Origin of the sequence: Methanoregula sp. (assembly GCA_041645435.1) — an archaeon.
In the GTDB taxonomy this organism is placed as follows: domain Archaea; phylum Halobacteriota; class Methanomicrobia; order Methanomicrobiales; family Methanospirillaceae; genus Methanoregula.
This window is the reverse complement of record JBAZQB010000003.1, coordinates 172529-230199: the sequence shown is the minus strand read 5'-3', so window position 1 is coordinate 230199 and position 57671 is coordinate 172529. Positions and strand designations below refer to the sequence as shown.

Annotated in this window: 42 protein-coding genes and 1 tRNA gene (1 of these 43 cut by a window edge); 25 read left to right on the top strand and 18 right to left on the bottom strand. The window is 52.6% G+C overall.

Going from position 1 to position 57671, the window contains the following annotated elements; all coding sequences use genetic code 11:
• From WC593_07775 to WC593_07755, 5 genes are all read left to right on the top strand, one after another.
• A protein-coding gene (locus WC593_07775) for an ABC transporter ATP-binding protein (GenBank protein MFA4825044.1) crosses the window boundary here: on the top strand, positions 1-168 show its 3' end. It extends 1629 nt beyond the left edge of the window; only the last 168 of its 1797 coding nucleotides appear in the window; its start codon lies beyond the left edge, outside the window; its stop codon occupies positions 166-168.
• Between the two features lie 87 nt (positions 169-255).
• The gene (locus tag WC593_07770) at positions 256-630 is read left to right on the top strand and encodes a hypothetical protein (protein ID MFA4825043.1); all 375 of its coding nucleotides are present in this window, start codon (positions 256-258) and stop codon (positions 628-630) included.
• Between the two features lie 151 nt (positions 631-781).
• Positions 782-1525, top strand: a complete 744-nt coding sequence (locus WC593_07765) for a hypothetical protein (protein ID MFA4825042.1) — start codon at positions 782-784, stop codon at positions 1523-1525.
• A gap of 278 nt (positions 1526-1803) precedes the next feature.
• Positions 1804-2034, top strand: a complete 231-nt coding sequence (locus WC593_07760; GenBank protein MFA4825041.1) for a hypothetical protein — start codon at positions 1804-1806, stop codon at positions 2032-2034.
• An 82-nt stretch (positions 2035-2116) separates the two neighbouring features.
• Positions 2117-2785, top strand: coding sequence for a flavodoxin family protein (locus WC593_07755; GenBank protein ID MFA4825040.1), 669 nt, complete (start codon positions 2117-2119; stop codon positions 2783-2785).
• 107 nt (positions 2786-2892) lie between these two features.
• Here WC593_07755 and WC593_07750 read toward each other — a convergent pair whose 3' ends face one another.
• Positions 2893-3465 (bottom strand): rubrerythrin family protein, encoded by a 573-nt coding sequence (locus WC593_07750; protein ID MFA4825039.1) that lies wholly within the window; start codon positions 3463-3465, stop codon positions 2893-2895.
• Positions 3466-3630: 165 nt separating this feature from the next.
• Here WC593_07750 and WC593_07745 point away from each other — a divergent pair, with 165 nt between their 5' ends.
• The 4 genes from WC593_07745 (at position 3631) to WC593_07730 (ending at position 14818) form a co-directional block, all read left to right on the top strand.
• Complete coding sequence (locus tag WC593_07745) at positions 3631-7395, top strand: PAS domain S-box protein (protein ID MFA4825038.1); 3765 nt, start codon at positions 3631-3633, stop codon at positions 7393-7395.
• A gap of 156 nt (positions 7396-7551) precedes the next feature.
• Positions 7552-11493, top strand: coding sequence for a PAS domain S-box protein (locus WC593_07740; protein MFA4825037.1), 3942 nt, complete (start codon positions 7552-7554; stop codon positions 11491-11493).
• 69 nt (positions 11494-11562) lie between these two features.
• Complete coding sequence (gene ercA / locus WC593_07735; GenBank protein MFA4825036.1) at positions 11563-12726, top strand: alcohol dehydrogenase-like regulatory protein ErcA; 1164 nt, start codon at positions 11563-11565, stop codon at positions 12724-12726.
• Entirely contained in the window at positions 12710-14818 is a 2109-nt protein-coding gene (locus WC593_07730; GenBank protein ID MFA4825035.1) for a PAS domain S-box protein, read from the top strand. Before ercA ends, WC593_07730 begins: the two co-directional genes overlap by 17 nt.
• Before the next feature lie 155 nt (positions 14819-14973).
• Here WC593_07730 and WC593_07725 read toward each other — a convergent pair whose 3' ends face one another.
• Together WC593_07725 and WC593_07720 are read right to left on the bottom strand one after the other, a co-directional pair.
• Positions 14974-16329: a hypothetical protein gene (locus WC593_07725; protein ID MFA4825034.1), complete on the bottom strand. Its 1356-nt coding sequence runs from the start codon at positions 16327-16329 to the stop codon at positions 14974-14976.
• 221 nt (positions 16330-16550) lie between these two features.
• A complete protein-coding gene (locus tag WC593_07720) occupies positions 16551-16955 on the bottom strand; it encodes a protease inhibitor I42 family protein (protein ID MFA4825033.1) in 405 nt (134 codons plus the stop codon).
• A gap of 635 nt (positions 16956-17590) precedes the next feature.
• Here WC593_07720 and WC593_07715 point away from each other — a divergent pair.
• Positions 17591-18400: an FAD-dependent oxidoreductase gene (locus WC593_07715; GenBank protein ID MFA4825032.1), complete on the top strand. Its 810-nt coding sequence runs from the start codon at positions 17591-17593 to the stop codon at positions 18398-18400.
• A 132-nt stretch (positions 18401-18532) separates the two neighbouring features.
• Here the strand turns inward: WC593_07715 and WC593_07710 are convergent, their stop codons facing one another.
• From WC593_07710 to WC593_07695, 4 genes are all read right to left on the bottom strand, one after another.
• Positions 18533-18970: a hypothetical protein gene (locus tag WC593_07710; protein ID MFA4825031.1), complete on the bottom strand. Its 438-nt coding sequence runs from the start codon at positions 18968-18970 to the stop codon at positions 18533-18535.
• A 28-nt stretch (positions 18971-18998) separates the two neighbouring features.
• Complete coding sequence (locus WC593_07705) at positions 18999-19325, bottom strand: hypothetical protein (protein ID MFA4825030.1); 327 nt, start codon at positions 19323-19325, stop codon at positions 18999-19001.
• A gap of 15 nt (positions 19326-19340) precedes the next feature.
• On the bottom strand, positions 19341-20306 hold the full coding sequence (locus tag WC593_07700) for a nucleotide-binding protein (GenBank protein ID MFA4825029.1): 966 nt from the start codon (positions 20304-20306) through the stop codon (positions 19341-19343).
• An 829-nt stretch (positions 20307-21135) separates the two neighbouring features.
• Positions 21136-21209 (bottom strand) — tRNA-Lys (locus tag WC593_07695).
• Positions 21210-21311: 102 nt separating this feature from the next.
• Between WC593_07695 and WC593_07690 the strand changes: the two genes are divergently transcribed.
• The 3 genes from WC593_07690 to WC593_07680 are packed head-to-tail and all read left to right on the top strand — an operon-like array spanning position 21312 to position 25031.
• Positions 21312-22781, top strand: coding sequence for a DHH family phosphoesterase (locus WC593_07690; protein ID MFA4825028.1), 1470 nt, complete (start codon positions 21312-21314; stop codon positions 22779-22781).
• The gene (locus tag WC593_07685; protein MFA4825027.1) at positions 22771-23391 is read left to right on the top strand and encodes a 6-hydroxymethylpterin diphosphokinase MptE-like protein; all 621 of its coding nucleotides are present in this window, start codon (positions 22771-22773) and stop codon (positions 23389-23391) included. Before WC593_07690 ends, WC593_07685 begins: the two co-directional genes overlap by 11 nt.
• Positions 23388-25031: a radical SAM protein gene (locus tag WC593_07680; protein ID MFA4825026.1), complete on the top strand. Its 1644-nt coding sequence runs from the start codon at positions 23388-23390 to the stop codon at positions 25029-25031. The genes WC593_07685 and WC593_07680 overlap by 4 nt, the downstream gene beginning before the upstream one ends.
• A 325-nt stretch (positions 25032-25356) precedes the next feature.
• Here WC593_07680 and WC593_07675 read toward each other — a convergent pair whose 3' ends face one another.
• On the bottom strand, positions 25357-26490 hold the full coding sequence (locus tag WC593_07675) for a CBS domain-containing protein (GenBank protein ID MFA4825025.1): 1134 nt from the start codon (positions 26488-26490) through the stop codon (positions 25357-25359).
• A gap of 50 nt (positions 26491-26540) precedes the next feature.
• Here WC593_07675 and WC593_07670 point away from each other — a divergent pair, with 50 nt between their 5' ends.
• The 3 genes from WC593_07670 (at position 26541) to WC593_07660 (ending at position 28610) form a co-directional block, all read left to right on the top strand.
• Entirely contained in the window at positions 26541-26807 is a 267-nt protein-coding gene (locus WC593_07670; GenBank protein MFA4825024.1) for a PRC-barrel domain-containing protein, read from the top strand.
• Between the two features lie 65 nt (positions 26808-26872).
• Positions 26873-27604: a tRNA(His) guanylyltransferase Thg1 family protein gene (locus WC593_07665; GenBank protein MFA4825023.1), complete on the top strand. Its 732-nt coding sequence runs from the start codon at positions 26873-26875 to the stop codon at positions 27602-27604.
• Between the two features lie 70 nt (positions 27605-27674).
• Complete coding sequence (locus WC593_07660) at positions 27675-28610, top strand: hypothetical protein (GenBank protein MFA4825022.1); 936 nt, start codon at positions 27675-27677, stop codon at positions 28608-28610.
• Between the two features lie 575 nt (positions 28611-29185).
• On the opposite strand, the gene WC593_07655 is transcribed toward WC593_07660, so the two are convergent.
• Positions 29186-30448 (bottom strand): PQQ-binding-like beta-propeller repeat protein, encoded by a 1263-nt coding sequence (locus WC593_07655; GenBank protein MFA4825021.1) that lies wholly within the window; start codon positions 30446-30448, stop codon positions 29186-29188.
• Between the two features lie 97 nt (positions 30449-30545).
• Entirely contained in the window at positions 30546-33722 is a 3177-nt protein-coding gene (ileS, locus tag WC593_07650; protein ID MFA4825020.1) for an isoleucine--tRNA ligase, read from the bottom strand.
• 253 nt (positions 33723-33975) lie between these two features.
• On the opposite strand from ileS, the gene WC593_07645 reads away from it, so the two are divergent.
• The 3 genes from WC593_07645 (at position 33976) to glgP (ending at position 38395) form a co-directional block, all read left to right on the top strand.
• Positions 33976-34557 (top strand): hypothetical protein, encoded by a 582-nt coding sequence (locus WC593_07645; protein ID MFA4825019.1) that lies wholly within the window; start codon positions 33976-33978, stop codon positions 34555-34557.
• Between the two features lie 154 nt (positions 34558-34711).
• The gene (locus WC593_07640; protein ID MFA4825018.1) at positions 34712-36145 is read left to right on the top strand and encodes an aldehyde dehydrogenase family protein; all 1434 of its coding nucleotides are present in this window, start codon (positions 34712-34714) and stop codon (positions 36143-36145) included.
• 96 nt (positions 36146-36241) lie between these two features.
• The gene (gene glgP, locus WC593_07635; protein ID MFA4825017.1) at positions 36242-38395 is read left to right on the top strand and encodes an alpha-glucan family phosphorylase; all 2154 of its coding nucleotides are present in this window, start codon (positions 36242-36244) and stop codon (positions 38393-38395) included.
• Positions 38396-38486: 91 nt separating this feature from the next.
• On the opposite strand, the gene WC593_07630 is transcribed toward glgP, so the two are convergent.
• Complete coding sequence (locus tag WC593_07630) at positions 38487-39584, bottom strand: amidohydrolase family protein (GenBank protein MFA4825016.1); 1098 nt, start codon at positions 39582-39584, stop codon at positions 38487-38489.
• Between the two features lie 55 nt (positions 39585-39639).
• On the opposite strand from WC593_07630, the gene WC593_07625 reads away from it, so the two are divergent.
• Positions 39640-40167: a TIGR00725 family protein gene (locus tag WC593_07625; protein ID MFA4825015.1), complete on the top strand. Its 528-nt coding sequence runs from the start codon at positions 39640-39642 to the stop codon at positions 40165-40167.
• A gap of 5 nt (positions 40168-40172) precedes the next feature.
• Here the strand turns inward: WC593_07625 and WC593_07620 are convergent, their stop codons facing one another.
• Positions 40173-40349, bottom strand: coding sequence for a hypothetical protein (locus tag WC593_07620; GenBank protein ID MFA4825014.1), 177 nt, complete (start codon positions 40347-40349; stop codon positions 40173-40175).
• 89 nt (positions 40350-40438) lie between these two features.
• Here WC593_07620 and WC593_07615 point away from each other — a divergent pair, with 89 nt between their 5' ends.
• From WC593_07615 to WC593_07600, 4 genes are read left to right on the top strand one after another with little or no spacing between them, the layout of a single operon-like run.
• The gene (locus WC593_07615) at positions 40439-41755 is read left to right on the top strand and encodes a D-aminoacyl-tRNA deacylase (protein MFA4825013.1); all 1317 of its coding nucleotides are present in this window, start codon (positions 40439-40441) and stop codon (positions 41753-41755) included.
• On the top strand, positions 41752-42843 hold the full coding sequence (ftsZ, locus tag WC593_07610) for a cell division protein FtsZ (GenBank protein ID MFA4825012.1): 1092 nt from the start codon (positions 41752-41754) through the stop codon (positions 42841-42843). The genes WC593_07615 and ftsZ overlap by 4 nt, the downstream gene beginning before the upstream one ends.
• A 6-nt stretch (positions 42844-42849) precedes the next feature.
• Complete coding sequence (locus WC593_07605) at positions 42850-43059, top strand: protein translocase SEC61 complex subunit gamma (GenBank protein ID MFA4825011.1); 210 nt, start codon at positions 42850-42852, stop codon at positions 43057-43059.
• Positions 43060-43070: 11 nt separating this feature from the next.
• Positions 43071-43589 (top strand): transcription elongation factor Spt5, encoded by a 519-nt coding sequence (locus WC593_07600; GenBank protein ID MFA4825010.1) that lies wholly within the window; start codon positions 43071-43073, stop codon positions 43587-43589.
• A gap of 468 nt (positions 43590-44057) precedes the next feature.
• On the opposite strand, the gene WC593_07595 is transcribed toward WC593_07600, so the two are convergent.
• The 6 genes from WC593_07595 to WC593_07570 form a co-directional block, all read right to left on the bottom strand.
• Complete coding sequence (locus WC593_07595) at positions 44058-44369, bottom strand: putative quinol monooxygenase (GenBank protein ID MFA4825009.1); 312 nt, start codon at positions 44367-44369, stop codon at positions 44058-44060.
• Positions 44370-44597: 228 nt separating this feature from the next.
• Entirely contained in the window at positions 44598-49364 is a 4767-nt protein-coding gene (locus tag WC593_07590) for a PAS domain S-box protein (protein ID MFA4825008.1), read from the bottom strand.
• A 310-nt stretch (positions 49365-49674) separates the two neighbouring features.
• On the bottom strand, positions 49675-53211 hold the full coding sequence (locus tag WC593_07585) for a PAS domain S-box protein (protein MFA4825007.1): 3537 nt from the start codon (positions 53209-53211) through the stop codon (positions 49675-49677).
• Positions 53212-53443: 232 nt separating this feature from the next.
• On the bottom strand, positions 53444-55132 hold the full coding sequence (locus tag WC593_07580; protein ID MFA4825006.1) for a PAS domain S-box protein: 1689 nt from the start codon (positions 55130-55132) through the stop codon (positions 53444-53446).
• Positions 55133-55733: 601 nt separating this feature from the next.
• Positions 55734-56474, bottom strand: a complete 741-nt coding sequence (locus WC593_07575; protein MFA4825005.1) for an MIP/aquaporin family protein — start codon at positions 56472-56474, stop codon at positions 55734-55736.
• The gene (locus WC593_07570; protein ID MFA4825004.1) at positions 56474-56830 is read right to left on the bottom strand and encodes a DUF2180 family protein; all 357 of its coding nucleotides are present in this window, start codon (positions 56828-56830) and stop codon (positions 56474-56476) included. Before WC593_07570 ends, WC593_07575 begins: the two co-directional genes overlap by 1 nt.
• Positions 56831-57011: 181 nt before the next feature.
• Between WC593_07570 and WC593_07565 the strand changes: the two genes are divergently transcribed.
• Positions 57012-57608 carry a thiamine-phosphate synthase family protein gene (locus tag WC593_07565; GenBank protein MFA4825003.1) on the top strand — a complete coding sequence of 199 codons (597 nt, stop codon included), beginning with the start codon at positions 57012-57014 and terminating at the stop codon, positions 57606-57608.
• Positions 57609-57671: the final 63 nt, after the last annotated feature.

The window sequence follows — 57671 nt, the reverse complement described above, 5'->3', positions numbered from 1 at the left end:
GCCCACCGGCTCTCAACAATCCGGCACGCGGACCAGATCCTGGTCATCGATAAGGGAGCGATCATCGAGCGTGGCTCGCACACGGATCTGATGAAGAAGAGAGGGTTCTACTTCGATCTCTACATGAGCCAGTTCCGCGGGAAACTCTCGGGAATCGTAAAGGAGTGACCGACCACAAGGCATTCAACCGCTCCCGGATGATTCCGGATGCTGCATGTCTGTTCAGAAAACTATTCGAATCGGAGCCTCCCTTCCATGACCCGCGGGAGGAAACCGTATGCCGCGATTGTGGAGGCCCAATCATTTGCGGAGCGGATGGGATATCGCTGGATGAAAAATCCCCTTAATGACCTGCCGTATGATCTCCAGATCTTCAAACCTGCATCGTTCCGCGTAGTGAAGGTGCGGCTGACCCGGTATCATATCGACCCGGACGGATTTTACGACCAGCAGTTCCCGGACGAGATTGCTGACCTGCGCTCGCTCCCGTTCCCGCCGTTCATCCTCCGCGAGCTCTGGCTGCGCACCCGGCACGAGCGGGTCTGGCGCCGGCTCGTTGTCTATGATCACTCGGTCGCTGAGATCGAATGGTGGGGACCGGATCATTACACGAACACTCACGCGAGATGACAGGAGTCCGGGTACGATAACGGGAATCCGGTTTTTTCTCGCTGCTTGAGAGAGATGATGCCACGATTTCCTGATGCTCCCTTTTGTTCGCGACAAAACTTCAGCGGGATTTCACAATCTTTTTTGCGGATTACCGGAAAAACCCTGTACGATGAATTCTCCTGAATTCCCGGCCGAGTGCCGGGACAGTCTGATCCTGAAGTTGATCACCGGCTTTTTCCGGGCCATCGTTGGGGTTGCAGTCGTTCTCGCCCTGATGATCCTGCTCCTTCCCGACAAGGTCTTTCTTGCGATCAGCAATTACCTCCAGATCATCGCTGCAATTGCTGCGGCTCTTGTTCTCCTGTACTTCTGGCATCGTGACGGTGAACAGGAATACCTGCTCTATGCTGCGGGTGCATTGGGGCTCTGGGGAATTTCAAATATTGTCTGGTACGTAAATATCCTCATGGGCTTAAGAAACGAGGTCTTCCCGAGCCTGATCGACATGGGGATGATCGCCTCGATTCTCGTACTGTCCATGGCATTCCAGAAAGGATTCCCCCGAAAGCAGATCGCACCGCATATTCTCCTGGGGATTCTTGTCATCTCGCTCATCATCCCCCTTGGCGTGCTGGCAACACAGGGCATCAGTGCACCCGCACTGGTCACGCTGCTCTACTTCTTTGCCTGCGGGTCCCTGATCATTACCGGGCTGAACCATTCATTAAAGGAGTACCCGAACATCCTCATCGGAATGCTCCTCTTTGCTCTCACATTTATGATCTATCCGCTCCGGGAGATGTTCTTTATTTCAAATCCCATCCTGCCGGTGATCGGCACGTTTGTTGCTGCCGGTTTTTCACTGATTGTCATCGGGTTATTATCGATCAGCATACCGGCAAAAATAGTGTAATCAGCAGTTGCCGGTAAAACAATACATCCCAAAACCTGTTATCTCGCTGATTGCCCGTAAGAAATCCTCTAAATTCTTTTAATCCGTCCGTGGATTTTTACACATGTTGTTTTAGCTCACACTGCCAGGACAGCTCCTGTGAGGGGATATTTTCCGTAAATATTATACAGCACGTTTCCTTAGTGCGGGTTTAAGAACCCCCTATAAGACTTCAGCCACTTCATGGTTTGTTCTCCGACGGAGGCCTTTATGGTGGAAAGTGTCGGGAACCCCCTCCAGTGGAAGCGGTGCCAACACCCGACAAAATTTCTTGTTTAAACCGTTATTTTCGGAAAATAGGCGTTTTTATCCGAAAAAAACCGTGCAATTTAGCAGGCTTTGAATGGGCCGGAAAAATGGCTCAAACTTCAGTAGGTTTTTGCGGGTCTTTTGCCATCCGGGAGCGAATGTTGCCGAAAAACCGGTTCTCCGACGGAGAAATTGGAGAAAAACATGTGTCCTTCCCCTGAAATCCCTGCGGCTCTCCGACTTTTGCCCTCCACTGGCATATTAACCCCCGCCATCCAATCCCCTCAGCAGGAGCATACAACAATGAAGATCCTCGCCATCCACGGAAGTCCCCGGACCATCCGGAGCACAACGCGAAAACTTACAACCTTCGTACTTGAAGGAGCCGCAGAAGCCGGTGCGGAGACGGAGATGATCGACCTCTGCGATTTCCGGATCACGCCATGCACTGCCTGCGAGGGCTGCTCGTTCAATGGTATCTGTGTGTACGAAGACGATGTCCCGATCATCGTTGAGCGGATGAAGGAAGCGGATGGTATCGTGTTCGCATCCCCGGTCTACATCGATAACGTTTCCGGCCAGATGAAAATATTTTTCGACCGGCTCGCAGACGCGATCCACTACCAGGTACTTGCAGAGAAATACGGCTGCTCGGTTGCGAGTACCCACACATCCGGTGGTGATGAAGTCGTCATGTACCAGAACCATGTGCTGAATTATCTGGGTGTGATCGCGGTGGGCGGGATCAGTGTCGCAACGGGAGGGAATGCTGAAACGATTGATGCTGTGGAAGCTTCCGCACGGGCGCTCGGCAAGAAACTCGTTGAAGCGATCAGGAATGGTTTTTCCGATCCGAAACAGGAAGAAGAGATCACCGGGAACCGGGATTTTTTCAAAGAGCTCGTGATCGAGAACAAAGATTTCCGCACCGATGAGTACGAGCGGTGGGTGCGGATGGGCTGGATCGAATAACAATTTCAGTCAATCTAAACAGGACAATTCACGGTTCGAATCCTGAACTCCGAACGGAATGTTCAGGGAACATGCATGAAAACTTTAAAAAAATTGCGAAAAAAAAGTCAGTAATTATCGGCCGCAATCTCGAAATATGCCTGCGGGTGATCGCAGACCGGGCATTTCACAGGTGCGGTTTTTCCACTCTCGACAAACCCGCAGTTCCGGCAGTACCATTTCGCGGGAGTATCAGCTTTAAAGACGACTCCTTTCACCATGTTTGCATGGAGCTTAGTGTACCGGGCCTCATGGTGAGCCTCCACTTTTGCTACCATTTTGAAGAGGTGAGCGATCTCTTTGAACCCCTCCTTCTCCGCAGTTGCGGCAAATCCCGGGTAGAGCGTGCCCCATTCCATATTCTCGCCCGCTGCGGCGGCGGCAAGATTTTCTTTTGTAGTTCCGATCATGCCCGCAGGGTACGCTGCGGTAATTTCCACGTCCCCGCCTTTGAGCTGTTTGAAGAAGAGCTTTGCATGCTCTTTCTCCTCCTCGGCAGTCTGGAGAAAGAGGCTCGCAATCTGTTCGTACCCTTCTTTTTTTGCTGCACTTGCAAAGAAGGTGTAGCGGTTCCGTGCCTGTGACTCACCGGCAAATGCAGCGAGCAGATTTTTCTCGGTAATACTCCCTTTGAACTTCATAAATAACCACTCCGTTTAAAACCGTACCTGTCCGTACTCTTTGCGCATATCGCGGAAAGGCTGGTATCAATACTATTCAAGTTCCTGTGGATAATGCTTTCATTTGCCAGTTTTCAGCGGATTTATATATCATGTATTGCAGACATGGTTCGAGAACAACGTGCGATGTACACTGTCCTTTATGTGGATGATGAAGAGGATCTCCTCGACCTGGCCCGGCTGTTTTTAGAACGATCACCGGAATTTTCCGTAAAAACCCAGACCTCGGCACAGGCAGCGCTCGACTCCCCGCTTATTGCCACCTGTGATGTCATTGTCTCGGATTACCAGATGCCGGGAATGGATGGTATTGCATTCTTAAAAGCTGTCCGCGAAAAGTCCAAAACCTTACCATTCATCCTGTTTACCGGGCGCGGGCGCGAAGAGGTGGTGATCGAGGCCATCAACAATGGTGTGGATTTTTACCTCCAGAAAGGCGGGGATCCCAAAAGCCAGTTTGCGGAGCTTTCCCACAAGATCAGGATGGCAGTCGAACGGAAGCAGGCGGTGGATGAACGTATCGACTCCGAGAAACGGCTCAGCTCGATCTTCCATGCAAGTCCCATTCACCAGATGATCACGGATCCCGCGACCGGAAAAATCCTCGATATCAATGACCAGTTCCTGCACGACCTGAAACTCTCCCGCAGCGAGGTCATCGGCAGGACCTTAGAAGAGATAGGTCTTGTTGTCGACCCGGTACGGTATTTAACGATAATGGAGCGGATGGGGAAGGAGGGGACGGTCAGGAACGCTGAGCTCAATATCCGGGCCCGGAACGGCCGGACCTATACGACGCTTATCTCGCTGACCCGCGTGCAGGTACACAACCAGGATCTCATTTACACCCAGTCCATGGACATCACAGCACAGAAGAAGGCGCAGCAGACGATCAATGCCCTCCTCAATGCACCCCCGGATGTCTCCTTCCTTATCAATACACGGGGCGTGATCCTTGCCGCCAATCATGCGGCTGAAGTACGGTACGGCCTGCCCGTGCAGAGCCTCATTGGTATGGATGCGTGTACGCTCATCTCCCCGAATCTTGCCGACCTGCGGAGGATGAAAATTGAAGAAACGATCGCAACCAGAAAACCTCTGGTGTATCTGGACGACCGGACCGGGCGATCGTATGAGAACCATCTCTACCCGGTTACCGGGCCGGAGGGAGAAGTGGCCGCTGTTGCGATCCACTCCCATGATATTACCGAAGAGCGGAAAGCAAAAGAAGCGCTGAAGGAATCCGAAGAAAAGTACCGGCTGCTGGTCGAACACAGCCATGATTCCATCTATATCTACCGGGGCAACCATTTCCTCTTCATCAACCGACAGGCCGAAGAACTCAGCGGTTTTTCGCATGATAAACTCATGGAACGGGATCTCTGGGATTTCCTCCACCCGGATGACCGCGAGATGCTGAAAAAAGCGGCTGCCAAAAGGTTTGCCGGCGGGCAGGTATCCTCATCATTCGAGGCAAGAATCCTCCGGAAGAACGGTGAGGTGCGCGAGGGGGAGTTCTACGTTGACCTCATTGATTTCCTCGGTCAGCCCGCCATCCTCGGCATCGTCCGGGACATCACCGAGAAGAAGCGGGCAGAGGAAGCGATCCGGGAGCGCGAGGAGCAGCTCCGCTCGCTCTCTGACAATCTTCCGAGCGGGATGGTCTACCAGATCATCATTGAACCGGACGGGAAGCGTCGTTTTGTCCATGTCAGTGCCGGGGTTGAACGGATCCATGGAGTGACTGCAGGTGAAGTAATACGGGATTCGTCGTTGCTCTATGACCAGATCGTAAAAGAAGATCGTCTCCCGCTCAAAGAGGCAGAAGACCGGGCTCTTGCATCCATGTCTCCCTTAAGCTTCGAGGCCCGGATCCGCACACCTTCAGGCACAGAGCGGTGGGTGCTGCTGCGCTCGGCACCCCGTCCGCTGTCAGGCCACGGAATTATCTGGGATGGGATCGAGCTCGATATCACCGCAGCAAAACGGGCAGAAGAGGAACTCAAGGCTGCCTGCGAGCATCTCACCGCATCGCAAGAAGGGCTCAAAGGCCAGTTCGATGCGCTCAAAGCAGGCCAGGATCTGCTGCGGGAGAGCGAGGAGAAATACCGGACCCTCGTGGAGCATACCGAGGACGGGGTCTTCATTGCACAGGACGGTCTCCTGCTTTTTGTCAACCAGGCCTTTTCCACTCTGATCGGCTATGAGGCAGGGGAACTGATCGGCCAGCCCTTTGCCCCCCTTGTGGCACCGGAAGACCGGGAGATGGTACTCTCGCGGCATAATATACGGCTGGGGGGGAATTCACCACCTGAGACATATGAATTCTCGCTCCTGCACCGGAACGGGACAACCCGTGTCCGTGTGAAAATCCGTGTCGGTGCCGGGACCTATGCGGGCCGGCCGGCCGCCATCGGGACGCTCCATAATGTCACCGAAGACTTAAGGAAGGAAACTGCACTTGCTGAGAGCGAAGAGCTCCACCGGAGCCTGTTTATGGCATCGCCGGATGGAATTGCCATGGTTGACACAAAGGGAATTCTCACGTACGTTTCCCCGAAGGCTCTTGAAATGTTCGGGCTTTCTCTACCGGAAGAGGCAATAGGGACGCATGTCCTTGACTGGATGACAGATGTCGATCGCCGTCTGGCAGGGGAACGGCTTGCAAAAGTCCTGTCCGATAACAGCTTCGTTTCCCAGATTTACCATGTTCATCGCAAGGATGGCTCCCGGTTCATCGTGGAGATGCATAGTGCAGCCCTTCACAACAGCAACGGTTCGGTAAGAGGCATCATCTCAATACTCCGGGATATTACCGATCGCAAGAGGGCAGAAGATGAGCTCCGCTTGAGCGAGGAGAACTACCGCCACATTATCGAGAACATGCAGGATGTCTTCTACCGCGTCAACCGGGAAGGTATCATCACGATGATCAGCCCTTATGGCGCACGACTGGTTGGATTTGATTCTCCTGATGAGATCATCGGGAAATATTCTGCCACGGACTTTTATGCCGATCCCAAAGAGCGGGACGAGTTCCTTGCCCATCTTTCCCGGGAGCACAAAGTCAGCGGGTATCCGCTTACCCTCCGGGACCGGAATGGGGGGCTGCATTACGCAATTGCGAGCAGCCGTCTCTTGTACGATGCGCACGGGAAGATGAATGGCGTTGAGGGTTTCCTCCACGATGTCACTCATCTCAAGCGGGTGGAGAACGCCCTGCGGAAAGCCAATCGTCAGATCACCCTCATGACGAGCATCACCCGCCACGATATTCGCAACCAGCTGATGGCGCTCAACGGCTGGCTCGAACTATCCCGGGCATCAGTCAATGATCCCGAACGCATGCGGGACCTGATCACCCGGGAACAGCAGATCGCTGATATCATCAGCAACCAGATCGACTTCACTACCTTCTTTGACGAAATGGGTGTGAAGCCCCCCACGTGGCAGGATCTGGCAGCTTTAATCAGGATCCCGGCAGCTGCGCTACCTTTCAACGCGGTACGGCTCGAGATCGATCTTCCGGATATTGCACTGTTTGGGGATCCGCTTCTTGAGAAAGTCTTCTACAATCTTTTTGATAATTCGCTCCGGTATGGTGGGGAGGGGATGACTACTGTCAGGGTCACCTCACTGCAGGATGGGGCGACCCTTACACTTGTTGTTGAGGATAATGGTACGGGTATTTTGGAAAAGGACAAGGGACTGTTGTTCGATCGCGGGTTCGGGAAGAACACCGGTCTCGGTCTCTTTTTAGTAAAAGAGATTCTCGGCATCACTGGTATGACCATTCGTGAGACCGGCATCCCCGGGAAGGGGGTACGGTTCGAGATCCAGGTGCCGGCGGGTAAATTCCGCGTTGTCGGGACCGGGTTGCAGAGATCGTAATTTTCTGCAGGCTCTGCGTTTTTCTTATCATTATCCTTTCGTGCGTGGTTCCGGGTTTAATTATTCTCGTCCATGATCCCGAACATTTCAGTTTTATTCCGCTATTTTATATAGAATAACCAGCGGATCAGGATACTATAGGTTAGGATACAGCCGATGTTTTCCATACTCTACGTAGATGACGAGCGCGATCTTCTCGAACTGGCGAAGCTCTTTTTAGAGCAGTCGCCGGAATTCCATATCGAGATCGCATTGTCCGCCAGGGAGGCGCTCGCATCTCCGCATATCCTATCCTGTGACGCGATCATCTCTGATTACCAGATGCCGGAAATGGACGGTATCGCATTTTTAAAGACCGTCCGCGAGCGGTTCGGCAACATCCCGTTCATCCTCTTTACGGGCCGTGGGCGGGAGGAGGTCGTGATCGAAGCGATCAACAACGGTGTTGATTTTTACCTCCAGAAAGGGGGTGATGTCAGGTCACAGTTCGCCGAACTCGCACACAAGATACGCCAGGTTGTGGCACGCCGCCAGGCTGAACGCTCCCTGATAGAATCCGAGAAACGCCTGGCAGATATCATCAACTTCCTCCCGGATGCCACCCTTGCGATAAACCGGGAGGGTGTCATAATCGCATGGAACCGCGCGATCGAGGAGATGACCGGGATATCGGCAGAAATGATGCTCGGAAAAGGAAATTACGAGTATGCCCTCCCCTTCTACGGTGAGCGCCGCCCTATCCTTATCGACCTGATCTTCGAACCGGATGAAGTTATTAAACAGAAATACTCCCACATTGTCCGGAAAAAGGATGTCCTTTTAGCCGATACTACCCTTCCCCGCCTGCAGGGCAGGGAAGTTGCGCTTTTCGGGAAAGCCAGCCCGCTGTATAACAGCAAAGGAGAAATTGTCGGTGCAATTGAAGCTATCCGTGATATCTCCGAACGACAGAAATCAGATGATGAACTCCGCCTCGCGTACGAACACATCACCGCCAGCGAGGAGGAGCTCCGTGGACAGCTCGACATGCTGGCAGAGAGCGAGCAGCGGGCTAAGGAGAATGAGACAAAATACCGGGACCTCTTTGACAATTCTGTGACCGGGATCTTCCGGACAACGATCGAGGGAAAATTTTTAGCTATCAACACCACGTTTGCCCGTATCGCCGGTTACGGAACGCCGCAGGAGATGATGGAGGCTATCCAGGACATCCGTACCCAGCTCTATGTCAATCCCGACGATCGGGATCTGTTCATGAACACTCTGAAGACGGAAGGGAAGGTAAGGGATTTCCAGGCCCGTTTCTTCAACCGGCAGGGTCATACGCTCTGGATTAACATCAATGCCATTGCTGTCCGGGGCGCTGACGGAAACGTTCAGTATTATGAAGGCACGATCGAGGACATCACCGACCAGAAAAAAGTAAAAGAAGCCCTCCTGCGGGAAAAGACCTTCACGGACGCCGTGATCGACAGCGTCCCCGGCCTGCTCTATCTCTATGACCCGGAGGGACGGCTCGTTCGGTGGAACAAAGCTCATGAGTCCCTCACGGGCTATTCGGCAGAGGAACTTGCCAGGATGCATTTCCTTGACTGGTATAAGGGAGACGAGGAAGCGATCCGTGCCATATCGGGAGGGGTGGAGCGGGCTTTCCGTGATGGTCAGGCAACTGCCGAGGCCTGTCTCCAGACAAAGAACGGAAAGAAGATACCTTTCTTCTTCACGGCACAACGGCTCGAGGTTGGCGGGAAGACGTATTTCACGGGTGTCGGCATTGATATCACGGACCGGAAGAAAGCAGAAGATGAGCTCCGCGCCGCGTACGAGCAGATCTCAGCAAGTGAAGAAAAGCTCCGCGAACAGCTTGATGTGCTGGCAGAAAATGAGAAGAAGACCCGGGAGAGCGAGGAGAAGTTCCGGGTGGTTTTTGAAAGATCCCATGATGCACTGATGCTCTCCGAAGGTATACGGTTGATTGACTGTAATTCAAGAGCATTCGAACTGTTTGGCTACCGCTCCCTTGAAGAGATGGCAGCACTGCATCCTGCAGATGCTTCACCGAACGTACAACCGGATGGGCAGGACTCATGGTCAGCGGCGCAAGCCCATCTCAAAGCTGTATCTGAGAAAGGCGAGGAACGGTTCGAATGGGTGCACCAGAGAAAAGATGGCAGCACTTTCCCTGCAGAAGTCTTCTTGTCGTCCTTTGAACTCGGGGGAAAAACCTTCATCCAGACCTCGATCCGGGATATTACTGACCGGAAACTGGCAGAAGATGCCCTCCGGGAGAGCGAGGAAAAGTATCGCCTCCTTGCCGATACTTCTCCGGAAATGATCTATTTTATTGATACCAACGGTTATGTGAGGTATGTCAATCAGGCGGCATCCCGGCAGTTCCATGCTGCACCGGATGACCTGATCGGAAAACCGCTCTCCTCAATTTTTCCGCCAACAATAGCCCAGAGACATCTGGAGGCCATCCGGAAGGTGACTGTTGAGCGTCAGATGCTCCACCGGGAAATCCACGAGGAGTTCCCGACAGGTTCAGTGGATATTGATGTCCGCCTCGTCCCGGTCATCAATAATAAGAACCAGATAATAGGCGTTCTCGGACTTTCAAACGATATTACTGACCGGAAACGGGCAGAAGATGCCCTCCGGGAGAGCGAGGCAAAATACCGCCGTATCACGGACAATGCCCGGGATATGGTTTACCGCATGGCTATACCCTCCGGACAGTATGAATATGTCAGCACGGCCTCTGTGGCAATGATCGGGTACACTCCCGAAGAATTGTATGCGGATCCCGGCGTTGCCCGGAACTCGATCCATCCCGACTGGAAGGAGTACTTCACCCAGCAGTGGAGCGAAATGCTGGAGGGTCGTGTTCCCCCGGAGTATGAGTACCAGATTATCGACCGTTCAGGAATAATGCACTGGTTTAACCAGAGAAATGTGCTGGTCAGGGATGAAAACGGGAAACCCGTGGCTCTTGAAGGCATTGTCACGGATATTACCGATCGCAAACAGGTTGAAGCGGCCTTGCGGGAGAGCGAGCAGCATTATCGCAGCGTGATTGAGAACATCCAGGATGCGGTTGTACAGTCGGATCGCGAAGGCAGGCTCGTCATGGCAAGCCCTTCGGCAGCCCGGCTGATCGGGTACGAATCACCCGACGAGATCCTTGGCATGCCGATGACGTCGTTTTACAAAAACCCTGATGACCGTCAGGCAATGCTGAACGAGATGACCCGCACCGGCAAGCTCGTTGATTATATTTTCGAGATCAAGCGGAGGGACGGGTCCACGCTCTGGGGCTCGCTCAACGCCCATTTCCTGTACGACAAGAACGGGCAGATCAAAGGCACGGAAGGGGCAATCCATGATATCACGGAACGCAGGCTCATGGAACAGGCAATCCGCGAGGCCAACCACAAACTCAACCTCTTAAACAGCATTACACGACATGATGTCGCAAACCAGCTTACGATCCTGCAGGGTTTTGCCCAGATCGCTGCCATGAAAAAAGGCGACCCGGTCATCACCGATTACCTTACTAAGATCCTCGCCGCAGCAGATACCATCGCCCGCCAGATCGAATTCACACGGACATATCAGGAACTGGGTGTGAGGGCACCATTATGGGTCCTGATTGAGGGGGTCATCGGGCATATCGGAAGCCGGGTCCCGGTCAGGTTCTCCAGAACCTGCGGGGGAATCGAGATCTATGCTGACCCGATGCTGGAGCGGGTCTTTTTCAACCTCGTTGACAATGCGATCCGGCACGGTGGCCGGGTGACGGAGATCACCGTCCGCTGCGAGCGCGAACCTGACAGTCTGCTGGTGATTGTGGAAGATAACGGAAATGGTATCCCGGTTGCGGAGAAGGAGAAGATCTTCAGACGGGGTTACGGGAAGAATTCAGGTCTGGGTCTCTTTTTGGTGCAGGAGATCCTTGCCATCACCGGTATCACGATACGGGAAACCGGCATACCCGGGACCGGTGCCCGATTCGAGATGCTGGTCCCGAAAGGTTCGTACAGGTTTGTAAAACCCCGTTCTCCTGATACCCGGTCAGATCCTGCCATGCAAGGATAAACCTTGAAATATAAATAACGGTTATTCACATCATAGTGCAATCGAAAACATTCTGGGAGAGGATTCGGTATGACCAGTGCATTGGCTGAATTACGGAAGTTTGTTGCCCCGGAGTTCATCATCGGGGCGGATGCCCGGCTGCTCGCCGGGAGGTATGCAAAGAATTTTGGCGCACGACACGTTTTTATCGTCACCGGCCCCCATGTCATCGGCGCCGGGTGGGTAAAGGATGTGACGGGGAGCCTCGATGCAGAAGGTATCGGGCACACCATCTTCTCCGGTGTGACCCCCAATCCCCGCGACTTCGAGGTGACGAAAGGCGCAAGCCTGTACGAGGAGGCCGGCTGCGATGCGATCGTCGCGGTCGGAGGCGGCAGCCCCATAGACTGCGCCAAGGGGATTGCGATTGTGGTCTCGAATAAGAAAAATATCCTCGCGTTCGAAGGGGTGGACAACGTGGCAATACCCCCGCCCCCGATGATCTGTATCCCCACCACGGCAGGCACCGGTGCCGATGTCTCGCAGTTTGCCATCATCACTGATACGGAACGCCGGGTGAAGATCGCCATCATCAGCAAGGTGATCGTGCCGGACATCGCGCTTGTCGACCCGGTACCCCTGACCTCGCTCTCAACAGAGCTCACTGCCCATACCGGGCTGGATGCGATCACCCATAGCGTAGAAGCTTATGTCTCAAACGCCAGTTCACCCGTGACAGATACCCTGGCCCTGGAATCCATCCGGCTGATGAAAGAACACCTCCTCATGGCATACCAGAACCCGGCGTCCGTTGAGGAACGGTACCAGACCATGCTCGGCAGCCTCCTTGCCGGCCTTGCCTTTTCGAATGCCAGCTTAGGTGCCGTCCACGCGATGGCGCACAGTCTTGGCGGGTACTCCGATCTTCCCCACGGGGAATGCAACGCCCTCCTGCTGGAGCACGTGGCAGAGTTCAATTTTGATGCATGCCCCGACCGGTATGCTGCTATCGGCACCATCCTGCAGTCCCCTCAGGCTCAGGGAAAAACGAAGGGGGCAAAAGAGGATCTTGTCCAGGCTCTCCGCACTCTCCGTGAATCGTTGGGTGTGACGGACCGGCTCTCCGATCTTGGAGTGACAAAAAAGGATCTCCCCGAGCTTGCGGGAAAAGCGATACGTGACCCGTGCCTTGCGACCAACCCGAAAAAACTGACTGTTGAGGATATTGAACGAATCTATGAAAGAGCACTCTGACGAAATCCCTGACTGGGAAGCCCAGCGGAACCGGATCATCGGTCTTGGCGAGACTTCCATCCGTAAGAGTTACTACCCCGAGCTCCAGCAGCGGATAGAGGAACTCGAGAAGAAGAACCAGGAACTTCAGGAGGCCTATGCTGCCCAAACGGCTGTAGAAGAAGAACTGCGCCAGCAGTTTGATGAGACTGACAAAAAAGAAAAGGAGTTGCGGGAGAGCGAGGCATTCCTCACCAGTATTATTGAGAATATCCCGCTCATGCTTTTTGTCAAGGACGCTAAGGATCTCCGGTTTATCCGGTTCAATAAGGCAGGTGAAGAGCTCCTTGGATATTCCCGGGAGGAAATGATAGGGAAGAATGACTTTGATGTCTTCCAAAAAGAGCATGCAGATTTCTTCATGGAAAAAGACCGGCAGGTTCTTGAGGGAAAGACACCGATCGATATCCCTGAAGAGAAGATCGGGACCCGGATTCATGGTGAGCGCATCCTGCATACCAGAAAAATTCCCATCATCAGCAGCGATGGTGAACCCCGTTTCCTGCTCGGAATTTCCGAGGATATCACAGAATGGAAAAACCAGGAACAAATCCTGAAAGCCCAACTGAATCTGGGTATTGCACTGCAGAATATTCGCGGGTTAGATGAAACGCTGGGCATCTGTCTTTCCGCAGCGATAGAGATAGCAAAAATGGATGCCGGCGGGATTTATCTGGTCGATGAAACGAGTGGTTCTCTCGATCTGGCAGTCTCAAGCAATCTGGGGGCGGAATTTTTAAAACAGATCTCCCATTATTCTGCGGATTCTGATAATGCCCGGCTGGTGATGAAAGGAAAACCTGTTTATGTTCCTTACAGTAAGACCGGAATTATTCATAGTCCCGTCCAGGAACAAGAGGGATTGCTGGCTATCGGGATCATTCCGATAACCTTTGGCGGGCAGGTGATTGCCTGTTTAAATGTTGCTTCCCATACCCTTGATGAGACCTCGTTGAGCGGCCGTATTGCCCTTGAGACGATCTCCACGCAGATTGGGGCTGTTATCGAGCAGAAGATGGCCGAGGAAGCGCTTCTCGTCAGCGAGGAACGGTACCGGAGCCTTGTCGATATAACCGACACCGGGTACCTTGTCCTGGACAACCGTGGCGTCGTCATAGACGCCAACGATGTCTATATCCGGCTCACCGGCAGATTCTCTATTGATGACCTGAAAGGTCGCCCGGTCACCGAGTGGACCGCACCTTATGACCTGGAACGCAATGCCCGCGAAGTAGAAAAATGTATGAAGACCGGCCATGTCCGCGGCCTTGAGATCGATTATATAAAACCGGACGGGTCGATCCAGCCCGTTGAAATCAATGCTACTGTATTCCCTACCGGCACCGGGAATGTGATCCTGACGCTCTGCCGCGACATATCAGAACGCAAGCGGACCCATGTCGCCCTGCAGCAGGCACGGAACAAGTTAAATCTCCTAAATGCAGTCACGTTCCAGGATATCCAGACGGCAGCCTTCTCCCTCTCGGCATACCAGGAACTGGTTAAAACCGTCATCGCCGATCCGAAAGCAAAGTCCTATCTCGATAAACAGGAAATTTTCTTAAAAAAGATGGTCGATACGCTGGATTTTGCAAAGAATTACCAGGAGATGGGCATGAACCCACCCCGGTGGCAGAACGTGCGGCAGGTCTTCCTCTACGCCATCTCGCATCTCGATTTCCTGAGCATGAAGCAAAACCTTGAACTAAACAATCTTGAGATTTTTGCTGACCCGCTGTTTGAAAAGGTGCTCTTCAATCTCTCGCAGAATGTACTCACTCATGGCGTCAACGCGACCGAAGTTACCCTCAGGTATGAGGCAAAACCCGACCATCTCACGCTTTTTATGGAAGACAATGGTGTGGGAATTTCTACTGAGGAGAAGAATATGATCTTCGACCGGGGATACGGGAAAGGGACCGGTCTCGGCCTCTTTTTGGTCCGGGAAGTCCTCTCCATCACGAGTATGACGATCAAGGAGACCGGGACCCCCGGGAAAGGGACACGGTTCGAGATATCCGTGCCCAAGGGAATGTACCGGAATACCGGGTGATGTACGGTGCCTGGTCCCCCCTTAGCGATCAGTAATCAGCGGAAATCCGTGCAATTTAGCGGGTTTTCAAATCCGTTATTAATACCAGGTTCAGTCTGTTGTGGCGATTTTTCTGTGCCCGGGATACCTTTCTTAACGGTTCGTGAGGGTGCGTATCAGTATGAAACCGGAGAGGGCGGCGCAGGTGTCTGTGTCAGTGTCGCTGCGGCTGGAGCAGGCGTGGCATCGCCGGAGACAAGAACTCCCCACCACGGCTGATCCTCGCGGATGACCGCAAGATCCGTTCCGTTCAGCCGCGTGTTCACGGCCATCCTGACGGGAATGAATCCAAGGAGCATGACCTGGCGTTCCCGGGACACGACAAATACGAGCTGGTTGCCTTCGAATGCAGGGTTCACTGCAGTGACGGTCCCGGACTGACCGGAGTACTGCTGCTGGATACCTGCAGTCTTCTGGTCGGTCGGCTGGATACAGTACAGGGTTGTGCCGTCTGCATCCCTCCCGCACGGGGAGTTGGAACACATTCTTACCGCACCCTGCCACCGGTCAACCGCCCCCTGCCGGGAAATGCACGAGCAACCCGATGGGCAGGTGATCAACCGTTCTGTTGGAGCTGCAGTCTGTTGTGAGGTGGCCTGTGTTGCAGGCTGGATGCAGTACTGGTAGGTCCCGTCCGACTCCCTTCCACAAGGCGAGTTGGAGCACATACGGGCACCGCCCGGCCACCGGTCGGCGCCTCCCTGTCGGGTGATGCACGAACAGTTGGAAGGACAGGTGATAAACCGTTCGGTCTCCGTAACCGTCTGTCCTGTCACGATGCCGGTGCAGCCTGTCCCGCGTGCATCACATCCTGAAAGGCACTCTTCCCGGTATCCATAGTCGCACTGCTGCGCCCATTCATTCCAGGTACCGTTGAAATGGCGAACCCCGTCACTACAGTAATCCGGGCAACCGGCAGGGTCACGTGCACAGGTCGTGCCAGAGCCATCACAGCCATTCACGCAACTCCGGGTCATGTAGGTGCACTGCTGCATGATGCTGCTCCATGCGCCATTGAAGGAGTGGACTCCTCCGGCACAGGTATCCGGGCAGCTCTGCCGGGTCTCGGCAGTCGTTGTTACTGTAGGTGCAGCTGCACAGCCGGTGCCGCGTGTATTGCAGCCGGTATCGCATGCGGACCGGTACGCATAATCGCAGCTGCTGGTCCGGGAATTGTAGGTACCGCGGGAATAGGCAACCCTGTCGGAGCAATAGTCAGGGCAGGACCGCTCAGCTGTCGTCACGGTCGCTGCCGGCGCAGCAGCACACGTGATGCCCCGGGCATCGCAGCCGTTATCACAACTCGTACGGGAGGCATATTCGCATATGCCGGTCCGGGTATCGTATGTTCCGCGGGAATACTGTAATCCGGCAGCGCAGTAATCCGGACAATCCCTGTCTGCTGCGGCAACACAGGGCATGAGCAGTGCCATGGCAAGGGCGCACACTCCCAGAATAATGATGGCCTTCATATAAAATTACCTCTATTGGATGGATCACCGTTCAGATGATTAATATTGTGGCTGTTATAACCAAACAGAGGAATGTTCGGTATGAAGGATCTTTTATTCAGGGACAAACGGGGCCTGAAGGAATGTCAGGACCTGACTTGCCGGATCAGGGTCCGGAGATTGTACCTTCGCCCGGTATGAACAGCGGATCCCGGATAAAAATGGTTCACCAGAGGAATTTTTCAGGGAACTATGAATGTAATCTCAAAGCTCCGGAGTGTCCTGTTTACCGGTTCCCCCGGCCGCCGCAGGTCAGCGGAAAACGTCTGGATGGGATCATTCCCGATTGAGATGTGCCATGTGCGGGAACCACCCGAGCCGACCATTCCCATCAGTTCTCCTATCGGGTTGCCTGATGAGTATCCATCCCCGGTGATTTTAATATCCCCGGTGGTCGTCACGTTCCAGACAAAACCCGTAGAAGGGTTTTCCGCGAGCGAGATCACTGCCGTATCTCCCGGCGCCATCCGGATTGTCGAACCGTTGTTCCCGCTGCCATACGTCTGTCCAAGGCATCCGGCAGCCGACAGGACAACAGCAAGAATTGCCAGGGTTACGATCATCCCCGTTGTATGCCACTCATCCATCATCCAATCCCTGTCTTCAGGTTATCAAATACTTTTCCCCTTCCTCAGCAGGCAGGAATCAGGGGAATCTCGAACATCGCATGGTACATGAACATCCTTTATGGGCCTGAGAAACGACCCACCCTATCCAATGGGTGGGGCAGCCTTGGGAGAACATTCCCCTGACCCCCCTTATTTTCTCAGTTTGGTTGTCAGCACTATGAGAGCTACAGCAATATGGGGGGATGCTCACATCGTGGGGGTGGAGGCGCGAAGGCGCACAGAACCCCAAAGAGCGTCAAATATTTTTGAATGTGTCTCCGGAACCGGAACTTTTTCCCCCGTTTTCTTAATTGGCTCGGACTCAGAAAGATCCCGGACCCGGTAACGCCCTGATGGCGTAAGATGGGGGTCGGACAACAATTATTCGATCGGAAGAATACCGTGAGCCCTCTGGCATCTCCACCGTATTTTTTCATTATTCCTGCGGTTCCTGATCAGCGTCCGGAACAACATGTCCCTCACTGACCCCCATCAACCTCCTTTGTTTTCCGGGCAGAAAATGGTGCATTTAACCTCGTAACAGTGAGAAAAATGTGGCCGGAAGTGTAAGGGGGGGTCAGTGAGGGACACTTTTTAAGATCTGTGGCAATCGCATGCAGACCCATGACCCGCAGCTGATGGGGACTTTTGCTCTGCGAACCTCACCCAATCACGTGCCGGAAAAACGGGCAATCATTTTTATGGAATCCCGCGATAGTGTATCCTTCATGGAATACCAGGTCCGGGTGATGGAGGTTGTATCCCACGGGAACTTCGCGTTCTCGGTCAGGTTCAAGCGGCCGTCCGCATTCCCGTACCTGCCGGGCCAGTACATGTTCATCACGATTGGCACCGGCTCCACTGCCCTGACAAAACACCTTACGCTCTCGAGCAGCCCGTCCAATGCGTATCTGGAGGTAACGAAAGGCTCGACCGGCCATCCCTTTGCAGAAGCCTTGCGGGCACTTAAAGCGGGCGACGAGGTGGTGATACGGGGTCCCTTCGGGGACTTTACCTTTCATGGAGAATATGCAAAGGTTGCGTTCATCGCGGGCGGCATCGGCATCACGCCCTTCTGGAGCATGATGCGCTATGCCACCGGGATGCGGCTTGACACCGATATCCGGCTGCTCTGTTCGGCCAAGATCGAGCCGGAGATCCTGTTCCGGGAGGAGATGGCGGAGCTCTCGCTCGTGAACCCGCACCTCGGAATTATCACGACCCTGACGGAACCGGGACCCGGGTGGACAGGGCGAACCGGCAGGATCAATGCTGACATGATCGTGCAGGAGATCCCCGACTGGCAGGAGCGGGTCTTTTTTGTCTCCGGGCCGCCCGCGATGGTCAACGCGATGCTTTCAGTGCTCCGGGAGATGGGCCTGACGGAAGATCGCATACGGTCCGAGTCTTTTCCGGGATACTGAAACGTTCCAGAGCCTGCTGAGAATGGAACCGAAAATCTGGTGGTTGGCCGGAAATGAAACCGGGTACGTACCAGAAAAACAACCAGAAAAACGGGCCTGAAGGGATTTGAACTCTCTATAAACTTATTTGTTTTATCTTTGACTTGCGTAAATATTGTTATCAACAACAATATAAGGAAGACAACTCTTTACCCTGTATTGGAGTTGATATTTTCCGTCCGCAGCATTTTCAACAACATTTCTATCATATTCAAAAAATTGCGTGACTATTCCTTTCGGGGGGATGTAATCAATGTTAAAAGAGCGATTCTCACATTTCCGTTGTTGTGGTAGAAAATCATTACAATATCCTGTCTTTACTTCAACAGATTTTGCAGAGGCATCTAAAAGGTTAACGATGGATATTGTGACATTATGGTGATATGTAAAACCCGCATTGATCGCCTTATCTTTGTTCTCTACAACCGATACAGTGATATTTTTATCTTCTCCTGTCAAGCAATAATCACTCGAACAACCTGCTATCATTACGAAAATTGCGATCAATAGAATAAACGTGAGGTTTTTCATACCCGTCTACCTGACATTGCAATAATTGTCAATGATATGCATACATGATCAATCCTACTCCACAAATAAATCCAATTATGAATAAAATTATCCCTAACTTTTTATTTTTTACAGATAAAATTGTCACAAATAAAGATAATATCCCTAATACTGTAACGATGATACTCGCAAAAGGAACAAATGACGGAGTGTTTCCCACATGTGGCATACTTTTGGTTGTTTCTTCAACTTTCTGAAGAACTGAAATTATAATATCGTTCGGATCGTATGAATTACCCGTTTTTAAGAAAAGACCAAAAAAAATACCAGTGATCAATCCTTCCAAGATAACCTCTTTTTCACGGTTTGATTTCATGTTCCTCATTGTAGCTCAAAGATATTTTTCATCAATTTTTATTCCTGATGCATTAATCTCTGTTGCTAGTTTTTTCTTCCAATCTCCCTGTCTATCAATTGAAGTATAAAGAAGGCCATCATTATCAGAGGGTAGTTCAACTTTTTCTTGACACAATGCTGCAACCTTATTACGGCCAAGTTTACCAATAAAAAATCCCCACTCAAAAATTACATTTTGTCTGGCTCGATGTTTGAGGTTCATATGATATCTATCAACTGAATATTCCAATGCTTCCTTCATATCTTCGACAGTAGGTTCACGTACGAGGTCATCAAAATTCTCAACATACTCAATATATTTCGCCGCAAGATCATCTCGTGAAAGTAACACGATTGCAAAATCGACATCTGAATAATGTTCAACTTTTTCAATAATTGTTTTGCCGAGATTTGCCTGTTTGTGAAGGATAATTGGTTTTAATTTGAGGCTTTTGATATATTGTTCAACTTCATTTTTTAATTCATCATCATGCCCATGAACAATGAAGATTTTACGACTATCAAGAGATTTTTCTTTGGAGGTCTGTTTTTTTACAACGGGTGAATTTGCTAATTTTTTTTTTGTGATTCGTTTTGGTTGAGTGGGTAGCACAGTTTTCCGTCTAGAATAATTAATTGACTCCAATTCCGCTTTATATACAATTAGATGATTTTTTATTAATTCAAGGTCATTTTCATAATTTCTTTGTCTTGTCACTGGATCCGTCGGATCTAAAAAATGTCTTGTTGCAAAAGAACTGCGATCCTTTTCGAGATCTTTAAGTTTTTTATCGTCATCCTTAAAATTAGCGCGAAGAAAACCTCTAATATTTATCTTTAATTTGGTTATCTCTCTCTCGCTATCTGGGTTTTCACAATCAATTTGTTGAAGATCAGCAATTTTACTGATAAAAGAGTTGATTTGATCTATTGCGTATTCAGGATCAGTATCAGGTTCCACCCATTATCACACAGAGGTGTTATTTTTCCAAGTATATACCCGTTGCTTGATATTAGTTTGGTCTCTCTGTGAGGGAGAAATATTTGTTTAATTTAGTGACTTTGAAGAACACTTGATTACATTAGGGTGATTGTATGGTTTTTCACTTTGCTGTCTCTATTAATCATTAATAGTGTATCGTGGGACTGCTAAATCGATTATATCATGGTTTCAATCCATATTTTCTTCGATAAATTGTTCGATGAGATAGAAGTAGTGATCACCTGATAACGTCTACATTCGTTATATGGCTTGTTGGGTAGATGTTTGAATTGGAATAGTGATCCGACTTTCTAAAAGTTAAGTTGGTCTTTCCAAATTTCTGCCTAGAATTACCATAACGATAATACAAAACATCATTCCTCCGACGAATAACAATGTAGTTAGGTTTAAACTCATTGGATTCTTTGACCATTCAACATATAGACCTCCAACCATCCCGGTAAGTAAACTTAATGGTATCGAGATCGTTAAAAGTTGAATATTTTCTTGAGTGATTATTGTCCTTCGAAATGTAACTGGCGTTGTTCTACACCAAAGTGTAAAATTGATGAATACTAAAATTATGATTGCTAACGCCATTACAAAAATTAATGCAATGATCTCTTGTTCCATATAGTAACTTTGAATTACACATACAATTTAATCTATTTAATTATTATATGGGCAAAAGAATCGCTCATGTTTCCCATTGTTTTCCAAAAACAGATTGAGATTTAGATTAGTTATTTTGATTTAGATTCTATGTTGCCCGGTGAGAGCGAAGAATTATCAAAAACAACCAGAAAAACGGGCCTGAAGGGATTTGAACCCTTGACCTGCGGATTAAGAGTCCGCCGCTATGCCGAACTAAGCTACAGACCCAGCCTGTTAGACCTAATTAAGTGGTCGATAATGCCGAATAAATGTTTTGGCCACTCAGGCAAAGAATTCCTTAATACCCTAGAATAGTACATCTTCTGTTACATGCCTGAACCAGCCCCGTTTGAACAGCCGGGTCCAACAAAATACTGTATTTTCGGCTGCGGCACGAACGGTTACAATATCATCCTTGAACTCCTGAAAGAGCAGGAGCGCGTGATGGTCGTGGACAAGGACGAGTCCCGCGTACGCCATCTCCGCGACCAGAAATACGATGCATACCAGCGCGATATCACCTCATCTGATTTGCTGGTTGGCCTTCCCCCATTCGAGATCGCGTTTGTAATGACCGGTGACGGGGATGCAAACCTCGCCGCAGTCCTGACCATCAAGAAGCGGTACCCTGCCGTGCAGGTTGTCGCCCGCTCGGTTGACCCGGTCAATGGTCAGAAACTCACCGCTGCCGGGGCCGAGTTCGTCCTCTACCCGCAGGAAGTAGTTGCCCGCTCCGCGATTCTCCAGATAAAAAAACAGCATTCCAGCCGGATCTCGCAAAGACTTTTTACCCTGCTTGCCGGCTGGGAAGGGTGTCTGGGGATCATTACCCACAAGAACCCGGACCCTGATGCCATTGCGTCAGCCCTGGCACTCGCAGAGATTGCCAAACGGGCTAACCCCAAGAGCCTCACCACCCGGATCTTCTATGAAGGCAACATCGGCCACCAGGAGAACCGTACGTTTGTCAACCTGCTCGATATCAAGATGGAGCACCTGACCACAGAAGCCATGCAGCAGTGCAACTTCCTGGCGCTCGTGGACTGTTCGGGCCCGGGCGCCAACAACGATATTCCCCCCCAGACGAAGATCAACATTGTCATCGATCACCACAAGGATGGCAAGCATATCGCAACGCAGAGCACCTTTGTCGATATCCGGCCCGGGGTTGGGGCCACCGCAAGCATCCTCACCCAGTACCTGCAGGAGCTCGATGTGCCCGTCGACAAACGCGTTGCCACCGCCCTTCTCTACGGTATCCGCACGGACACCAAGGAGTTCAAGCGCAATGTCACCCCGCAGGATCTCAATTACGCAGGCTTTCTCCTGCCGCTCACCGATGCAGACCTGCTCGACAAGATCATGTCGCCTTCCATGTCGCAGGAGACGCTCGATGTGATCGGTAAGGCGATCCAGGAGCGGAGAATCCAGAGCGGGTACCTCTTCTCTAATGTCGGTTTTGTTATGAACCGCGATGCCCTCCCGCAGGCAGCTGACCTGCTCATCACGCTCGAAGGGGTTAACACGGCGCTGGTCTATGGTATCACCGACAACGCGATCGTGATCTCGGCCCGCAACCGTGACATCCGGCTGCACATCGGCAATGCCCTGTCCGAAGCGTTCGGGGAGATGGGCGATGCCGGCGGCCACCCGAACATGGCGGCAGCTGCGCTTCCGCTCCACTTCTTTAACCGGGTGGAGAACAAGGAAGAACTGCTCAAACTCGTGATCGAACCGATCCTCGAGAAGTTCAAGAACCTCGTCGGACTGGAGAACGAGGACCGGAAGAATGGAGTTTAGGGACTGGGAACCGCATTACTGCGAGATCCTCGCGTACTTCGGGTTCGACCGTGCCGGTGACGAAGAGGCAGCCCGGCTCCTCGCCTCGCTCCTGCCCCGCGACAATCTGCTCTCCCTTGCAGCCCTGACGTGTGACAACCCGGTTACGGTCTGCGGCAATGCCCCCTGCCTCAAAGACGAGCTGGACAAGATCAATGGCGTAGTCTTTGCCGCTGATGCAGCGGCTGATGTGCTCGATGCAAACGGCATCTATCCCGATGCTGTATTTACCGACCTCGATGGTGCAAGTGACCGGCTTCTTGCGCTGAATGAAGAGGGAACGATCGTGGTCGTGCATGCGCATGGCGATAACATTGCGCTGCTGAAGCACTGGGTGCCACGGTTCAAAGGTCCGCTGGTCGGGACAACGCAGGGCACCCCGCTTCCCCATGTCCACAACTTCGGCGGTTTTTCCGATGGCGACCGGGCGGTCTTTACCGCTGAGGAACTTGGTGCTGAACAGATCACGCTCATCGGTTTTGATCTCGATGACAAGGATGTTGATCCGGTGAAACGCGGAAAGCTCATCTGGGCCAGAAAACTGCTCGCCCTGATCGGTCATACGGTATGAATCCTATTGCAGTCATCCTTGACGGGTACGTTGACGAGCCGGCCTGCCTTGGGGTTCCCCCCTATGTATCGCCCTACATCCGCACGGTTGCCGGTGCACTTATTGCCCACGGTTACGCGGTGCAGTACCTCACCATCGACCAGCTTCGCACCGATCCGATGCGGACCGTTGAGCTGAACCGGGCGAACCTGCTCGTGATGATTGCCGGTGTCACGGTCCCGGGAAAATACCTGGGCGGCACTCCTGCCACCCTCACCGAGATCCAGCAGGTCGGTCACATGGTACGCGGCCCGAAGAAGATGATCGGCGGGCCGATCGCGTTTGGCTATGCGGCGGAGGGAGGTCAGAAGGCGATCCGGCAGGTGATCGGCGGGTTTGATGCCCTGCTGACCGGAGAGCCGGCCATTGCGCTGGACAACTATCTGTGCGGCAATGAACCGGCAGGAGCGCTCGATTACTCCCGCACGGACCCGTGGAGTGTTTCGGGCAGCACGATCATCACGCAGCATCCCGATTACCCGTACGTGATGTGCGAACTGGAGACCGCACGGGGCTGTTCCCATGGAGCGACCGGCGGCTGCTCGTTCTGCACCGAACCGTTTTACGGCCAGCCGAAGTACCGCAGCATCGCGGGAATTGCGGCGGAGGTTGCAGCACTCCACTCTCACGGTGCCCGGCACTTCCGGGTCGGCCGGCAGCCGGATATTCTCGCGTACGGTGCAGGAGCAGGAGAATATCCCGCTCCCCGCCCGGAACTGCTCGACCAGCTCTTTTCATCGATCCGCACCGCAGCTCCCGATCTAAAAACGCTCCACATCGACAATACGAACCCGGCCACCATTGCCCGGCATGAGGATGCCGGCCGCGAGGCTCTTCGTGCCATCATCCGCCACCACACATCCGGAGATGTTGCTGCATTTGGCATGGAAACCGCTGACCCGGCCGTCATTGCGGCGAACAATCTCAAGGCGCAGCCCGATGAAGTCTTCCGGGCAATTGAAATCGTGAATGAAGAAGGGGGCATGCGCAGGGACAACGTGCCCGAGCTCCTGCCGGGATTAAACTTCGTATGCGGGCTTGCCGGTGAGACTGAAACGACCTATGATCTGAATGAGCAGTTCCTCGTCCGGGTGCGGGATGCCGGCCTGTCCGTCCGGCGGGTGAATATCCGTCAGGTGATGCCGTTTGAGGGTACACCCGCGTACACGAACAACACGCTCGGCAGGCACGAGCAGCGATTCCGGGCGTTTAAGGAGTTTGTCCGGAATACGATCGATCTCCCGATGCTCCAGCGTGTCTTTCCCATCGGTACTGTGCTTCGCGATGTGCGGATCGAAGTTCCGGGAGACCTGTCATTCGGGCGGCAGATGGGATCCTATCCGATCCTGGTCGGGGTTCCGCTTAAGCTGCCCCGGAACACCATCACCGATGCGGTGGTCGTGGACTGGGGGATGCGTTCGATCACGGCATTGCCCGTGCCTGTTGAGATTAACACACTCCCTGCTTCTGCAATCAGGTGGCTGCCCGGTATTGGCAAGAAAAAGGTGGCAGCCGTGATTGCAAAGCGGCCGTTTACCGGGATCGAGGCGTACCGGAAGGTGGCGGGAAACTCAGCGGTGGACGGGCTGATGCGGTTTTAGGAATTTTTACACGATGGGTAGAAAAAAGAATATAATGATGGGGGCCGATGCCCCCATACCCCCGATTGCGATTAACGCCGCCGCCCCCGAAGGGACGCCCCCGCGGCGGTTCGGAGCGGGTTTATCATGATTATGGCTCTGTTAAAACCCTCTAAAAAGAGGGGGGGTCAAGGGGGTGCACCCCTTGGGCTGCCTCCCCCTCTGGGGGAGAGAGGGGGTCACCCTCCAAACAACCGATAAGAGGAAGCGAATCAAAGGAAAATAGGATTTCAACAGAGCCGTGATTATTGAAAAAAGATTGATGTCAGAAAAATCTAATACATCACTAAATCTGCTTCAATTCAGTCACTTTCAGGATATCCGTCCGGGTCACGATCCCGAGGATCTTCCCATCCACCACGACCGGAATCCTGCCGAAATCCTGTGCTGACATGATCCTGAGCGCATCGATCACCGGCGCTTCCGGCGGGAGCGTGATCAGGTCCCGGGTCATGATATCGCGTACCTGCATCGCGTCCCGGTCAATGGACGACGTGCGGTTTACATCTGCAAGGGTTATCATGCCGACAAGGGTATCCCGCTCGACTACCGGAAAACCGAGATGCTTGCTGGAATACATCATGCCAATCACCGTGCTTAAGGGCATGGTTGGCGGAACGGTGGTCACCGGGGTGCTCATCATGTCGCCCACGGTCACATTCTGCAACAGGTGGCTGTACTTCACCGCTGTTGACTCTGCATTTGCACCGATGTAGATGAAGAGCGCGATGAGGATCAGGAACGGGGAGAAGGTTACGAGCCCGATGATGCCAAAGATAATCGCAAATCCCTTACCGATATCAGCGGCAATTTTTGTGGCCCGGTGGAGCGGCATCCTCGTTGCCAGCCATGCCCGGAGCACCCTGCCACCATCCATGGGAAAGGCCGGAATGAGATTGAAGGCGCATAGGATGATATTGAGTATGCCGAGATAACCCAGGACAAAGATCCATACCCCCTGCATCCCCGGGTTTGTAGTCACTGACGGCGCAGCATAGACCAGCCCGCAGCAGACGATCCCGAGGATCAGGCTCGCAACCGGCCCGACAAGCGCCATCGGAAGCTCGATTTTGGGATCCGGTGTCCCCTCCTCCATCTGTGCGATGCCACCGAAGATCATGAGGGTGATACTGTTGATCGCGATGCCTTTATGCAACGCAACCACCGAATGGGCAAGCTCATGCACCAGAACGCCGGCAAAGAGTCCGAGTGCGATAATAACTCCCAGGATCCATGGTGTCAACCCGCTGGTGATGATTGAGGTGTCTATCGGTACTGTAAAGATATCTTTGAGCATTCCTGCGGTGATCAGGATCTCGGTGCCGATAATCCAGGCAAAGAGCGGAATGACCAGCAGGAAGGTATAATGGATCAGGATCGGAATCCCGAATAAGCGCCCGATCCGAAACGATCCGTCCATATGAAAGGATTATCTTTTTAACTCTTAAGTATATACTCTCTCTGATAACGATGGAAAGCCAGATTACCGATTTGTTCGGACTCCAGATCTACACCGATAAGGGCATGTTCGTCGGCGAAGTCGAGGATGTTGTCATCGATGTTGACAGCAAGAAGATTGAAGGTGTCGTGGTCGGCAAGGTCAATGACCAGCTCTTCGAGCTCAAGAATTACAAGGGACTCAAGATCCCGTACCGCATCATCAGCGCTATCGATGACATTGTCCTTATCCGTCACCTGCCGGGTGCATTCTCCGGGTCAGGCAGCGGCGAAGAATAACCAACGGACAAACCCTGCGGGGAAACCCGCACCCCATATTTTCTCTCGTCTTGTATGGTCTCTTTATGGAAAACCGCGAACTCTTTTCAAATCTTACGACCATTCCCCCCATTTTCGTGCGGCTTGACGGGCGGGCATTCCACCGGCTGACCGAAACGCTAGGTCTCGAAAAACCGTTCGATGAGTTTTTCAATACCTCGATGTGCACGGTCTGCACCTCGCTCCTTTCAGAAAGCGGCCTGAATCCTGATTTTGCATTCACGTTCTCCGATGAGATCAGCCTGTATTTCACCCAGCTTCCGTTCAATGGCAGGGTGGAAAAGATCGATTCCGTATCAGCATCGTTTGCGGCAAGCTCGCTCACTCTGGCGCTGGGAGGCACAACGCTGGTCTCATTCGATGCACGGGTGATCCCGGCAACCCCGGCATTTGCCCTGGAATACTTAGCCAACCGGCAGAACGAGGCATGGCGCAACCATATCAACGGTTACTGCCAGCAGGTGCTGATCGAAGAAGGGATGAACGGAAAGAAAGCCGCTGAGCATCTCAAGGGCCTGCCCTCAAAAGCACTTCATGACATGATGCATGTGCGGGGGTTCAATCTCGCGATGACACCGGCATGGCAGCGCCGGGGTGTGATGGTATACAAGAAGCTCACCGAGAAGGAGGGGTTCAACCCGATCACGGAAGAGACCGTGGTTGCCGAGCGGAGTGCAGTCACGGTGGACAAGGATCTTCCGCTGTTTACCAGTGAGGAAGGAAAGGTGTTTCTGCGGAAATTGTTGGGCGGGGTGTGAGGAATAATAAATGATGATAACCCTCTTTGCAGATGTAAAAAATCAGTAAATATTAAACGTGAGTCTTTTCATGGCCACAACTAAACCCCCTTCATCACCCAAAAAACAATATGGCATTGTTGTAATGTTGGATGCACTTGGTGTTTCGCATTATACCTTGAAACAATGTGAAGTCTTTTTGAAAAAACAAAATGAGATGATGAACGAAATAATCAAAACGAAAAAAGATTTTAAGAATTATGATTTTTTAAAGGGGATTATAACTGCAACATTTGGAGATACGATAATAATTTGTTATCCCATCAAGGAGAATGATTCATATTCATCTTTGGAAATTCTTGGATGGGTTGGATTGCATTTAAGCTATTTATTGAATCTTGGAATAAAAACCGGAATTCTATTTCGTGGTAGCATCTCGATTGGTGATTTCCTATACGGAGACAACGTTGTTCTTGGCCCAGCAGTATTTGATGCACATGATTGGTATGAGAGTGCTGATTGGTTTGGTGTGATTCTCTCTCCAAAAATCCAATTATGGCTGGAATCTGCATTAGAAACCGAAAAACGCAAAGAATCACATGATGCTATAAGGCTGTTTGAATACGGTATTGTTCAGTACGATGTCCCTCTGACTCATCGCGAAAAAGAAAAAGAAAAAAAATTTTGGGTTATTGCATGGCCAGCGCACTATTATGATGAAGGAATAAAAACACCTGCCGGGCCATTAGGGAATTTATCAAATAATTTATACAAAATCCCCATTTCAAAATTGGGTGAACCCAAGTTTAAGAATAGTATCGATTTTTTTAAGTGGTATGGTACGGACGTCTATCAAAAAAATGGCAGAGATAAGCTAAATTTGATGTTTTTATGGAAGGAATGGCCCCCCATTCTTTTGATAAATAAAGATAAACGCCGCCGCCCCCGAAGGGACGCCCCCGCGGCGGTTTCAGTGACTAAAAATATTGAAACCAACTTGCCCCGCCGTGCCTCGGAGAGCCCCTGAGGCGGGGAACTCTCGTAATAAATCGTTTTTTCGGCATGCCGTATCGGAATCAATGTGTTTATGTCCCCCTCTCAAAACAGAATTTCATAAGTTTCCGATGTTTTTCTGAACTACGAGACCAGATTAGATCGTAGATCTTCTTCCTGCAGATCAGGATTACCGTCTCCGGGTTCAATGCCCTCGTTTAAATGCCCGGTCAGCGTAACAAATCATGTTGCGCTAATATTCTCTCTTAAAATATAATTCTGACAGAAATGCTTTGATATTTCAAAATCAAAAAGCATAAATATAATTATAGTACACTAGCAGATATCCCCTAAAAGGAGGTGATGTTTTGTTTGACTGGGCGATATTCCTGAAAATCATCATTGCAGTCCTCCAGGCCATTTTACAGAATCTGCCCCCTATGTAACCGGGCAGGTCTGGACTTTTGCAAAAAATTTCCTTATTTTCGGTCACGCAAAATTTTCAAAAAAGAGATATCGTGGTTTTTTCCAAGAACCGCTTGCGTTAAAAAAGTATCGATACTAAAAACCACATCTCCGTCGCTATGAAACATAGTTTCAATGATCGGTTTATTTTTTCATGATTGTAAAGGCACAACCCGCAAGGATGAGCGCGAAGAAAATAACGGTCATGGGAAGCGGGACCGGTTGGGATGTTGTGGTCTGCTGAGTCTGCGATAAAGATGGGCCTGGGGTTGGCCGGGCCTGGGGTGAGAGATAGTAACCTGTGTTAAGTATTATTTTCTTTTCCTTCCCGTCCTGGTCGGATACATAGATTGACGGGTCTTTTTCTTCACCTGTACCCCAGAGTCCCACAACATTCACATCCCCGCTGCCGGAAGTCGAAACGCTCCGTGCTGCGCCCCGGATCGGGTATGACCAGAAAATTGTTCCAGTACCATTGAGGGAATACACGGTGCCATTTTTTGGGTTTTTTCCCGCAGGTGCAGTACCTGCAAGTACTGACCGGCCATCATCGGACAATGCTACGGAGTAAACATAACCAGAATCCGTCAGATCCCACAAAAGCCTCCCGCTCCGATTGAAATAATAAACCTTATACTGGGAACCCGCAGCAACAAAATTCCCATCCGCTGAGATCGCCACACTTCTGGTCTGGTAACGGCTGGAATAATTCCCGAGAAGGTTACCGTCCCAGTTCAGGAAATAAACAGCATCCCGATCAATTGCGGCAATTGTGGAACCGTCCCGGGAGATGTCAACACCGATCACCCACGATTTGGTACCATATTTCCAGAGCATGGTGCCGTTTCCTGCAAACAACCGGACACTCCCATCATAACGATCCCGGGATCCACCCCCGCCCCATGTCCCGATAACGATGGTATTCCCATCATCTGACAGCGCAACACCGGATATGCCCCCGGTCATTTTCAGAATTTTCCAACGGGTATTTCCTGTCTGATCCAGAGAATACATTACCGGTTCGTTCGCTTCAGAGGGCCCGGTATAGCCGGTTGCAATTATTGTCGTTCCATCTGAGGATATCCGCGCCTCCTGAATACCCATTGCCGGATCTGACTGCCATAACAGGTCACCATGAGGATTGAAACAATACACAGAACCGTTTGATGCATCAATGGGACCGACACCGGCAACGACAATAAAATCCCCGTTACGGGACATCGAGACATCGGTAATTCGTTTGCCCGTAGGATACGCCCAGAGGAGTGTGCCGGTCTTGTCGAAAAAGTTAATTTCCCCCTGTTCTGATCCCGCAACAATATACTGGCCGTTGCCGGAAACTGAGACGAGTACAGGGGCAGAGTATATCGACGGCTCTTCCTGTGCAATGACAATCGGGATGATCATTGCGGAAAAAATAATGATAAAAAAAATAGGAGCAATAATTCGTAAATTCATCACATTGCCGCCGTGAGAGCCGGAAAAACCGGGTTCATCATCAATCTCACACTTTCGAGATCCCAATCGTCATCGCAACACCTTCGACATCCCAGTCTTTTACCATCTCGTACGTTTTTGCCGGCGCACCGGTATTATGAATCGCGAGTTCCCGCGCCCGCACCTCTTCCATAATCCCCGCACGCCACATGCCCTGTATCAGGGTACAGATCCGTTCATCTGCTACAGCGGTATCGGCAACGATGAAATCTTCTACCGCGAGATCGAGCTGCTTGCGCATCTCGTTGATCCTGCGGATCACTTCGCGGGCATAGCCCTCTGCTTCCAGTTCGGGCGTCAGCTGGACATCCACGTAGACCGTGGCATCCGGCATCGGTGCCGAGAACACTTCGGGGGGAAGCTGCTCGGCAAACGTGACATGGTCTGCACCGATTTCGAAGATCGCATCTCCCCCACCGAGTTTCACGGTCCGCCCGGCACCGATCTCTGCCTTGAGCAGGTTGCCATCGGCAGCTTCAATGAGGGTTTTTACCGCAAAGGAGTTCTTGCCGAATCCTTTCCCGAGCGCCTTCATGACCGGTTCGGCTTTCCACCCAATCCGCTCCCACCGGCCCATCACGACCCGGACGGTCTTGGCATTGGCACGGTCCTTGCAGACTGCATTGAGACGTTGTCCGATTGCATCCCGGACCGGCTCTGAGTCCGTCACAACGACCACTTCAGCAACCGGCCAGCGGAGTTTGCGCTTGCCGGCCTGGCGGGCATTAGCGCATGCCTCGTCAAACGAGCGGACGATCCCGACTGCCTGTTCGAGGCTCTCGTTCACAAATGCAGGTTCGCCTTTGTTCCAGTCGAGCAGGTGCACGCTTGCAGGATCGTTTGTGCACCGAAGGTTGCTGTAGATCTCTTCCGTGATATGCGGGCAGACCGGGGCAAGGAGGCCAATGAGCTTGCGCATCACGTAATAGATCGTCTCGTAGGCGAAGTGCTTGCTCTCGGATTCGCCTTCGATCCACATCCGTTCGCGGACCAGCTGGACGTACCAGCGCGAAAGGTCTTCCAGGATAAAGTTGATCAGTTCCCGGGTGGCCCGGTGAAGCTGGCATTCGTTGATCGCATCATCGACCGTAGCTGCAACCGAGTTGATCCGGGAGATAATAAACTGGTCCTCATCGGGCATCTGCCGGAGGTGTGACCGGATAAACACATCGTCCCAGATCCCGCCCTTATTTGCCGGCTCGAATTTGTCGAGGATCATATACGGGACCGGGAAGCGGTACACGTTCCAGAGGATGTTTGCCGTACGATTGACCGTACCTACGCCTTCCCAGTTGAACTTCAGATCGTCCCACGGGGCGGAGGAGGAGAGGATGTAGAGCCGGAGCACATCAACACCCACTTTTGCGATGACCTCTTCCGGGGTTACGACGTTGCCAAGGCTCTTAGACATCTTCTTTCCCTCGGCATCGAGCGCAAATCCGTGCATGCAGACGCTCTTGTACGGCGCCTTGCCAAACGCAATCGTGCTGGCACCGAGCTGCGAGTAGAACCAGCCCCTTGTCTGGTCCTGTCCTTCGGTGATGAAGTCCGCAGGCCAGAGCGAATCGAAGTCCTGTGTCTTGCCGGGAAATCCAATAGTTGCCCACGATGCAACCGCCGAGTCGAACCAGACATCGAAAATGTCCTCGACCCGTTTCATGGTGCCGCCACAGGTACACGGGATTGTAACGTCATCCACGTAGGGGCGGTGGGGATCTGCCAGCGGTCTGCCGCTGCGCTCTTCGAGTTCTGCAATGGTACCGATGACCCGGTAGGCATCGCATTTCGGACAGACCCAGACCGGGATCGGGATGCCCCAGTAGCGCTGGCGCGAGATACACCAGTCACGGGCATCCTTGATCCAGTCATAGAAGCGGGCACTTCCTGCCCATTCCGGGTACCAGGTGACCTTTTCCACTTCCCTGAGCATGAGCTCCCGCATCTCGGAGATCTTCAGGAACCACTGGGAGGTGGCCCGGAAGATGATCGGCGTCTTGCAGCGCCAGCAGTGGCCGTAGCGGTGAGATACGATCTCCCTGGCAAACAGGTGATCGCCGAGTGCCTCCAGCACATTGTCATTGGAATCCCGCACGAACTGGCCGGCAAAGATCCCTGCCTCTTCCTTGAACTTCCCGGCACCATCCACCGGGCAGACAATGGCAAGTCCTTCTTTGGTCCCGAGCACGAAGTCATCCCAGCCATGCCCGGGCGCAATGTGTACCATGCCGGTATTTTCGAGCGCAACAAAATCTGCTGCAAGAACTTTGTGGGCGATATCGCGCTGGAGCGGTACACAGGATGCGAGCGGGGATTCGTACTCCCATCCAATGAGCTCGGCACCCTTCCTGGTCTCGATAATGGAATAATCCTTACAGCGCCCCTTCTTGAGCACCGCTTTTACGAGCGGCTCGGCTATCCAGAGGAGTGTCTCTTTGTCGTCTTTCTTCGCAAGCACTTTTGCATAAAGGAAATCCTTTGCAATCGCAACAGCAACGTTTGCCGGAAGGGTCCACGGGGTTGTCGTCCAGATCACAAGGAACTCATTGGTCCTGCCTTTTAAGGGGAACTTGACGAAAACCGAGGGGTCGTTCTCGTCTGCGTATTCCACTTCAGCATCGGCAATCGCGGTCTCGCACCGGGGACACCAGTTCACGACACGGTGCCCGCGTTCAAGCATACCCTTGTCTTCTGCCTGTGCAAGCGTCCACCATGCCGCTTCAATATATTCAGGCATGACGGTCTTGTAAGCGCCGGGGAAATCGAGCCAGACCCCGAGGTTGGCAAACTGGTCATCCATCAGGAGCTTGTTCTTGATCGCAAACTCCCGGCACTGCTCGATGAATTTCTGGATACCATATTTTTCGATATCCTTTTTGGACTTAAATCCGAGTGCCTGCTCGACTTTGACTTCAATTGGCAGACCGTGCATATCATAGCCCGCACGGTCGATTACGTGGCGGCCGTTCATCCGGTGGTAGCGCAGGATCGAGTCTTTTAAGATCTTGTTCCAGGCTGTTCCGAGATGGATGGTACCGGTGGTATAGGGTGGACCGTCGACAAAGAAGAACGGTTTACCCAGACTGCGGTGCTGTTTTACGGTTGCGTACGTATCATTGGTGCGCCAGTATTCCTGCACCGAATTTTCTAAACCTTTTGCATTGAAGTTTGCAGCGACTTCCTTCACAAAACCCCTCTTGTAGTAGTATCGGACGCGAAAATTCACGTGCGCTAAGGAATGTTGGCTTCACTGCACAAAGTAGTTTTTCTCTCGCCCCGGCATGCCGGTTGTGCAGAACTGCGATAAACACGGGTGTATAGCAGCACGGTTCGGACTGAATCGATCTGGAAGAATGCATGACCGCTCATCAGGTACCATAAGGATAACTCACCCGCTCATGAGCGTAATGAATATATATACCGATTTTATATTGAACACTATGAAACTCAACGGATACACGTCTGTCTTTACAGCACTGGTGATTGTGCTGGTGTTGGCAGCAGGGTGCACCACACCCCCGGCCACAACCGCTACACCGTCACCATCAGCCACAACCGCAGCCATCGCGGGTTCGCCGCAGAATCCTTCAGTCACAGCGTCTGCAGCGGTTGCAGCAAAGACTTCGGATATTAATACGATGGTAAACGTCCACTTCAACGATGTTGCCTGCCTTGATATCCAGAAGGAAATGGGCGTGTCGTACCTCTATCCCGACCAGAAGTACAGACTCACGGCGGCATCCCCGAGTGCTGCGGCAGTAAATGTCAATGTCGTTGTTGTCGATGAAAATGACAACCTGATACTCGGGCAGACCAGGCCTCAGTGGGACTCGATTAAAAAGACCTGGTTATACCCGGGCCTCGTGCCGGTTGTCCAGTTTAACGATATCACCGTACCTCAGGAAAAGACATTCACGATAAAAACCCAGAGCAAGTATTACATCTGCGTCGATGATCGCAAGGAAACCGGTCTCAATGATATCATGCTCAGGGTACCGGTGACACTGACCCGGATCTCATAGTGTTGCTTGGGGAAAAAACCGCATTTTTTTATTCCGGGCGCACTATGTCTTCCGGTAGAGCCTGAATTGGATCAGGCAGCTCTTTATGGATGCATTTTCATGCTTTACTATAGACGCACCGGGTGATGCATACCGGTCACAGGAGTAACCGACAATGGAGATATACCCGATAATACTTGGTGGAGTGAAAAAAAAAACTGATGAGATCGTAACTGTGAGGTTCCCCTTTACGGGCGAAGTGTATGTGCAGGTCTGCCAGGCGAGCGCGTTGGATCTCAAAGCGGCAGTTACCGAAGCAGTGAAGGGTTTTAAAACCACAAAAAAATTTTCATCCGGGACCCGGGCACAGATCCTCATCCGGCTTGCCGATGAGATCCATAAGCGGGCAGACGAACTCGCCGAAGTACTGGTGATGGAAGGGGGTAAGACCCGGAAGTTTGCCGTAAGCGAGGTTGCCCGGGCGGAGATTACGGTCAGGACCTCTGCGGAAGAAGCCAAGAGGATCTATGGCGAGATCATCCCGCTGGACTGGAGTGACGACACTGCAGGACGCACCGGTTTTCTCCAGCGCTTCCCGCTCGGCCCGGTTGTCGGCATCGTGCCGTTTAACTTCCCGCTCAACCTCGCGTGCCACAAACTGGCACCGGCGATTGCGGCAGGTAACTCCATCATCCTCAAACCTGCGTCATCCACCCCGATCTCCAGCCTGCTGCTGGGCGAGATGGCGCTCGCGGCGGGTATGCCTCCGGCGGCGATCAGCGTGGTGCCCTGTGCCGGCGGGCGTGCCGAACAGCTGGCCCGGGATCCCCGGGTCGCGTATCTCTCGTTCACCGGCAGCTGCACTGTCGGCTGGCACCTCAAAGAGATTGCGGGCAGGACAAGGGTCGGGCTCGAACTCGGCGGGAATGCCGCGGTGATCGTGCACGAGGATGCAAACCTCGATTATGCAGCACAGCGGATCGCCACCGGCGGGTTTATCAACGCCGGGCAGGTTTGTATATCGGTGCAGCGGGTGCTCATCCACCGCCCGGTCTATGAACGTGCGGTTGAAAAAATTCTTGCGGCAGTCAAAGTGCTCAACGTGGGAGATCCTCGTGACCCGGCCACGGATGTCGGGCCGATGATCGACCGGATCAAGGCAGAGGAGGCGTACCGGAAGGTGCAGGAAGCGGTTAAGCAGGGCGCCCGGATCCTGACCGGTGGCACGCTCGATGAGACGATGTTTGCACCTACCGTTATCGCAGACACCACCCCTGCGATGCGGATGAATAAAGAGGAAGTATTTGCACCGGTCATATCCCTTACCCCGTACGATGATTTCCCCGAAGCGATCCGGATCGCAAACGCCGGGGAGTATGGGCTGCAGGTGGGCATCTTCACCCAGAACATCAACCGGGCAATGCATGCCTTTGCCGAGATGGATGTCGGTGGCGTGATCGTAAATGATATCCCCACATTCCGGACGGACCAGATGCCGTATGGCGGCGCGAAAGGCTCCGGGCTCGGGCGCGAGGGCCCCCGGTATGCAATCGAGGAGATGACCGGCCTCCGGCTGATGGTGATCAACCGGAACGGCGGGGTGGAGTAAGACTCTGCCCTTTCCCATCATCATTCCTCCCGTTTTCTGCGGTTTTAATAACCTTCCACAATATTTATCTCCCCATCTTCCTAAGGCATCCATTGCGTGAAGTCTATACGCGACCAGTATACCCATATCCCGTTCCGGATATCGGGACTTCTCGATCTCGCCTATAACCTCTGGTGGAGCTGGCACCCCGAGGTACGGATTCTTTTCAAGCAGTTAAACCAGGAAGCCTGGAAGGCAAGCATCCACAATCCGGTACGGATGCTGCGGGACATTCCTGCCGAGTTCATGGAAGCTGCGGAGAACAATGCCGAGTATCTCCGCCGTTACGATATCATCATGCACCGGTTCCGGCGGTACCTGAACACCAAGACCGGCTGGTTCTGGGAGCAGTATCCGGAAAAACAGTCTCTTACCATTGCGTATTTCTCCGCGGAGTACGGGTTGCACCACTCACTCCCCTTCTATGCCGGGGGACTCGGTTTTCTGGCCGGGGACTATCTCAAGGAATGCAGTGATCTTGGCGTGCCGCTCGTTGCGGTGGGATTCATGTACTCGGAGGGATACCTTCACCAGCATATCCAGTCCGACGGCTGGCAGACCGGCGCAAAGGAGCATCTGGACCGCGAAGCCACCCCGGTAAAAAAGGTGCTGAACTGGGACGGGGATCACCTGGTCGTCCGGGTGCCCTATGTTGAACCAGCGATCTATGTCGCCGTCTGGCGGGTGGATGTCGGGAAAGTCCCGCTCTACCTGCTCGATACCGATATCCCGTTAAATGACAAGGAGAGCCGGCGGATATCCTCGAGCCTGTACATGAGCGACCGCGAAGAGCGGTTGCGGCAGGAGATTGTCCTGGGAATCGGCGGGCGCAAGGTGCTGCAGACGCTCGGCATTGAATATTCTGCGGTGCATCTCAATGAAGGCCATCCTGCGTTTGCCCTGCTGGAGCGGATCCGTGAACGCATGGAACACGGGACCCCGTTTGACGATGCCGTGCGGCAGGTACAGGGAACAACCGTCTTTACCACGCATACTCCTGTCGCCGCAGGCCATGATGTGTTCTCAACGGAACTGATGGACAAGTATTTTTCCACGTATTGCAAGGAGCTCGGCATCGACCGTGACCAGTTCCTGTCTTTGGGAAAACACCCTGATTACCCTGACAACGGGTTCAACATGACGGTCCTTGCCCTGCGGCTGTCCGGTTACCACAACGCCGTTTCAAAAAAACACGCCGAGGTCACCCGCCACATGTGGCGGGGACTGTGGCGGGATCGCCCCGAAGACCAGATCCCGATCGATGCGATCACCAATGGTGTCCACCTGCCGACATGGATGAACCCCCGTATCGAAGATCTCCTGGATTCCCATTTTTATTACGTGGCCCCCAACTGGCAGCAGGAGCATGACGATGAGGCCATCTGGAATCTCGTCGATGAGATCCCGGATAAGGACCTCTGGGAGCTGCATACCCGGCTCAAGAACAAACTCATCAACCGGATCCGCGAACGCAAGCGGGTGAAGTGGACGAAAGAACGGGACGACACCCACGGCATCGTCACTGAAGGGCTCTTTTTGAACTCGTCTGTCCTGACCATAGGTTTTGCCCGGCGTTTTGCCACCTACAAGCGGGCAGACCTGATCTTTTACGATCTCGAACGGTTAAAAAAGATCCTCTCAAACCGCTGGAGGCCGGTCCAGATCATCTTTGCCGGCAAGGCCCACCAGTCGGATTACGAGGGAAAACGCATACTCCAGAAAATCTACCAGATCGCGAGGCAGCCGGAATTCGAAGGACGGATCGCGATTGTGGAAGATTACAGTGAACAGACCGCCCAGTACCTGGTGCACGGGGTCGATGTCTGGCTCAACAATCCCCTGCCCCCCATGGAAGCCTGCGGCACAAGCGGCATGAAGGCGGGTATCAACGGTGTCCTGAACCTGAGTATCCTTGACGGCTGGTGGCTGGAAGGCTACAATGGCAGGAATGGCTGGGCTTTTGGTTCAGTACAGGCCGATGAAAACCGGGATGCAGCGGATGCGGCCGCCTTGTATGATATTCTTGAACAGCAGGTTATCCCGCTCTATTATAGCAGCTCGCTCGATGCTATCCCCCACGGGTGGGTGAAGATGATGAAGGAGTCCATAAAGAGCATTGCACCGCGATTCTGTGCCCGGCGGATGGTCAAGGATTACGTGACCAATTATTACCCGAAGCTGGTTTCATCGGCGGATGCCGGACGGCAGTGAATGGTAAAAACTGCTCTTCACTGCTGTTAATGAGGGAAATCCCCTGCGGATTCCCCCAGAGAAAAAAAATATTCCGGCCGGTCAGGTTTTTTTATGTGCTCAGGTTGAAGATCCGCTTCGGGTTATCCTGCGCCACCTTCTGTGCCACATCGGCAGGCAGCTGGGAGAGGAGTGAGCTGTGGAGATCAACAAACCGGATCTCGTTTGGCCGGATGCCAAGCTTGACATCAGTCCCGATGATGAACCGGTCAGGGTAATCAGCGATGAGGTTTTTCCATTTTTCTGTCAATACCCCTCCTTCTTTCGTGACAATCCCTCCCAGTAGTTGCTTCTCCTCGGTCCTGATCTTAATGCTTGTGTAGAGGTTTTTATGAGCTGCAAGAAGCGTTCGCAAGAGGTCCGGGGTGGCGTTCTGGGTATGATCCCCGGCATGGTCCCAGATGATGATAGCACCGGGGTTATGGTCAAGGAGACGCTCAAGAGCAGCTACATTGGTATCGTCGGCCTGCATATGGAGGTCAAGGGGAACCGAGTACCGGGCGGCGATATCAGCCATGCTGAACATCCACGGGTGGTCGGCAGGGACGGTGATATCATAGGTTGCGGCCATGCCGGGCGGGGGCTGGTGCCGGAGGCCAATCTCGCCGATACCCCGGTACTTTCCGGATGCCATGGCCCGATCAAGGAGGGAGATGAATTCCTTTTCCTGCTCCGGGGTATACGTGCCTTTTTTTGCCGCATCGTACAGCATCGACCCGGCTTCACCGCTGTAGAGAACTAAAAACCGGTCCGGATACTGAACCGCTGCATCCGGTATGCCGTATGCGGACGGGGGAGTGCCCGATATCCAGAAGTCTCCGGGGGGCTCCATCACGATCATCCGGTCGATTTTGTGCTCGTCCATCATCCGTATGATCTCCGTGTACGGTTCTGAAGACGGCCGGATGTGGGCATGGGTGTCGATGAAGTTCCCGCTAAAGGGGGTTGCAGCAGGTGTGGTTGCCGGTGACGGGGTTCCGGATGCCGGGCCCAGCGCAGGTGTGGCCGTGGGAGCTGCGACAAGAGGAGAAGTTGTCCCCCCGGGTGTCGTGGATGGAGAAACCGGCACCGTTGCAGAGCTTTGCTGGGAGCACCCGGCCACGAGGGTGACGGCCAGCAGGAGTATGACAAGGAATATTGCAGTCCGCATAATCAACCTTGTATCACGGCATGGGTATTAATTACTGGGTCTGTGGGGGCATGCTGTGACGGCAGGGGTTCTTGCAGGAAATACCACGACAAAAACACTACGCGTATATATATCAACCAATAATATTGCATCCGGTATGCAGATCGCTGTAATTGGGCCGGGAAAATGCAGCGGCGACGAATGGAAGGCTGCCTTCGCTACAGGGCAGTTCATCGCCCGGAACAATGCGATGCTCGTCTGTGGTGCGCATGGCGGCGTGGGGGAGGCTGCCGCAATGGGAGCCCGTGGGGATGGGGGGGCGATCCTGAAAATTGCACCCAAAAAAGGATACCGGAACCAGTTCCTGGACTTTTTCGTCAGGGCCGGTATCAGGCAATCGCGGAATATGTACGTCGTCCAGTCTTCTGACGCAGTCATCGTGGTAGGTAATAGTTACAGTGCAGCACCGGAAATCTCGCTGGCCCTCGCGATGAAGCGGCCGGTTTTCGGTGTGAATACCCGGAACATTGAGGGTGTTGTGAAGTGTGCCACTCCAAAAGAAGCAGTTGAGAAGGCGACCGGTATAACCCGCAGCTCATGTTAATAAAATTACCGGAAGCAGCTTGTCTGCGAACCACAAATCCTGATCCCGTTTGCCTCACAGTACTTGCGGATCTCCTTCTTGGTGATGCCATACCGTGCCGCAATGGAAAAGGCCTCATCGCAGGTGACGGATTTACCTATGCCGGCGCTCTGAAACGCCTGTGCAATCTTATCCGTGTCCATATGCAACCGGGTTTCCCGTGTTCCTGATAGAGTGGTTACCGGCACCGCACCATGAACCTTATGGACTCAGCCCCTCTAATATACCGGTAATGAAAGTCGCACTCGTCAACTCCCGGCAGGACAAGGCGGGAGTGAACATCCGGCAGCATATCGAACAGCTGCTGGCTGCTGATCCTGATGGGCGGTGGCAGGAGCAGGGGCGGACATACTCTTTTTTTGAAACGAAGGAACGGTTAATCCATGCCGAAGGTGTGGATGAACGGATCGATGCCGATCTGGTGATCTTCCTCTCACGCCATTCAAGCGTCAACCCGGTCCCCGTGCTCACCGTTCACGTTACCGGAAACTTTGGCGTTGCAGAGCTCGGGGGTTCTGCCCGGACCCTCGCCCCTGCAGCCCCGGCAATGATGCAGGCAACCCTGCGGGCACTCGCAAAACATTGTCCCGAAGGCTACCGGGTCTCCTATGAAGTGACCCATCACGGTCCCACGGGCCTGCACCACCCCTCGTTCTTTGTCGAGATAGGGAGCACCGAGAAAGAGTGGATCGATTCCCTTGCCGGCCGGGCAGTGGCCGAGGCAGTACTGGATGCAGCCCCCATCCTCGCCGTCCCCCTGATTGGATTTGGTGGCACTCATTACGCAACCCGCCAGACAGAGATTGCCCTCACATCCCGTGGGGCATTCGGGCATATCGCTCACAGCCGGGAGATTGCCGGGCTTGACGCAGGAATGATCCGCAGGATGCAGGAGCAGAGCGGGGCAGTTGCTGCTTATATCGACCGTAAAGCGCTTGACCGTGTGACCCTCAACTCTTTGGGTGGAATACTGGACCAGCTTGCCATCCCGCGACTTTCGGAAAGCGAGATCTCTGCACTGGGGCATCTCTCGTGGGACACGTATCGGACGGTCCGGGCAATGGCAGAGCAGGTGTCCCCCGGTGCCCGGTGCTATATCCATGACCTGAGGGGGGAGGGAACACTCAGCCTGATCCGGGTAAATCCTGTTTTACTGGCAGAAACCGCCAAATCGGACGAGCCGGGCCTGATAAAAGATCTCGATGGATTACCGGTCGTTCACCTTTCCACGCGTGATAATCGCCTGCTTCCCGATTTTATCACGTATGAGGAACATTCGTCGCAAATAATAAATGATTTAAATACATTGTGCGTAAAAATCATACGTAATAAAGAGATCACTGCAACAGAGAGCGATCACCTGATCATAACTAAGGTAAGGTTCGATCCCCAAAAAGCGCACGAACTGGGGGTACCGCCCGGACCTGCCTACAAACAACTGGCAGCAGGCCAGTCAGTAGAGATCAACGGTCAGGTTATCACGCCTTCAAAGGTGTCCCTGTGCAGTAAGACCGACATCCACATCCCGGGGTTGGAGAAGTTTTCATGAGGTCCATTGTTGAAGAGGCACTAACCAAAGCGAGGGACGAAACCGTTACTCCCTCGCAGAATAATGAAGACCTTGACCAGATTCTGGCCGAGCTCAAGACCGAGATCGCTGTGATTGGTTGCGGAGGTGGCGGATCGAATACGATCTCCCGCATGATGGAAGAGGGCATCCACGGTGCGAAACTCATCGCTATCAACACCGATGCCCAGCACCTTATCCGCACGCACGCCGACCAGCGTATCCTTGTCGGCAGGCAGCGGACCCGGGGCCTTGGCGCCGGCTCCATCCCGCAGATCGGTGAGGAGGCGGCCCTTGAGAACGAACAGGAGATCCGGGCGGTTGTCTCCGGGTGTGACATGGTCTTTATCACCGTCGGTCTCGGTGGCGGTACCGGTACCGGCGTTGCTCCTGTGGTGGCAAAGGCTGCCCGGGAGGAAGGGGCGCTCACGATCGCGGTCGTGACCCTGCCATTCGCTGCGGAAGGTGCCATCCGCATGGAGAATGCAGAGGCAGGCCTCGAACGACTCAGGGATGTAGCGGACACGGTCATTGTTGTGCCCAATGACCGGCTGCTCGAAGTCGTACCCAAGCTCCCGCTCTCAGCAGCGTTCAAGATTGCCGATGAAGTCCTGATGCGTGCGGTCAAGGGCATCACCGAACTGATCACGATGCCCGGTCTCGTTAATCTCGACTTTGCCGATGTACGTACGGTCATGGAACGCGGCGGTGTTGCCATGATCGGTATGGGTGAGAGTGACAGCGAGGACAAGGCAGCTGACTCGGTGAAAAAGGCGATCCGTTCCCCGCTTCTCGATGTGGATATATCCGGGGCAACCGCTGCGCTCGTCAATGTGGTGGGCGGTCCGGACATGACCATGGAAGAAGCCGAGGGTGTGGTGCAGGAAGTCTACAACCGGGTTGACCCGAATGCCCGGATCATCTGGGGTGCGCAGATCGATCCCGCCATGCAGAACAAGATGCGGACCCTGCTTGTGGTCACGGGCGTACGGTCGCCACAAATATATGGTCGGAGCGAGAAACTTACCCCCAAAGTACAGAAACAGTTTGAGATCGATTTTCTCAAGTGAGTCAATATGGAAATATCAAAACCTGATTTCAAGACAGACGCGATACATGAGGAATTATTCCGCAAGTACCTCCGGGTCTTAAAACTCGCGCGCACCCCTACACGGGAAGAATTTGGAAAGATTGCAACGGTCGCTGCCGCTGGTGTGCTCCTCATCGGGCTGATCGGGTTTGTCATCTACGTATTATTCGAACACCAGAAACTGCTCGGATTCTGATCCTGATGGCTATGACTCCCCAGGCTCCTCCCGCAGCGCCACTGGTTCCCGCCGCCCCGGAAGTCTTTGTCAACCGGATCTTTGCGATAAAGACCACGTCCAAGCAGGAACGGACGGTAGCGGATAATATCCTCAAGGCAATCGACACCAAGGCGACGGATGTCAAGGTGACTGCGATCATTGTGCCCAATGAACTGCAGGGTTACGTGCTCGTAGAAACACCGGAGAAGATGAACCGCATCGAGCAGCTCGTGGAGCTGATTGCCCACGCGCGCACAGTCATCAAAGGCGAGACCAGCCTTGCAGAAGTCGGTCATTTCCTGATCCCGAAACCGGTCGTTGCCGGTATCGATGAAGGTACGATTGTTGAACTGATTGCCGGGCCGTTCAAGGGTGAGAAGGCAGTCGTAAAAAGGGTTGATTCCGCAAAGGAAGAGATCACGGTCGAGCTCTACGAGAGCGTTGTCCCGATCCCGATCACCGTCCGCGGTGACAATGTCCGTGTGGTCGAGAAGTTCTCGGACCGGTAATTTTCTCAAATCTTTTTTTGTTTGATTGCGCTGGAAGACCGTGCAGGTTCCTGAGCGGACCGAAGTGGATTTTTAGGGGGGCTCAATAGAAACTAGCATTTAGTAACCGGGTTTCGCTCCCGAATCCTGAAAACCGGTATAATTATTGATATGAAACGATGGCTTCCCGCATCAGGGCCTCTATTTAGGCACGGCGGGACAATGAGGTTTTATCCGACTTGATTTTTTTCAATCGTCTCTGATCGCCTTCGTGGGCAGCCTGCATGTTGTGATAGGGTACCGGAAGATCAGTGAAAATTTGCAGGAAAAAAGGAAGAATAAACAGGGAGTCAAGGGGCGCTCCCCTTGGGCTGCCTCCCCCTCTGGGGGAGAGAGGGGGTCACCCTCCTAATTGTCGTAGAAATAACCGAACCAAAGGATCACAATCTGGAAACGGATCTCTTCATCATCGCAAATTGTCAAAAATTTTTATTTCTCCAGCACCACCGTCTTGCATCCCGTCACCTCATACTGGGTTAATTCGATTGGGGATGCCATCCACTCAGCACATCCTGCAAAATATTCCTGCATGTGCGGAGTGGCAATATGATTGTCAAGATGTTTCTGGCTCTCCCACTCTTCGCAAAAGACGAACAGTCCTTCTTCAAAGACATTGGCATGGAGTTCATATCGGGAACATCCCGGCTCTGCACGGACAAGGGGAATTATTCGTTTAACCTGAAGAGCAAAATCCTCGCAATAATCGATATGAACACGACACCTGGCTGCGACATATAACATAGTTTCTAATCGGATCATATCAGGAAAAAGTATCCGACTCCCGGTTCCCGACTCCCTTAACAAAGGAAAAAAATTGACATGGGCTGGTTTTATCTATCGATGTATGTACCCCTGAAAATAACGAACAGGGATTATCCTGATCGGTGAGAGAAATGCAGCCGGTACAGGGCTGTGACCGGGTTATCGCGGGGGAATCTTCCGTCGGTTCTTTTCTTTACATCGGATTCGTCAGGTTGTACCTGTGAACCTGTACGCACCTTTCGGTACCGCGATCTCAAACCGGGCCCCTTTGCCGGGTTTGCCATTCACCGTGATCGTAATCCCGGTGATCCCGAGGATCTCCCGGGAGAGAAACAGCCCGAGGCCGGTATTTTTCCCAAAACCCTTCTCAAAGAGGCGGGCTTTATCCTTATTGTCAATCCCTGCACCGTCATCTTCGAAAACAATTACAAGCCCGCCCCCGGTCACATGCGACGAGACCCCGATGGCGGTCATCTTGTCCCCGCCGTACCGCAGGGCATTGTCGATAAGATTGTAGAACACTCTTTCCAGCAGGGGATCAGCAAACACCTCAAGAGCAGGATCTCCGGCATTAACGCGGATATCCCGCATCGGTAGCAGGGCAATGGCTTTACCCAAAACGGTATGAACATTCTGCCATGCGGGAGCATGTATGCCCATGTCCTCATAGTCCTTGGTGAAATTGATAAGCCGGGTGAGAGTACCTGCGATAACTGTTTCCTTGTTAATAAATTCTGATATTTTGGACTGATCGGCCAGGGAATGCTTCGACAGCTCAAGATATCCCGAGAGTGCCAGGAGCTGGTTCCTGATATCATGGCGGGTAATGCCCGATAAGAGATTGAGTTTTCTATTCGCCAGTTTCACGGTATCCTGGGCCCGGACCTGGGCAGTGATATCCATTAAGGAGGCTACCGATTGTTTTGTGCCCGGGATAACATCAATGGTTAAGAAAATATTGCGGATCTCGCCGGTTTTTGTAACGAACCTGAACTCGTAATGTCTCAGGGCTGCCTCCTGCCTCTCCCGCCGCATGCGGTGCTGGGCAAGCATCCTCTCCAGATCCTCTTTTACCACAAATTCCGTCCAGCTCTTCTTCCCCTCAATTGCCTCTCTTGAATATCCTGACATTCGCTCGAATTCGGCATTGGCAATGGATATTATGGTATTTTCATCAAGGAGGACCGTAGCGGCCCCGGTGTTTTCAAATATGGTCCGGTACCGGTTCTCCGACACCCTGAGTTCTTCCTGCGCCCGTTTTAATTCGGTGATATCGGTAATCGTTTCGATAGCACCGGCAATGTTTCCTGTTTCGTCATAGATGGGAGCGGCAATGGCCCTTACAACCGAGGGTTTCCCCTTGAGTATCGGATTCTGGGTCTCGACCGAAAGGATCTCCCCGTTCCGTTTTATCTCAACGTACTCTCCTTTTTTCAACTCCTCTTCCGATGCAAAGATGAGATCGATCAGGATCGGCCGGCATTGTCCGTAAAACGGGATGGCATACTCGTAATCACCCTTGCCGACGATATCTTTAGCCTTAACCCCGGTCATCTCTTCAATTGCCCGGTTCCATGCAATAACCGAGCCCTTCCGGTCAATGATAAAAGTAGCATCCGGCAGATAATCAATAGCCCTTGACATCTCGAGCTGATACCGCCTGCTCCTCTCCTCTGCATCTTTCAAAGCGGTGATATCGTCACAAATCCCGTCAATCCATTCAATTGTTCCATCCCGTCTCTTTTTTGCCTGTGCGGTGACGGAAACCCAGATGGGCGTACCGTCCTTCTTTTTCTGCTGCAGTTTATAGTCCCTGACAAAGCCATCGGTTTCCAGCAGATGAATGAGTTTTTTCCGTTCTTCCGGATTGACATACGTATCGGTGACCAGGTGTTCCAGGCATTCCTGTAACGAGTCATACCCGTATATCCTGACAAAAGCCGGGTTTGCCCAGAGCCACCTGCCGGGAAATTCAGCGGTATTCCGGTAAACTCCCACGTTGAGGTTATCAACAAGAGAGCGGTATTTCTCCTCATTTGCCCGAAGCGATTGTTCCATCTTTTTCCGTTCGGTGATATCCAGTGCAGTAAACGTCACGCCCCGGGACAGGTCAGATGGATCGACCGGTGTTGAGGACAGGAACACATCGATAATTGTCCCGTCTTTCTTTAGCCATCGTGTCTCGACCGAACCGGATCCTCTCTCTGCGATCTGGGCATATTTCTCCCTGCCGACAAAGTCAAAGTCCTCCTGCGTCGGGTAGAGGAAACGGGCCTGTTTGCCGATGAGTTCTTCTTCGGTGTACCCGGTCATCTGGCAGAGCCGGTCGTTGACCGTCTGGATAGTCCGGTTGGATGCGACACCGATACCAATCGGTGCAACACGAATAATACTGCTGAGCCGCGATTCGCTTTCCCGCAGCATCTCTTCTGACCTCTTACGGCCGGTGATGTCCCGGAAGTACCACACCCTCCCGTAATATTTCCCCTGTTCTCCCTGCATCGGAGCTGAATACCGTTCCAGTATCCTCCCATCCTTAAGCAGGAGCTCTTCAAAGCTCTTCTCCTCTTTATGATCATAGAGATATCTGACCCGGTTAAGGAACGCTATCGGATCAGCAAGCTGTGCTACTACATAGTGCAGGACCGGTTCATCTATACGGGATACGATGAGGGCATCCGGTATTCCCCAGATCTCGATAAATTTCTGATTATAATTGAGGATATTCCCGTTTTCATCCACGATGAGGATCGCATCAGGGGATGTTTCCTGCTGCGTCGACAGGATGATATTTTTAAACGTTCTCTCTTCTTCTGCCTGTTTGCGTTCAGTGATGTCCCGGAAGATCCCTTCAACACCGAGGAAATTACCGGATGAATCAAAGTACCGGTGGCTGCTTGTCGAAACAGGTACCGGAGTCCCGTCCCGCTTTTTCAGTGTCACTTCGTAATCGGTGACCGTTCCCCTGCTGGTTATTTCAGCAAGGAGCCGGGAGCGTTCCTCTGGATAGTAATAGAAGGATTGTGCAATATTCTTCCCGATCAGGTCTGATACCGAGTCGTACCCGAGCAGGTATGCTGCCGAGGGACTTACCAGTATGAGGTTTCCCGCAGTGTCGCTCCGGTAATAAGCATCCTGGATATCTTCAAGAATGCTCCGGTAATTCTCCTCACTCTCACGGAGCGCATCCTCTCCCTTTTGCAGCTGATCAAGCTGGTCCCGGAGTTCTTCTTCTGAAGCAGCGATCTGCTCATAGGAAGCTTGCAGCTCGTCCTCTGCTTTTTTGCGTTCGGTAATATCTTCGAGTGTTTCAACTGCGCCTACGATATTCCCATCAGAATCCCGGAGCAATGCTGCCGTAAAGTAGAGCCAGGTGCCGCTGCCCCGCATTCGTGGGAAAAAGTCGGTTGCTTCGTATGCGCCATCGACATATTTTGACCGGTCAAATTTCCCGGCATACCATTCCGGAATTTTTTTAAGGTTGTTATCCACCAGCAGGTCCGCGAGCACCGGCCGTTCCCGGTCATAGAATGCTTTCCAGATATCCGTTGTACCGAGCACATCCTTTGCATTCAGGCCACTGTATTCCTCAAGTGCCCGGTTCCAGCTGACTACCCGGTGGTTTTTATCGATAACGAACTGCGGGATCGGGGAGCCTGAAACGATCTCTTCAAGTATTTTTTTACGATCGCTGATCTCCTTCTCCGCCTGTTTTCGTTCGGTCAGGTTTCGCAATGTGGCCTGAACTGCAAACACTTTACCGTTTTTTATGATCGGGGTTGCCCGGATCTCATAGGGGAGAATTGTCCCATTCCGTGCAACACCGTCAATTTCAAAGAGTGGGGATTGTTTGCCGAGGAAAATCTGGCCCAGGTTAAATGCGATCTTTGCAGCGGATGGAACCGTCACAATCCCCGAGGTCAGCACGTTTTTGCCAATCATCTCTTCCCGCTCATAACCACTCTCCTCAACAAACTTCCTGTTCAGGTTGAGGAACGTGCCGTGTGCATCCACAATGACGATGAGATCCTCAGCTTCATCAAACAGGGTACGGTAATTCTCCTCACTCTCGCGGAGCGCGTCCCCGCTCTTTTTCAGCTCATCAAACTGGTCCTTGAGTTCTTCTTCTGCTGCAGCGATCTGCTCATATGCGGCCCTCAGTTCATTCTCGGCCAGCTTCCGGTCAGTTATGTCCCGGATGGATTCGATTGCCCCGATGATTTTCCCGTGCGTGTCATAGAGTGGGGATGCAATAAACCAGAGGTAGGCGCCTTTTCCGCCATAGAGAATAGGGATTTGGATCTCCGAGATCAGTTTGTTGTCCTTTCTGATAATATGGGGATATTTTTTCCATGTCTCTTCATCATCCCTTAAAACAAGATCGAGCAGAAGGGGGCGCTTCGTTCCGTAAAACGGGAGGGCATAGGAATGATCCCCCGTTCCCAGGATCTGCTCTGTTTTTACGCCTGTCATCTCCTCCATTGCCCGGTTCCATGCGATAACCTCCCCGTCCAGGTTGATAGCAAAGGTGGCGTCCGGCAGGTGGTCGATGATGTCGGTCATCCGCTGCCGGGATTCCGTAAGATCCTCTTCCGTACGTCGGCGTTCTATTGCGAGTTTGACCTTGTGCTGCAGCTCGACGAATTGCGATTTGGGATCCCCGCCTTTCTGGAGATAATAATCAACACCATTGTTCACCGCTTCGATGACCACTTCCTCGCGGCCCCTGCCGGTGAAGAGGATAAACGGGATTAAATTGCTCTCTTTCCTTAATAATTTAAGAAATGCAAGGCCGTCCATATCCGGCATCTGGTAATCGGAGATAATACAGTCAAAGGCAGTTTTTTTCAGTGCCTCAATCCCCTCTTTTGCAGAGAGGGCAGTCTCTACGGTGATGAAATCCGACTGCTCGAGAAATGCTTTTCCCAGCTCGAGGAGTGCTGCTTCGTCATCAACATAGAGGACTCTGTACATGATACGATCTCCGCGTGGGTCAATGGGATAGTGCTATACAGGTTGTTTATACGTGTATTTCCTTTTAGACTTTGGCAAAAAAATGCGATTGTCGGAAAACAGGCCGGTACCGTACTTCCTGAGGATGGGGTCGCCGGGGTCGGTACCGATCCTGCGAGATCATGGTGACCCTTCTGACCTCGCTGAGACTATCTGCCGATACCCTCTGATCAGGAATCCCCGGTATCATTCTCCGATGTGCAAATGGGGGTGACCGGGTTATCGTGGGAGGGGGAATCTCACCCAGGTTCTTTCTTTTTAGTCGGATTCGTCAGGTTGTACCTTTGAACCTGTACGCACCTTTCGGTACCGCGATCTCAAACCGGGCGCCGGTCTCTTCAGTCCCGGTCTCCCGGATCGTAATGCCGGTGATTGCGAGAATCTCCCGTGCGAGGAACAACCCGAATCCCGTGTGCTTACCAAACCCCCGTTCGAAAATACGCTCCTTATCATCAGCCCGGATTCCGACACCGTTATCGTCATAGAGCAGGATCAGTTCCCCGGTATCGGACATCCGGTAGGAAAACCGGATCAATGTTACCCGCTCTCCGTGCCTGAGGGTATTGTCAACCAGTGTATAGAGGACTTTTTCAAAGAGGGGATCTGCATAAATCTCAATTTCATCCAGATCCACCGTGCAGGTTACCGATGCAGGCAAAAGATCGGTCACCGGCTTCTCAACACATTCCCGCACATTCTGCCAGACCGGGGATTTTACCCCGATATCCTGGTACTGTTTCGTAAACGAGATATGACGTCCGATCGTAACGGCAGCGTGCTGGGCTTTCCGGATATACTCTCCCACTGCATCATCATGTATCTTCATCCTTGAAAGTTCCAGAAATCCGCTCAGGGCCATAAGCTGGTTGAGGATGTCGTGCCGCGTGATCGAGCTTAACAGGTTGAGTTTTTCATTAGCCTGCCGGAACGCATCCTGCGCCTGTCTGAGATCCGCCGTTCGTTCGGCAACCCGCTGCTCCAGCTCAGTGTAAAGTCGCCTGAGTTCTTCTTCTGCCTTCCTGCGCTCGGTGATGTCGAGCAATATCCCGTTCCAGACCGTTTCGTTCTGTAACCTGACGGGTTGCGAGAGACCCCGGATATACATCTCTTCCCCCGTAGGTTTGATGAATCTGCCTTCGAAATCCCAGGGGGCAACCTTAATGACAACATCATTAATTGATTCAACCCATCGTTGTCGATCTTCAGGTGCAATACAGGAGGCATAACGCTCGTACCAGGTATCCAGCGGTTCAGGGTTCAGGCCGTAGACATCCCGGGAACGTCCGTCAACAAAATACATGCCCCATTCACCGGTGTCCCGGGCATAGAACTGGTAGACAATTCCCGGGAGGTTGCTGGCAATGCCCCGGAAGCGCTCTTCGCTCGTGTGCAGTGCCTCATCAGCCTTTTTACGTTCGGTAATATCCCGGGCTACGACAAGGCTAACCATCTCCTCTCCAAGTAAGAACCGGTGGATGGAGAGCTCTACAGGGATGATCCTGCCATCTTTTGCCCGGTGGTTTGTCTGGATTATGACATGTCCCGTACCGGCCAGCATCTCCTGTACGTTCAGAACATCCGACAGTGTCGCAGGATCGTGGATGTCACGGGGCGTCATCTTCATAAATTCACGCTCGCTGTACCCGAGCATCTCAACCGCCTTGCGATTTACCGCAATATTCGTGCCCACGGACCCGTCTTTGGGTGAGGCAACCAGATAAATGGCATCATTGGAATTGTCAAAGATTTCCCGGAACCGCTCTTCGCTCCTGCGCAATGCCTCCTCGGCCCTCTTATGGTCGGTGATATCGACAAGGGCCGCGAGACTCTGCTTTGTTGCGGGGATCATCGCAACAGTGACAATCATATTCCGGATATCCCCCGTTCTCATGATTATCCGGGACTCATAGGTTACCGGGGCGAGTTCAGGGCTGACCCTTCGGAGCCGGTGATATTCCTTCATCCTCTCCAGATCTCCGGTATCGGCGACAAACTCTGTCCAGCTCTTCCTGCCTTCAATCTCCTCCTTGGTATAGCCGCTGATGTTTTCGAACTTACGGTTCACGAGCAGGATGGTGGTATCCTCGTCAATGATCATCAGCGGGCTTCCGCTGTTCTCGAAAAGGGTCCGGTACTTATCCTCGGACTGACGTAATGCAAGTTCTGCCTGCTTGCGATCGGTCACGTCCCGGATCGATTCGATTGCGCCAACCTTGTTCCCTTTATCGTCATACAATGGGGTCGCCTTTCCCCACAGGTTGACGATCTTCCCCATCGGCCTCGAGAGATCCGTTTCTGCGATGAGGAGATCTCCTTCTTTTTGGATAATATGGTAATAGTTCTTCTCTATCTCCTCATCCGGCATCAAGGCAAGATCTATCAGGATCGGCCGGCGGTGTCCGTAGAACGGGATGGCATATTCATGATCCCCTTTTCCGAGCATCTGCCCTGCGGGAACACCGGTCATCTCTTCCATCGCCTTATTCCACGCAATGACGGTCCTGTTCCGGTCAATGACGAATGTTGCATCCGGCAGGAAATTGATGATATCGGCAAGATGGCGTTCGGAGCGCTTCAGGGCATCATCTGTCATTTTCCGATCGGTGATGTCCCGGACTGTTGCCTGCAGGACTCGTTTCTTACCATAATTACAAGCAGAGAGGAGTACTTCAGCCGGGAAATCCTCACCATTTTTCCGGCGGTGCATCCATTCGAACCGGTCAATACCGTTCCGGAATGCTGCCTGGATGTGTCCCATTGCAGCCTCCAAAGACGGACGTCCATCCGGCTGGGTCGGCGGGGATAGTTCAGCCGGATGATAGTGTACAAATTCTTCTCTGCTTCTCAGACCAAACATCTGTAATGTGCGGGGATTGCAGTCAAAAAAACCCTTCTCGGTCAGGAGCATGACGGCGTCGTTTGAACCCTCATAAATTGCCCTGTTCTTTGCCTCGCTATCCCGCAGCGCATCATCGTTTACCTTGAGTTCGTGAAGGAGGAGATCATACGGCCGGGTCAGGGCGACTACGACGAACGCCCGGTAGAAGAGGTAGACCGAGATGAGACAGAACAGGTGGCCGAGCATGTTTGTGAACCCGTATACCGAGATGTAGGTTGAAAACGCCAGTTCACCAGGGATGAGGAATACCTGCGCAGCGATGAGGAACTTCCAGACCGTGGGATCGAAGTGCTCCCGTTTCAGGTACAGGATACCAATGGTGGCAACGAGGATGAGCGAAATGATGTATTCGCTCACGATCTTGAACGGGGTGAGCCCACTGCCCTCGATGAAACAGTGCGGGAAGTTCTGCCAGACAAAGATGCTGGCGAACAGGAAGGTGCATGCGGCGGTGCAGGCTGCAATGATGATACCCACATCGTACTTCCGGTCTCGGGTTATGGATCTCCCGATAAAGAAGGTTGCGACAAGGAACGTGATACTCTGGAAGTACCGTGCCACGATCCAGAGCTGGGTGGGGAGGTCGGCGTTGTTGCCGGGAAATACTCCCATTCCCTTGTACGCAAGCGTGTGAACGAGATCGATACACCCGATAAAGAAAAATGAGATGCCTACTATCAGGAAAAATGCATCGTTGACATCCCTGCGGGTATTCCAGACGATGATGAAGATTGAGAAGGCAACCGCGATACCCGCGAGTTCAACGATCCCATGAAAGAGGAGGAAATTTACTGTGCTGATAAAATAAAGGGCAATGAGGATAGCAACGATGAAGGCGACCTGAAGAACGTTGGCAGGGCTAGTGAGTGATTTTAAATTCTCCTGTCCCGCCGAATTGCGATCAGCCAATGAGACACCTGCTGTATCCGATATGCTTGTGTAGGGCTTTTACCTGATAAGGTTATTTCAACAGGGATACGACCGGCATGGATAGATCCTGTTTTTGCGGGAAATGCCCTGAAAAAGATGCCCCTGCCGGTCTGGATATATCCGGATCGGGGGATGAAATGGAGCCGGTATGGGGGTGACCGGGTTATCGTGGGTGGGGAAATCTCCCCCGGTCTTTTTTTTATCGGGTTCTTCAGGTTGTGGCGGCAAACCGGTATGCTCCTTTCGGTACCAGGATTTCAAAGCGGGCCCCTTTGCCATATTGACCGGTCTCTTTGATCGTGATGCCGGTGATAGAGAGGATCTCTTGTACCAGGAACAATTCCATGCCTTTATATGAACCACTTCCGCGTTCAAATATGGCCTCTTTTCTGTTATCCGGAATACCGGTACCATTGTCCTCAAAAACGAGCGTGAGCCCGCCAGGGGTCTCATGATAGTGCATGGCCACCTCAGTTGCCGTCTTTGCATGCCTCAGGACATTATCCACCAATGCCAGGAATACCCGTTCGAGAAGATAGTCTGCATAAATTTCCAGACCCCCGATTTGAATATTGCGGCTGATTGATGAAAAATCCCGGTGCGAGATGGCAAAAACAAATGTCTGGTTGACACTCTGCCACATCGGAGGCTTGATTCCAAGATCCTTGTAGCATCCCGCAAAGTTGAGTGATCGGGTGATTCTCTGGACCGATTCTTCTTCCTTGTCAAGATAGCCTTTCATCTTCTCATCTCCTGCGGCAGATTTTGCCAGTTCAAGGTACCCTTTGAGGCTGAAGATGGCATTCTGGATATCGTTGAACGTAACAGAGTTCAACAAGTTGATCTTTTTTGTTGCCTGATGCAATGCCTTTTCTGTCTGTTTTCGTTCGGATATATCCCGGTCAATTGCCAGGATATATTTTTTCATCCCGAGATCGAACAGGCCTGCGGAGATTTCAACCGGGAACTCAGAGCCGTCTTTTTTGCAATGAATAAGTTCACCGTGCAGCCATTTTCCGTTCAGTATCCGGTCAAACCTGTCAGGTACGCCGGCTTTCGATGCAGGCGCGTCCAGATCCGTGATGGTAAGGTGTTGCAGTTCGTCAACTGAATACCCGTGCATATCGGCAGCGGCTTTGTTTGCCGTAATAATTCTTCCCCGGTTCTCCCCTTCTGCCTCCAGAAGGAAAATTGCATCGCCCGCCCGTTCGAAAAGAAGACGGTATTTTCTCTCACTCTCTTCAATCTTCTGCTCATTCATTTCCCGACGCCGTTCGATCATGATAATGCCGATGACTGCTGCGATCATGGCAAGTATCCCGATACTATAGATTATCAGGACCAGCCGGTTCAGCTCTGCCGAGACAACCGTGCTGTCCATATCGACCCCGACAATGCCCACCACGTTTCCCGTACTGTCCCTGATTGGTGAAAAACCCGAGAGCACCGTTCCCCACAGGTCGGTTGTGAACTCTTCATCCACGGAGTGGGTTGTGAACCCGGCGATGAGTTCCGGTTCAGCCTCAGGATATGGCTGCCCGATCTTTGCAGCATCAGTAGTATGCCCGTAATCCCCATCGACCACAAACTCAACCGCATCCCCGGTTTTCCGCATGGTGTATATGAAACGGATATCCGGCGTTCCCTGTTTTACCCGCCAGAGCTGATCCTGGATCCGGATAAAATCCGGTGTTTTTTCTTCACCATTCTCAATCCGTGCGAATGCATCCCCGTCAATCTGGGATGCGGTGGCCCCGGCTACAGCGATCAGTTTCTCCTGGACCGCACCTTTCAGCGTTTTCTGCGTCTCTGCAGCAATGGAATAGACCATCAGGGAAGTGATGACGAGAATCAGAAGGATCAGGATAATTGAGATGGAACGAGATTTTTTTGAGATCATGGCCGGCATCACCATAAAATGAGAGTTATTCAGGTATTTTCAACCTGCGGGTAATGATATGGGAGAATTTTTTTAAACAATTGCTGTAGCAAGAGAAATAATTTTTGACGGTCGGGACGATCAGGTTCCGGGCTTACCGATCCCGAGAAGAGGACGAAGGAATCGTGAACACATGCCAGTACTCCTGTCTTTCAATCGATACCATTGGAGGGGGAGATGAGGGGTCATCCTCATATCATCCTCAGAGAATAGACAAGCAATGGGAAAATGAGGATTTCCCCTGAAAACAGACATGATGCTGTTGTGCCACAAGCATACAAGATGAAAATTGCCGGTGGCATTTCCATATTAAATTGTCATCTTTAATGTGATGGGGGTTGAGACTCCCATACCCCCAGTAACGATGAACGTTGCCGCCCCCGACGGGGCACCCCCGCGGCAATTTAGTGACTAAAAAAACTAAAACCTCCTTGCCCCGCCGTGCCTCGTAGAGGCCCTGAGGCGGGGGAGAATCATAAAAACGATTTTCATGCTTCTGGTGTGAACCCTATCAGTTCATGTGCGTTTCAACAGAACCAAAAAAAAGATGACGGGCAGAAACTTATTCTGCGGTCATCCGGTCGTAGAAGACTGCTGCAGCAATAGCACCGATGACGGGACCGATGATGTAGATGGGAAAGAATGCCCAGAGATTTGTGCCGCCAAGTAAGAAATCCATCACGTATGGCCCGAAAGTCCGGGCGGGGTTGAGTGACGCTCCGGCTATGTTTCCTGTTGCCGTGATCATGCCGGCCACGGTCAGGCCGATGATGAGCCCGGCAAATCCCGGCGGGGCACGTTTGTCCACGGCAACTCCCATGATCACAAGCATCAGTACGAACGTTGCTATCGCCTCGACAAGTATTGCCTGTCCGTACCCGATCCCCGGAAACGGTGCGGTTGCCCCGAGCCCCCCGATGGTTATTGCATCCATCCCCACGGTCAGGAAGAAGAGCAGACTCCCGACCGCCGCTCCGATGCACTGGGCGAGTATATACGCAACCGTGTCCCCGGCCGGGAACCGTTTCGTTGCCCAGAGTGCAATCGTTACTGCCGGGTTGATGTGGGCCCCCGAGACCCTGCCAAGCGAGTAAATGACAGCTGCGATAACGATACCAAACGAGATTCCGATAGCAAACCAGTCGCCAAGTCCGCCGAGCTGGCCGATCCCGACGTTAAAGGAGGTCGCCGGCTTTGTTCCGGCAGCGATCATTAACGTGATCGCCGCTGCTCCGGCCCCGAAGTACACAAGGAGTGCCGTCCCGACGGCTTCAGCAATACTGCGGGTGGCAAGCGAGCCCATCACTTCTCCCCTTTGTATGCCTTATTGCAATCCGGGCAGAGCATACGGGGCATCTTCTTTGGCAGCTTCTGGGAGGGGAGCGGGTACCCGCCCTCCCAGACATCTACCTCTTTCCTGATTGTATGTTTCATGCAGGTTCCCATACCGCAGGCAACGCAGACTGCCACCGCGTCGCTTTCCGTTCCCTCTTTTGCACAAATGTAGCACTTCATCTCTTTCATCCTCCTCCCGGTACCGGGTCCAGACCGCTTCTTTCCATGGGCAGGAACCGTGCCGGAAAACCCTTGGGGCAGCCGGTGCGCAATCCTTGCAGATGCGGCTGCATCCTGCTTGAGAAGTGCGATGATATTTGTCATTAATGTAGCTGTAACCTGATCGCTCGTTAAAAGGGACGGATATTGTTCAGGATGCCTGCCGGCAATCTTTGATGTAATTTCCATATTCATATTTTCATGCAATGTTCAGGAGATCGGGCCACACAACCACAGTTACCATATCCCTTCCCGTCAAAGTATTTAAGATAAATCAGGTAGGACAATGAAACACCCCGATATCGCCACTGAAATTGACATGATCGGACGGATGATGATTGCCCTTAGGGAGATTGAGGGTTGCCGGGAATTTGTCTCTCTCATCCCTGAAGTCAGGACGAACCTGGTATTTGCACAACCGCATGCGCAGAAAACCGATGAAGTTTTGGCTGTAGATGGCCGGATTACCGTCATCAACGGTATGCCACGGGCTGCCGGGAGAGTCCGGTTCGGGGCATCGGGCCATATGGCACGGCTCATCATTGAACTCATGAAGACCGATCCGTCCATCCGGGCCGGAATCGATTTTGCAAATCCCCCGGGATTTTCAGACTGGCTGGCTGACTATTGCACACAGCAAGGCTGGGTGTCTGCCATGATTGACCGGAGAACCGAGCCTGCTGAACTCAGGATTGCAGAGGGGTCATCGATGCCGTGGAAGGCAGCAGAGGCAGTCCGGGCTGCCGGTGGGAGGGTGCCGAAAATTATCTGCGATGCCGGAGGAATGGGAAAAGAGCCGGTCTGTATTCTGGTGGGGAATGAACCCATCAGTGTTGCACGGGATGTGTGCGAAATTGCCCGTGCGCATTCACGACGATTCTGATAACTCTTTTTCATAGATTGCATAATCAATGAAACGTAAGACCACAATCGCCTGAATCGAACT

Coding starts and splice junctions, on each gene's coding strand:
- WC593_07770 (MFA4825043.1), top strand. CDS start 256: ATGACCCGCGGGAGGAAACCGTATGCCGCGATTGTGGAGGCCCAATCA.
- WC593_07765 (MFA4825042.1), top strand. CDS start 782: ATGAATTCTCCTGAATTCCCGGCCGAGTGCCGGGACAGTCTGATCCTG.
- WC593_07755 (MFA4825040.1), top strand. CDS start 2,117: ATGAAGATCCTCGCCATCCACGGAAGTCCCCGGACCATCCGGAGCACA.
- WC593_07750 (MFA4825039.1), bottom strand. CDS start 3,465: ATGAAGTTCAAAGGGAGTATTACCGAGAAAAATCTGCTCGCTGCATTT.
- WC593_07745 (MFA4825038.1), top strand. CDS start 3,631: ATGTACACTGTCCTTTATGTGGATGATGAAGAGGATCTCCTCGACCTG.
- WC593_07740 (MFA4825037.1), top strand. CDS start 7,552: ATGTTTTCCATACTCTACGTAGATGACGAGCGCGATCTTCTCGAACTG.
- ercA (MFA4825036.1), top strand. CDS start 11,563: ATGACCAGTGCATTGGCTGAATTACGGAAGTTTGTTGCCCCGGAGTTC.
- WC593_07730 (MFA4825035.1), top strand. CDS start 12,710: ATGAAAGAGCACTCTGACGAAATCCCTGACTGGGAAGCCCAGCGGAAC.
- WC593_07725 (MFA4825034.1), bottom strand. CDS start 16,329: ATGAAGGCCATCATTATTCTGGGAGTGTGCGCCCTTGCCATGGCACTG.
- WC593_07720 (MFA4825033.1), bottom strand. CDS start 16,955: ATGGATGAGTGGCATACAACGGGGATGATCGTAACCCTGGCAATTCTT.
- WC593_07715 (MFA4825032.1), top strand. CDS start 17,591: ATGCAGACCCATGACCCGCAGCTGATGGGGACTTTTGCTCTGCGAACC.
- WC593_07710 (MFA4825031.1), bottom strand. CDS start 18,970: ATGAAAAACCTCACGTTTATTCTATTGATCGCAATTTTCGTAATGATA.
- WC593_07705 (MFA4825030.1), bottom strand. CDS start 19,325: ATGAAATCAAACCGTGAAAAAGAGGTTATCTTGGAAGGATTGATCACT.
- WC593_07690 (MFA4825028.1), top strand. CDS start 21,312: ATGCCTGAACCAGCCCCGTTTGAACAGCCGGGTCCAACAAAATACTGT.
- WC593_07685 (MFA4825027.1), top strand. CDS start 22,771: ATGGAGTTTAGGGACTGGGAACCGCATTACTGCGAGATCCTCGCGTAC.
- WC593_07680 (MFA4825026.1), top strand. CDS start 23,388: ATGAATCCTATTGCAGTCATCCTTGACGGGTACGTTGACGAGCCGGCC.
- WC593_07675 (MFA4825025.1), bottom strand. CDS start 26,490: ATGGACGGATCGTTTCGGATCGGGCGCTTATTCGGGATTCCGATCCTG.
- WC593_07670 (MFA4825024.1), top strand. CDS start 26,541: ATGGAAAGCCAGATTACCGATTTGTTCGGACTCCAGATCTACACCGAT.
- WC593_07665 (MFA4825023.1), top strand. CDS start 26,873: ATGGAAAACCGCGAACTCTTTTCAAATCTTACGACCATTCCCCCCATT.
- WC593_07660 (MFA4825022.1), top strand. CDS start 27,675: ATGGCCACAACTAAACCCCCTTCATCACCCAAAAAACAATATGGCATT.
- WC593_07655 (MFA4825021.1), bottom strand. CDS start 30,448: ATGATCATCCCGATTGTCATTGCACAGGAAGAGCCGTCGATATACTCT.
- WC593_07645 (MFA4825019.1), top strand. CDS start 33,976: ATGAAACTCAACGGATACACGTCTGTCTTTACAGCACTGGTGATTGTG.
- WC593_07640 (MFA4825018.1), top strand. CDS start 34,712: ATGGAGATATACCCGATAATACTTGGTGGAGTGAAAAAAAAAACTGAT.
- WC593_07630 (MFA4825016.1), bottom strand. CDS start 39,584: ATGCGGACTGCAATATTCCTTGTCATACTCCTGCTGGCCGTCACCCTC.
- WC593_07620 (MFA4825014.1), bottom strand. CDS start 40,349: ATGGACACGGATAAGATTGCACAGGCGTTTCAGAGCGCCGGCATAGGT.
- WC593_07615 (MFA4825013.1), top strand. CDS start 40,439: ATGAAAGTCGCACTCGTCAACTCCCGGCAGGACAAGGCGGGAGTGAAC.
- ftsZ (MFA4825012.1), top strand. CDS start 41,752: ATGAGGTCCATTGTTGAAGAGGCACTAACCAAAGCGAGGGACGAAACC.
- WC593_07605 (MFA4825011.1), top strand. CDS start 42,850: ATGGAAATATCAAAACCTGATTTCAAGACAGACGCGATACATGAGGAA.
- WC593_07600 (MFA4825010.1), top strand. CDS start 43,071: ATGACTCCCCAGGCTCCTCCCGCAGCGCCACTGGTTCCCGCCGCCCCG.
- WC593_07595 (MFA4825009.1), bottom strand. CDS start 44,369: ATGTTATATGTCGCAGCCAGGTGTCGTGTTCATATCGATTATTGCGAG.
- WC593_07590 (MFA4825008.1), bottom strand. CDS start 49,364: ATGTACAGAGTCCTCTATGTTGATGACGAAGCAGCACTCCTCGAGCTG.
- WC593_07580 (MFA4825006.1), bottom strand. CDS start 55,132: ATGATCTCAAAAAAATCTCGTTCCATCTCAATTATCCTGATCCTTCTG.
- WC593_07575 (MFA4825005.1), bottom strand. CDS start 56,474: ATGGGCTCGCTTGCCACCCGCAGTATTGCTGAAGCCGTCGGGACGGCA.
- WC593_07570 (MFA4825004.1), bottom strand. CDS start 56,830: ATGACAAATATCATCGCACTTCTCAAGCAGGATGCAGCCGCATCTGCA.
- WC593_07565 (MFA4825003.1), top strand. CDS start 57,012: ATGAAACACCCCGATATCGCCACTGAAATTGACATGATCGGACGGATG.